Source organism: Rhodococcus sp. USK10 (assembly GCF_019378875.1).
Lineage (GTDB): Bacteria > Actinomycetota > Actinomycetes > Mycobacteriales > Mycobacteriaceae > Rhodococcus_F > Rhodococcus_F pseudokoreensis.
In genome coordinates this window covers 1,249,119-1,305,559 of the sequence record NZ_CP076048.1, presented here as the reverse complement: position 1 = coordinate 1,305,559, position 56,441 = coordinate 1,249,119, and the positions used below count along the sequence as shown (strand labels likewise).

The 56,441-nt window shown below is 69.1% G+C and carries 58 protein-coding genes (2 of these 58 cut by a window edge); 39 read left to right on the top strand and 19 right to left on the bottom strand.

The window, feature by feature from the left end; translation table 11 throughout:
- Both lepA and I1A62_RS12975 read left to right on the top strand, forming a co-directional pair.
- A protein-coding gene (lepA, locus tag I1A62_RS12980) for a translation elongation factor 4 (protein ID WP_206010722.1) crosses the window boundary here: on the top strand, positions 1–1,552 show its 3' portion. 341 nt of this gene lie to the left of the window's left edge; 1,552 of the gene's 1,893 nt are visible here — the last part of the coding sequence; the start codon falls outside the window, past its left edge; the stop codon is at positions 1,550–1,552.
- A 59-nt stretch (positions 1,553–1,611) separates the two neighbouring features.
- Positions 1,612–2,550 carry a nitronate monooxygenase family protein gene (locus I1A62_RS12975; protein WP_124391238.1) on the top strand — a complete coding sequence of 313 codons (939 nt, stop codon included), beginning with the start codon at positions 1,612–1,614 and terminating at the stop codon, positions 2,548–2,550.
- Between the two features lie 43 nt (positions 2,551–2,593).
- Here the strand turns inward: I1A62_RS12975 and I1A62_RS12970 are convergent, their stop codons facing one another.
- The gene (locus I1A62_RS12970; RefSeq protein ID WP_124391294.1) at positions 2,594–4,549 is read right to left on the bottom strand and encodes a glycoside hydrolase family 15 protein; all 1,956 of its coding nucleotides are present in this window, start codon (positions 4,547–4,549) and stop codon (positions 2,594–2,596) included.
- Between the two features lie 92 nt (positions 4,550–4,641).
- On the opposite strand from I1A62_RS12970, the gene I1A62_RS12965 reads away from it, so the two are divergent.
- The 7 genes from I1A62_RS12965 to I1A62_RS12940 all read left to right on the top strand — a co-directional run bounded on the left by I1A62_RS12965 (position 4,642) and on the right by I1A62_RS12940 (position 10,370).
- Positions 4,642–4,833 carry a hypothetical protein gene (locus tag I1A62_RS12965; RefSeq protein ID WP_073364356.1) on the top strand — a complete coding sequence of 64 codons (192 nt, stop codon included), beginning with the start codon at positions 4,642–4,644 and terminating at the stop codon, positions 4,831–4,833.
- Positions 4,834–4,920: 87 nt separating this feature from the next.
- Positions 4,921–5,049, top strand: coding sequence for an Ms4533A family Cys-rich leader peptide (locus tag I1A62_RS47200; RefSeq protein WP_374229655.1), 129 nt, complete (start codon positions 4,921–4,923; stop codon positions 5,047–5,049).
- 182 nt (positions 5,050–5,231) lie between these two features.
- The gene (locus I1A62_RS12960; protein ID WP_219458846.1) at positions 5,232–6,263 is read left to right on the top strand and encodes a sulfate ABC transporter substrate-binding protein; all 1,032 of its coding nucleotides are present in this window, start codon (positions 5,232–5,234) and stop codon (positions 6,261–6,263) included.
- 7 nt (positions 6,264–6,270) lie between these two features.
- A complete protein-coding gene (gene cysT, locus I1A62_RS12955; protein WP_124391240.1) occupies positions 6,271–7,152 on the top strand; it encodes a sulfate ABC transporter permease subunit CysT in 882 nt (293 codons plus the stop codon).
- On the top strand, positions 7,149–7,955 hold the full coding sequence (gene cysW / locus I1A62_RS12950) for a sulfate ABC transporter permease subunit CysW (RefSeq protein ID WP_124391241.1): 807 nt from the start codon (positions 7,149–7,151) through the stop codon (positions 7,953–7,955). Before cysT ends, cysW begins: the two co-directional genes overlap by 4 nt.
- On the top strand, positions 7,952–8,965 hold the full coding sequence (locus I1A62_RS12945; RefSeq protein WP_124391242.1) for a sulfate/molybdate ABC transporter ATP-binding protein: 1,014 nt from the start codon (positions 7,952–7,954) through the stop codon (positions 8,963–8,965). Before cysW ends, I1A62_RS12945 begins: the two co-directional genes overlap by 4 nt.
- Positions 8,966–8,990: 25 nt before the next feature.
- A complete protein-coding gene (locus tag I1A62_RS12940) occupies positions 8,991–10,370 on the top strand; it encodes a sulfatase (protein WP_219458845.1) in 1,380 nt (459 codons plus the stop codon).
- A 135-nt stretch (positions 10,371–10,505) separates the two neighbouring features.
- On the opposite strand, the gene cysC is transcribed toward I1A62_RS12940, so the two are convergent.
- The 4 genes from cysC to I1A62_RS12920 form a co-directional block, all read right to left on the bottom strand.
- On the bottom strand, positions 10,506–12,389 hold the full coding sequence (cysC, locus tag I1A62_RS12935) for an adenylyl-sulfate kinase (RefSeq protein ID WP_219458844.1): 1,884 nt from the start codon (positions 12,387–12,389) through the stop codon (positions 10,506–10,508).
- Positions 12,389–13,318, bottom strand: a complete 930-nt coding sequence (gene cysD / locus I1A62_RS12930; protein ID WP_219458843.1) for a sulfate adenylyltransferase subunit CysD — start codon at positions 13,316–13,318, stop codon at positions 12,389–12,391. The genes cysC and cysD (I1A62_RS12930) overlap by 1 nt, the downstream gene beginning before the upstream one ends.
- Entirely contained in the window at positions 13,315–14,118 is an 804-nt protein-coding gene (locus tag I1A62_RS12925) for a Stf0 family sulfotransferase (protein ID WP_219458842.1), read from the bottom strand. Before I1A62_RS12925 ends, cysD (I1A62_RS12930) begins: the two co-directional genes overlap by 4 nt.
- 230 nt (positions 14,119–14,348) lie before the next feature.
- Positions 14,349–15,215, bottom strand: coding sequence for a universal stress protein (locus tag I1A62_RS12920; protein WP_124391247.1), 867 nt, complete (start codon positions 15,213–15,215; stop codon positions 14,349–14,351).
- A 156-nt stretch (positions 15,216–15,371) separates the two neighbouring features.
- Here I1A62_RS12920 and I1A62_RS12915 point away from each other — a divergent pair, with 156 nt between their 5' ends.
- From I1A62_RS12915 to I1A62_RS12885, 7 genes are all read left to right on the top strand, one after another.
- The gene (locus tag I1A62_RS12915) at positions 15,372–15,653 is read left to right on the top strand and encodes a DUF1801 domain-containing protein (RefSeq protein ID WP_219458841.1); all 282 of its coding nucleotides are present in this window, start codon (positions 15,372–15,374) and stop codon (positions 15,651–15,653) included.
- Positions 15,654–15,773: 120 nt separating this feature from the next.
- Positions 15,774–16,280: a sigma-70 family RNA polymerase sigma factor gene (locus tag I1A62_RS12910; protein WP_087559547.1), complete on the top strand. Its 507-nt coding sequence runs from the start codon at positions 15,774–15,776 to the stop codon at positions 16,278–16,280.
- A complete protein-coding gene (locus tag I1A62_RS12905; RefSeq protein ID WP_124391249.1) occupies positions 16,277–17,032 on the top strand; it encodes a zf-HC2 domain-containing protein in 756 nt (251 codons plus the stop codon). The genes I1A62_RS12910 and I1A62_RS12905 overlap by 4 nt, the downstream gene beginning before the upstream one ends.
- Positions 17,033–17,219: 187 nt before the next feature.
- Positions 17,220–18,932 (top strand): thiamine pyrophosphate-binding protein, encoded by a 1,713-nt coding sequence (locus I1A62_RS12900; protein ID WP_124391250.1) that lies wholly within the window; start codon positions 17,220–17,222, stop codon positions 18,930–18,932.
- Complete coding sequence (locus I1A62_RS12895; protein WP_124391251.1) at positions 18,929–19,588, top strand: SRPBCC family protein; 660 nt, start codon at positions 18,929–18,931, stop codon at positions 19,586–19,588. The genes I1A62_RS12900 and I1A62_RS12895 overlap by 4 nt, the downstream gene beginning before the upstream one ends.
- A 3-nt stretch (positions 19,589–19,591) precedes the next feature.
- Positions 19,592–20,614, top strand: a complete 1,023-nt coding sequence (locus I1A62_RS12890) for a 3-oxoacyl-ACP synthase III family protein (RefSeq protein WP_219458840.1) — start codon at positions 19,592–19,594, stop codon at positions 20,612–20,614.
- 1 nt (position 20,615) lies between these two features.
- The gene (locus I1A62_RS12885) at positions 20,616–21,665 is read left to right on the top strand and encodes an aminotransferase class I/II-fold pyridoxal phosphate-dependent enzyme (protein WP_124391253.1); all 1,050 of its coding nucleotides are present in this window, start codon (positions 20,616–20,618) and stop codon (positions 21,663–21,665) included.
- Here I1A62_RS12885 and I1A62_RS12880 read toward each other — a convergent pair.
- The 6 genes from I1A62_RS12880 to I1A62_RS47195 form a co-directional block, all read right to left on the bottom strand.
- Positions 21,601–22,356 carry a sirohydrochlorin chelatase gene (locus I1A62_RS12880; protein WP_124391254.1) on the bottom strand — a complete coding sequence of 252 codons (756 nt, stop codon included), beginning with the start codon at positions 22,354–22,356 and terminating at the stop codon, positions 21,601–21,603. The two genes, I1A62_RS12885 and I1A62_RS12880, sit on opposite strands and share 65 nt — an antisense overlap.
- Positions 22,357–22,360: 4 nt before the next feature.
- Positions 22,361–23,647 (bottom strand): sulfate adenylyltransferase subunit 1, encoded by a 1,287-nt coding sequence (locus I1A62_RS12875; RefSeq protein WP_219458839.1) that lies wholly within the window; start codon positions 23,645–23,647, stop codon positions 22,361–22,363.
- Between the two features lie 2 nt (positions 23,648–23,649).
- Positions 23,650–24,603: a sulfate adenylyltransferase subunit CysD gene (gene cysD / locus I1A62_RS12870; RefSeq protein ID WP_124391256.1), complete on the bottom strand. Its 954-nt coding sequence runs from the start codon at positions 24,601–24,603 to the stop codon at positions 23,650–23,652.
- Positions 24,600–25,340 (bottom strand): phosphoadenylyl-sulfate reductase, encoded by a 741-nt coding sequence (locus I1A62_RS12865; RefSeq protein WP_087559556.1) that lies wholly within the window; start codon positions 25,338–25,340, stop codon positions 24,600–24,602. Before I1A62_RS12865 ends, cysD (I1A62_RS12870) begins: the two co-directional genes overlap by 4 nt.
- A complete protein-coding gene (locus tag I1A62_RS12860) occupies positions 25,304–27,025 on the bottom strand; it encodes a nitrite/sulfite reductase (protein WP_124391258.1) in 1,722 nt (573 codons plus the stop codon). The genes I1A62_RS12865 and I1A62_RS12860 overlap by 37 nt, the downstream gene beginning before the upstream one ends.
- A 120-nt stretch (positions 27,026–27,145) precedes the next feature.
- Positions 27,146–27,238, bottom strand: coding sequence for an Ms4527A family Cys-rich leader peptide (locus I1A62_RS47195; protein ID WP_369426193.1), 93 nt, complete (start codon positions 27,236–27,238; stop codon positions 27,146–27,148).
- A gap of 138 nt (positions 27,239–27,376) precedes the next feature.
- Here I1A62_RS47195 and hemW point away from each other — a divergent pair, with 138 nt between their 5' ends.
- Positions 27,377–28,585, top strand: a complete 1,209-nt coding sequence (gene hemW, locus I1A62_RS12855) for a radical SAM family heme chaperone HemW (RefSeq protein WP_219458838.1) — start codon at positions 27,377–27,379, stop codon at positions 28,583–28,585.
- Between the two features lie 18 nt (positions 28,586–28,603).
- Here hemW and I1A62_RS12850 read toward each other — a convergent pair whose 3' ends face one another.
- Positions 28,604–28,921: a type II toxin-antitoxin system VapB family antitoxin gene (locus I1A62_RS12850; protein ID WP_005261240.1), complete on the bottom strand. Its 318-nt coding sequence runs from the start codon at positions 28,919–28,921 to the stop codon at positions 28,604–28,606.
- A 209-nt stretch (positions 28,922–29,130) separates the two neighbouring features.
- Here I1A62_RS12850 and hrcA point away from each other — a divergent pair, with 209 nt between their 5' ends.
- From hrcA to era, 9 genes are all read left to right on the top strand, one after another.
- Positions 29,131–30,174 (top strand): heat-inducible transcriptional repressor HrcA, encoded by a 1,044-nt coding sequence (hrcA, locus tag I1A62_RS12845; protein WP_124391262.1) that lies wholly within the window; start codon positions 29,131–29,133, stop codon positions 30,172–30,174.
- A 90-nt stretch (positions 30,175–30,264) separates the two neighbouring features.
- Positions 30,265–31,416 carry a molecular chaperone DnaJ gene (gene dnaJ, locus I1A62_RS12840; protein ID WP_124391263.1) on the top strand — a complete coding sequence of 384 codons (1,152 nt, stop codon included), beginning with the start codon at positions 30,265–30,267 and terminating at the stop codon, positions 31,414–31,416.
- 2 nt (positions 31,417–31,418) lie between these two features.
- Positions 31,419–32,180, top strand: coding sequence for a 16S rRNA (uracil(1498)-N(3))-methyltransferase (locus I1A62_RS12835; protein ID WP_219458837.1), 762 nt, complete (start codon positions 31,419–31,421; stop codon positions 32,178–32,180).
- Between the two features lie 6 nt (positions 32,181–32,186).
- Positions 32,187–32,981: a S9 family peptidase gene (locus I1A62_RS12830; RefSeq protein ID WP_219458836.1), complete on the top strand. Its 795-nt coding sequence runs from the start codon at positions 32,187–32,189 to the stop codon at positions 32,979–32,981.
- Between the two features lie 108 nt (positions 32,982–33,089).
- Positions 33,090–34,163, top strand: coding sequence for a PhoH family protein (locus I1A62_RS12825; protein ID WP_124391266.1), 1,074 nt, complete (start codon positions 33,090–33,092; stop codon positions 34,161–34,163).
- Positions 34,164–34,199: 36 nt separating this feature from the next.
- Positions 34,200–34,742, top strand: a complete 543-nt coding sequence (ybeY, locus tag I1A62_RS12820) for an rRNA maturation RNase YbeY (RefSeq protein ID WP_072946632.1) — start codon at positions 34,200–34,202, stop codon at positions 34,740–34,742.
- A 21-nt stretch (positions 34,743–34,763) separates the two neighbouring features.
- A complete protein-coding gene (locus tag I1A62_RS12815; RefSeq protein WP_219458835.1) occupies positions 34,764–36,083 on the top strand; it encodes a hemolysin family protein in 1,320 nt (439 codons plus the stop codon).
- The gene (locus I1A62_RS12810; protein ID WP_124391268.1) at positions 36,076–36,408 is read left to right on the top strand and encodes a cytidine deaminase; all 333 of its coding nucleotides are present in this window, start codon (positions 36,076–36,078) and stop codon (positions 36,406–36,408) included. Before I1A62_RS12815 ends, I1A62_RS12810 begins: the two co-directional genes overlap by 8 nt.
- Positions 36,401–37,318: a GTPase Era gene (gene era / locus I1A62_RS12805; protein ID WP_072946635.1), complete on the top strand. Its 918-nt coding sequence runs from the start codon at positions 36,401–36,403 to the stop codon at positions 37,316–37,318. The genes I1A62_RS12810 and era overlap by 8 nt, the downstream gene beginning before the upstream one ends.
- Positions 37,319–37,361: 43 nt before the next feature.
- Here era and I1A62_RS12800 read toward each other — a convergent pair whose 3' ends face one another.
- The 3 genes from I1A62_RS12800 to I1A62_RS12790 are packed head-to-tail and all read right to left on the bottom strand — an operon-like array spanning position 37,362 to position 40,870.
- On the bottom strand, positions 37,362–37,934 hold the full coding sequence (locus tag I1A62_RS12800) for a TetR/AcrR family transcriptional regulator (RefSeq protein WP_124391269.1): 573 nt from the start codon (positions 37,932–37,934) through the stop codon (positions 37,362–37,364).
- 2 nt (positions 37,935–37,936) lie between these two features.
- Positions 37,937–39,382 carry an amidase gene (locus tag I1A62_RS12795; RefSeq protein WP_219458834.1) on the bottom strand — a complete coding sequence of 482 codons (1,446 nt, stop codon included), beginning with the start codon at positions 39,380–39,382 and terminating at the stop codon, positions 37,937–37,939.
- Between the two features lie 39 nt (positions 39,383–39,421).
- Positions 39,422–40,870 (bottom strand): PLP-dependent aminotransferase family protein, encoded by a 1,449-nt coding sequence (locus I1A62_RS12790; protein ID WP_219458833.1) that lies wholly within the window; start codon positions 40,868–40,870, stop codon positions 39,422–39,424.
- 78 nt (positions 40,871–40,948) lie between these two features.
- Here I1A62_RS12790 and I1A62_RS12785 point away from each other — a divergent pair, with 78 nt between their 5' ends.
- The 8 genes from I1A62_RS12785 to I1A62_RS12750 all read left to right on the top strand — a co-directional run bounded on the left by I1A62_RS12785 (position 40,949) and on the right by I1A62_RS12750 (position 50,606).
- Positions 40,949–41,578 carry a pyridoxamine 5'-phosphate oxidase family protein gene (locus I1A62_RS12785; RefSeq protein ID WP_219458832.1) on the top strand — a complete coding sequence of 210 codons (630 nt, stop codon included), beginning with the start codon at positions 40,949–40,951 and terminating at the stop codon, positions 41,576–41,578.
- A gap of 241 nt (positions 41,579–41,819) precedes the next feature.
- Positions 41,820–41,918, top strand: coding sequence for a K(+)-transporting ATPase subunit F (kdpF, locus tag I1A62_RS12780; RefSeq protein WP_219458831.1), 99 nt, complete (start codon positions 41,820–41,822; stop codon positions 41,916–41,918).
- A complete protein-coding gene (gene kdpA, locus I1A62_RS12775) occupies positions 41,918–43,603 on the top strand; it encodes a potassium-transporting ATPase subunit KdpA (RefSeq protein ID WP_219458830.1) in 1,686 nt (561 codons plus the stop codon). The genes kdpF and kdpA overlap by 1 nt, the downstream gene beginning before the upstream one ends.
- A complete protein-coding gene (gene kdpB / locus I1A62_RS12770; RefSeq protein ID WP_219458829.1) occupies positions 43,600–45,702 on the top strand; it encodes a potassium-transporting ATPase subunit KdpB in 2,103 nt (700 codons plus the stop codon). The genes kdpA and kdpB overlap by 4 nt, the downstream gene beginning before the upstream one ends.
- A gap of 6 nt (positions 45,703–45,708) precedes the next feature.
- Complete coding sequence (locus I1A62_RS12765; protein ID WP_219458828.1) at positions 45,709–46,359, top strand: potassium-transporting ATPase subunit C; 651 nt, start codon at positions 45,709–45,711, stop codon at positions 46,357–46,359.
- 7 nt (positions 46,360–46,366) lie between these two features.
- On the top strand, positions 46,367–48,889 hold the full coding sequence (locus I1A62_RS12760; protein WP_219458827.1) for a sensor histidine kinase KdpD: 2,523 nt from the start codon (positions 46,367–46,369) through the stop codon (positions 48,887–48,889).
- Positions 48,886–49,566 (top strand): response regulator, encoded by a 681-nt coding sequence (locus I1A62_RS12755; protein ID WP_012688186.1) that lies wholly within the window; start codon positions 48,886–48,888, stop codon positions 49,564–49,566. Before I1A62_RS12760 ends, I1A62_RS12755 begins: the two co-directional genes overlap by 4 nt.
- 62 nt (positions 49,567–49,628) lie before the next feature.
- Positions 49,629–50,606, top strand: coding sequence for an iron-siderophore ABC transporter substrate-binding protein (locus I1A62_RS12750; protein WP_219458826.1), 978 nt, complete (start codon positions 49,629–49,631; stop codon positions 50,604–50,606).
- A 3-nt stretch (positions 50,607–50,609) separates the two neighbouring features.
- On the opposite strand, the gene I1A62_RS12745 is transcribed toward I1A62_RS12750, so the two are convergent.
- Positions 50,610–51,242, bottom strand: coding sequence for a pyridoxamine 5'-phosphate oxidase family protein (locus tag I1A62_RS12745; RefSeq protein WP_219458825.1), 633 nt, complete (start codon positions 51,240–51,242; stop codon positions 50,610–50,612).
- Between the two features lie 123 nt (positions 51,243–51,365).
- On the opposite strand from I1A62_RS12745, the gene recO reads away from it, so the two are divergent.
- From recO to I1A62_RS12730, 3 genes are read left to right on the top strand one after another with little or no spacing between them, the layout of a single operon-like run.
- On the top strand, positions 51,366–52,181 hold the full coding sequence (gene recO / locus I1A62_RS12740; RefSeq protein ID WP_087559578.1) for a DNA repair protein RecO: 816 nt from the start codon (positions 51,366–51,368) through the stop codon (positions 52,179–52,181).
- Positions 52,147–52,956 (top strand): isoprenyl transferase, encoded by an 810-nt coding sequence (locus I1A62_RS12735; protein ID WP_061045323.1) that lies wholly within the window; start codon positions 52,147–52,149, stop codon positions 52,954–52,956. The genes recO and I1A62_RS12735 overlap by 35 nt, the downstream gene beginning before the upstream one ends.
- Entirely contained in the window at positions 52,953–53,354 is a 402-nt protein-coding gene (locus tag I1A62_RS12730; RefSeq protein WP_124391280.1) for a hypothetical protein, read from the top strand. The genes I1A62_RS12735 and I1A62_RS12730 overlap by 4 nt, the downstream gene beginning before the upstream one ends.
- Before the next feature lie 3 nt (positions 53,355–53,357).
- Here I1A62_RS12730 and I1A62_RS12725 read toward each other — a convergent pair whose 3' ends face one another.
- Together I1A62_RS12725 and I1A62_RS12720 are read right to left on the bottom strand one after the other, a co-directional pair.
- Positions 53,358–53,783, bottom strand: a complete 426-nt coding sequence (locus I1A62_RS12725) for a Fur family transcriptional regulator (RefSeq protein ID WP_087559581.1) — start codon at positions 53,781–53,783, stop codon at positions 53,358–53,360.
- Between the two features lie 5 nt (positions 53,784–53,788).
- The gene (locus I1A62_RS12720) at positions 53,789–54,133 is read right to left on the bottom strand and encodes a helix-turn-helix transcriptional regulator (protein ID WP_087559582.1); all 345 of its coding nucleotides are present in this window, start codon (positions 54,131–54,133) and stop codon (positions 53,789–53,791) included.
- Positions 54,134–54,354: 221 nt separating this feature from the next.
- Between I1A62_RS12720 and I1A62_RS12715 the strand changes: the two genes are divergently transcribed.
- Entirely contained in the window at positions 54,355–55,746 is a 1,392-nt protein-coding gene (locus I1A62_RS12715) for a glycine--tRNA ligase (protein WP_124391281.1), read from the top strand.
- Positions 55,747–55,753: 7 nt separating this feature from the next.
- On the opposite strand, the gene I1A62_RS12710 is transcribed toward I1A62_RS12715, so the two are convergent.
- Complete coding sequence (locus I1A62_RS12710; RefSeq protein ID WP_257890794.1) at positions 55,754–56,383, bottom strand: hypothetical protein; 630 nt, start codon at positions 56,381–56,383, stop codon at positions 55,754–55,756.
- 10 nt (positions 56,384–56,393) lie between these two features.
- Between I1A62_RS12710 and I1A62_RS12705 the strand changes: the two genes are divergently transcribed.
- Positions 56,394–56,441, top strand: partial view of a hypothetical protein gene (locus I1A62_RS12705; RefSeq protein WP_219461773.1) — the start only. Its footprint extends 174 nt past the window's final position; 48 of the gene's 222 nt are visible here — the first part of the coding sequence; the start codon lies at positions 56,394–56,396; its stop codon lies off the right edge, out of view.

Here is a 56,441-nt window from a genome sequence, read left to right as displayed (position 1 = left end):
GGTCTCCCGTGCGCTCGAGGCCTGTGAGGGCGCGATCCTGCTGGTGGATGCCGCGCAGGGCATCGAGGCTCAGACACTCGCCAACCTGTACCTGGCGATGGAGAAGGACCTCACCATCATCCCGGTGCTCAACAAGATCGACCTGCCCGCCGCCGATCCCGACCGGTACGCCGAGGAGATCGCGCACATCACCGGATGCGAACCGGGTGACGTGCTGCGCGTGTCCGGCAAGACCGGCATGGGCGTGAAGGAACTGCTCGACGAGGTGGTGCGGCAGATCCCCGCCCCCGTCGGCGACCCCGACGGTCCGGCGCGCGCCATGATCTTCGACTCGGTGTACGACGCGTACCGCGGCGTCGTCACGTACGTGCGTGTCGTCGACGGCCGGATCTCGCCGCGCGAGAAGATCACCATGATGTCGACGGGCACCACCCACGATCTGATCGAGGTCGGCATCATCTCGCCCGAACCGAAGGCCAGCATCGGTCTCGGCGTCGGCGAGGTGGGTTACCTCATCACCGGCGTGAAGGACGTCCGGCAGTCGCGTGTCGGCGACACGGTCACCGCCGCCCGCGGCGGTGCGACGGAACCCCTCGTCGGCTACCGCGACCCCAAGCCGATGGTCTACTCCGGCCTGTACCCGCTCGACGGCTCGGACTACCCGGTGCTGCGCGACGCCCTCGACAAGCTGCGTCTCAACGACGCCGCCCTAGCCTACGAGCCGGAGACGTCGGTGGCGCTCGGATTCGGGTTCCGGTGCGGCTTCCTCGGACTGCTGCACATGGAGATCACCCGCGACCGCCTCGAGCGCGAGTTCGGGCTCGAACTGATCTCGACGTCGCCGAACGTGGTGTACCGGGTGGTGATGGAGGACGGCGCCGAGCACGTCGTCACCAACCCGTCGTACTGGCCGGAGGGCAAGATCCGCGAGGTCTATGAGCCGATGGTGAAGTGCACGGTCATCGCGCCGAGCGAGTTCATCGGCGCGATCATGGAACTGTGCCAGAACCGGCGCGGGGAACTCGGCGGCATGGACTACCTGTCCGAGACGCGGGTCGAGCTGCGCTACGAGATGCCCATGGGCGAGATCATGTTCGACTTCTTCGACGCCCTGAAGTCGCGGACCAAGGGTTATGCCAGCCTCGACTACGAGGAGGCCGGCGAACAGCAGGCCGACCTGGTGAAGGTGGACATCCTGCTGCAGGGTGAGGCCGTCGACGCGTTCTCGTCGATCGTGCACCGGTCCGCGGCAGGCGCGTACGGCGGGCGGATGACGTCGAAGCTGCGGGAACTGATTCCCCGCCAGCAGTTCGAGGTGCCGATCCAGGCGGCGATCGGCTCGAAGATCATCTCGCGTGAGAACATCCGCGCCATCCGCAAGGACGTGCTGGCCAAGTGCTACGGCGGCGACATCAGCCGTAAGCGCAAGCTGCTCGAGAAGCAGAAGGAAGGCAAGAAGCGGATGAAGACCATCGGCCGGGTCGAGGTTCCGCAGGAGGCCTTCGTGGCCGCGTTGTCGTCCGAGTCGGTCGGGGACAAGCCGAAGAAGTAGGCACCACGACCTCCGTTGTTTCTCCTCCGTCGACGTCTGATCGAAAGTAGGTGCGGCACGTGGCCCTCGAAACCTGGCTGACCCGGACACTGGGAATCGAGGTGCCGATCTTCGGCGCCCCGATGGGCGGACGGGCAGGCGGCACCCTCGTCGGCGAGGTGTCGAAGGCGGGCGGGCTCGGCCTGCTCGGCGCGGCCCGCTACGCCACCCCGGAGTGGGTGGCGAAGGAGACGGCGGTCGCGCGGGGCATCGGCGGCGACGCGTTCGGAGTCGGGTTGATGACCTGGGCGCTCGACGACGACGACGCTCTCCTCGGCGCCGCTCTGGCGGAGAACCCGCGGGTAGTGTCGCTGTCGTTCGGCGACCCCGCCCCGTACGTGGAGCGGATCCACGCCACCGGGGCGCTGGTGGTGTCGCAGGTGAACACGATCGACGACCTGCGGGTCGTGGAGGATGCGGGCGTCGACTTCGTGATCGCCCAGGGCAGCGAGGCGGGCGGCCACACCGGCAGGATCGGGACGTTGCCGCTCCTGCAGGAGGTCCTGGAGGCCACCACGCTGCCGGTGCTCGCCGCCGGCGGCATCGCGACCGGCCGTGGTCTCGCGGCCGTGCTCGCCGCGGGCGCGGAGGGCGCGATGATCGGGACCGCGCTGCTGGCCAGCCCGGAGACCATCGGACCGGAGTACGCCCGCGGCAGACTGATCGCGGCGGGCAGCGCCGACACCGTGTACACGTCGGTGTTCGACCAGGCGCGCAGTCAGCCGTGGCCGGCCCGGTGGGGTGGGCGCGCCCTGAGCAACGACTTCACCTCCCGCTGGCACGGCGCGGACGCACCGGACGCCGAACTCGCCGCCGCCTACGATCCCGCAAACCCCGACCTCGGTGTCGTGTACGCCGGGGAAGCCGCGGGTCTCGTCACGGCGGAACGGCCGGCGGGGGCCGTGGTGCGGCAGATCGCGGCCGATGCGGAGCGGTTGCTGCACCGTTACGCGGAGTAACCCGTAGCCCGCGCCCGATCTGATCCTCGGCTCGTTCTCCTGATCAGACCGTGTTGTGGGCGGGCTGGAATCCGCCCGCCGCGGCCTCCTCGGCGCGAATGACGTGGACCACCGCGTTGATCAGCGCCAGATGGGTGAACGCCTGCGGGAAGTTGCCGAGGTGCCGCCCCGAGTCGGGGTCGATCTCCTCCGCGTACAGCTTGAGGGGGCTGGCGAACCCGAGGAGCCGGTCGCACAGGCGTTTCGCGCGGTCCAGTTCGCCGATCTCGACGAGCGCCGACACGAGCCAGAACGAGCAGATCGTGAACGTGCCCTCCTTGCCGCTCAGCCCGTCGTCCGTGGTCTCCACCCGATAGCGCAGCACCAGCCCGCCCTCGGTCAACTCGTCCGCGATGGCGAGCACGGTCGCACGGATCCGCGGATCGTCGGCGGGCAGGAACCGGAGCAGCGGTGCGAGCAGCAGCGACGCGTCGAGACTGTCGCTGCCGTACCGCTGCGTCAGGACGCCGCGCGCGTCGACGCCGTGCTCGAGGATGTCGTCCTTGATCTCGTCGGCCAGTTCGGACCACTGCTGTGCGTAACTCGTCTCACCCTGCTGATCGGCGAGTTTCGCGCCCCGGTCGAGGGCCACCCAGCACATGATCTTCGACGACGTGAAGTGCTGGGGCTCGCCGCGAACCTCCCAGATCCCGCGGTCGGGGAGACGCCAATGCTTGACCGCCTCCTCCACCTGGCGTTTGAGCATCGGCCACAGTGTTTCCGGGACCCGCTCCCGGGATTTGACGTGCAGGTACACCGAATCGAGGATCGTTCCCCAGATGTCGTGCTGGACCTGGTCGTAGGCGCCGTTCCCGATCCGCACCGGTCGCGCGCCGTCGTACCCGGAGAGGTGGTGCAGTTCCGACTCCTCCAGCGTCTGCTCGCCGCCGACGCCGTACATCACCTGCAACGGATGGTGGTTGCCGTCCTCGGCGCTCGACACGTCGTAGATGAACGAGAAGAAGTCGTTGGCCTCGCGGTCGAGTCCGAGGCTGTACAGGCCCCACAGCGCAAATGTCGAATCCCGCACCCATGCGTAGCGGTAGTCCCAGTTCCGTTCGCCGCCCGGGGTTTCCGGGAGCGATGTGGTCGACGCCGCGAGCAGGGCGCCGGTGGGGGCGTACGTCAACCCCTTCAGCGCGAGCGCGCTGCGCTGCAGGTAACCCCGCCACTTGTGGTCGGGAAAGCGGCCGATGGTGATCCACTCGCGCCAGCACTTCGCCGTCTGCCACATCTTGTCGGCCGCCTCGTCGAACGTCTGCGGCGCGGGCATGTGAGCCCACGACAGGGCGACGAACACGTTGTCGCCCTCGACCATCCGGGTCCGGGCGCGGGCCTCTCTGCCCTCGAGCCCGATCTTCATGTTCGTCGTCAGCCGCAGTGTCGGGTGGTCGCCCGGACGGCTCGACTTGCACGTGGCGGTAGCCTCCTCGTAGACCTTGCCCGTGTACTCCCAGTGCGCCGCGCCGCGGTGGTAGTCGAACGCGGGCTCGCAGCTCATCTCCAGTTCGACGGTCCCGTTGACGCACTTCACCGTCCGCAGCAGGATGTGTTCGGCGTCCCAGTCGGTGGGGGTGCGGCGGTGCGAGCGCGAGCGCTGCTCGACGTTGTGCCACGGGCCGAGCACGAGCGCGTCGCGCACGATGAGCCAGCCCGTCTCGGTCTGCCACGTCGTCTCGACGATCAGTCCCCCCGGCAGGTAGCGGCGGGCGGCGGGCACGTTCTGCCCGTACGGCCCGATGCGGAAGTGGCCGGCGCTGCGGTCGAGGACGGCGCCGAAGATGCTGGGGGAGTCCGGCCGGGGAATGCACATCCACTCGACCGAGCCGTTGCGGGCGATCAGGCAGGTGGACTCGCAGTCCGACAGGAACGCGTAGTCGTCGATCGGCGGGAACGAATGGTGGTGATGATGTGGGGCCGCGTGCAGCCGGCCGTGGGAGTGCGCGTCGCTGGACACCATGTGATCATCATCGACCGCCGCCGCGCCATCGTCCACCTGTCTGCCGTCCACCTGTCTGCCGGTCACGAGCCGGTCGACGATAGGCTGGCCGGGTGGACCGGATGGCGAGTTGGTGGGACGGCTTCGAGCTGTGGATCGCCGGACTCCCGTTCGTTCCGCAGGTCGCCCTCGTGCTGCTGGTGATGGTGCCGGTGTGCCGGGGACTGGCGTGGCTGCTCGATCGTGGGCTGGCCGCAGTCTTCGTCCTGCTCAGGCGGGACGTCCCGAAGGTGGAGGAACCCTGATGCCGCGCTCACGCGTCACACTCGCGCTGCTCGCGCTGATCGTCCTCGTCGTCGTCGCCTGGCTGCTCACCCGGTAAATCCTGTTCGATGTGGGACGTTGGTTCAGCCTCTGCTAGATTTCACGGCGTGTCTGAAGCCGCTGTACACCAGGTCCGCCATGAATTGGCGTTGATCGCTGTCGGCATGCTTGCAGTCGCCGACATCGACTGTTGTTGATTTCTCCTCCCACGCAGATTTGCGCCCGGGCGGCACCGCGCACGCTCGACCCCCTCTCGCGGTGCTGATTTTCGTCCGGATTCCCGATTCCGCCCGGGCGATCCCTGCGTTCTTCCCCTTTGCACCACCTCTCCTTGTTTCGCACCACCACTCTGTGTCAGATCCCCAGGAAGGTTTCTCCCATGAAACGCCGTTCTCGCAGTCTTCTCACGGCCCTCGTGACGCTCGGAGCTGTTGCGCTGACCGCGTGCAGCGGCGGCGCCAGCGACACGGCCGGCGGCGACTCCGCAGGTGCCGACGGCAGCGCGGGCACGATCAACCTGTACGCGTACGCCGTGCCGAAGCCGGGCTTCGACAAGCTGATTCCCGCGTTCAACGCCACCGACGAAGGTAAGGGCGTTGCCTTCCAGCCGTCCTACGGTGCCTCCGGTGACCAGTCCCGCAAGGTCAAGGACGGCGCCGAGGCCGACTTCGTCAACTTCTCCGTCGAGCCCGACATCACCCGCCTCGTCGACGCCGGCCTGGTGGACAAGAGCTGGAACCAGGACGCCTACAACGGGATTCCGTTCGGTTCGGTCGTCACCATCGTCGTGCGCGAGGGCAACCCGAAGAACATCCGCGACTGGGACGACCTGCTGCGTCCCGACGTCGAGGTCGTGACCCCCAACCCGTTCAGCTCCGGATCCGCGAAGTGGAACCTGCTCGCGCCGTACGCCGCGAAGAGCAACGGCGGCCAGGACCCGGCCGCCGGACTCGACTACATCACCGCGCTGGTGAACGACCACGTGAAGATTCAGCCGAAGTCGGGCCGCGAGGCGTCGGAAGCGTTCCTGCAGGGCACCGGTGACGTGCTGCTCAGCTACGAGAACGAGGCGCTGTTCATCGAGGGCAACGGCGACCCCGTCGAGCACGTGACCCCGCCGACCACGTTCAAGATCGAGAACCCGGTCGCGGTGCTGTCGAACAGCAAGAACCTGGAGAAGGCCAACGCGTTCAAGGACTTCCTGTACACCACCGACGGCCAGAAGCTGTGGGCCGAGGCCGGATTCCGTCCGGTCGATCCCGCGGTCGCCACGGAGTTCACCGACAAGTTCCCGGCACCGGCCAAGCTGTGGACCATCGCCGATCTCGGCGGCTGGGCCAAGGTCGACTCCGAGGTGTTCGCCAAGGACACCGGGTCCATCGCAGTGATCTACGACAACGCAACCAAGTAAGACCGACGTGAGCGACATATCGACGACGACGGGCGGACGCGGCATCACGGTGCCGCCTCCGCCCGTTCCGCCTGCGCGCAAGAAGGTCGCCCGGGTCACCGGTGCCGTGGGACCGCTCGGCATCGGCATCGCGACCCTGTGGCTGAGTGTCATCGTGGTCCTGCCGCTGGCCGCGCTCACCGTGGCCTCGTTCGGCGACGGGGTCGCCGGCTTCGTCGACGCGATCACCTCCCCGGTGGCGGTGGCGTCCCTGCGGGTCACGGTCGTGGTGTCGGTGGTGGTGGCCGTGATCAACGTGATCATGGGCACCCTCATCGCGTGGGTTCTCGTGCGCGACGAATTCCCCGGCAAGCGGGTCGTGAACGCGCTGATCGACCTGCCGTTCGCCTTGCCGACCATCGTGGCGAGCATCGTGCTGTTGTCGCTGTACGGCCCGGAGAGCCCGATCGGCGTCCACCTCAACGCCACCCAGCCCGGCCTGATCGTGGCGCTGGCATTCGTGACGCTGCCGTTCGTCGTCCGCTCGGTGCAGCCGGTGCTCATCGAGGTGGACAAGGAAGTCGAGGAGGCCGCGGCCTCCCTCGGTGCCGACAACGTGACGATCTTCCGCAAGGTGGTGCTGCCGACCCTGACCCCGGCGATCATCAGCGGCGCGGGACTCGCGTTCGCCCGCGCGATCGGCGAGTACGGTTCCGTCGTCCTGATCGGCGGAAACATCCCCCGAGAGACTCAGGTCGCTTCCCAGTACATTCAACAGCAGATCGAAATCGACAGGCCGGCCGCCGCGGCGGCGGTGTCGGTGGCCCTCCTGGCCATCGCGTTCGTGACGTTGTTCGCCCTCCGGGTCTTCGCCAGCCGGGGGCAGCGTCGTGAGGAGCAGGCGGAATGAAGCTCTCTGGGCCCACCCGGATCACCCTGCGCACGGTCGCGCTGCTCTACCTGTTCGGCCTGCTGGTCGTGCCCATCGTCATCATCCTGTTCCGCACGTTCGAGAACGGGATCGGTGCCTTCATCGATTCGATCAGCACCCCCGCCGCGATCTCCGCGCTCAATCTGTCCCTGCTGATCGTGGCCATCGTCGTCCCGGTCAACGTGGTGTTCGGAATCGTCACGGCCCTCGCGCTGGTGCGGGGCCGATTCCCGGGCCGCGGCCTGGTGCAGGCGGTGGTCGACCTCCCGTTCGCCGTCTCACCCATCGTGGTCGGTGTGTCGCTGATCCTGCTGTGGGGTGCCAACGGCTGGTTCGGCGGGCTCGAATCGCTGGGGTTCAAGGTGATCTTCGGGCTCCCCGGCATGGTCATCGCCACCCTGTTCGTGACGCTGCCGTTCGTGGTGCGGGAGGTGGAGCCCGTCCTGCACGAGATCGGCGAGGAACAGGAACAGGCCGCGGCGACGCTCGGCGCGAGCCGCTGGCAGACGTTCTGGCTGATCACCCTGCCCGCCATCCGCTGGGGTCTGACCTACGGCGTGGTTCTGACCGTCGCCCGGTCGCTGGGCGAGTTCGGCGCCGTGATCATGGTGTCCTCGGGCTTCCCCGGGGTGTCCCAGACCCTGACCCTGCTCGTGCATTCGCGCTACATCGACGACCACAACACGTTCGGTGCGTACTCCGCGGCCACCCTGCTGATGGGCATCGCGCTGATCACCCTGCTTCTGATGACTCTGCTCGACCGCAAGAGGAGCACCACATGATTACCGTGACCGGCGCCCGGAAGAATTACGGGTCCTTTGCTGCTCTCGACGACGTCTCCATCGACATCCCCTCGGGTTCGCTGACGGCGCTCCTCGGGCCCAGCGGGTCGGGCAAGTCGACGCTGCTCCGCTCCATCGCCGGCCTCGAGGCCCTCGACTCGGGCACCGTCGTGATCGGCGGCAAGGACGTCACCGACATCTCCCCGCAGAAGCGGGACATCGGCTTCGTGTTCCAGCACTACGCGGCGTTCAAGCACATGACGGTGCGCGACAACGTCGCGTTCGGCCTGAAGATCCGCAAGCGGCCGAAGCCGGAGATCGACAAGAAGGTCAACGAGCTTCTCGAGATCGTCGGCCTCGACGGCTTCCAGCACCGCTACCCGGCGCAGCTGTCCGGCGGTCAGCGTCAGCGGATGGCGCTCGCGCGGGCACTGGCGGTGGACCCGAAGGTGCTGCTCCTCGACGAGCCGTTCGGCGCCCTCGACGCGAAGGTCCGCACGGACCTGCGTACCTGGCTGCGCCGGCTGCACGACGAGGTGCACGTGACGACGGTGCTGGTCACCCACGACCAGGAGGAGGCGCTCGACGTCGCCGACCGGATCGCGGTTCTCAACAAGGGCCGGATCGAGCAGATCGGGGAGCCGGAGGACCTCTACGACCGCCCCCGCAACGACTTCGTGATGTCGTTCCTCGGGTCCGTGGCCAAGCTCAACGGGCAGTTGGTCCGGCCGCACGACATCCGCCTCGGCCGCGACCCCGACCTGGCCCTCGCACAGCAGGCGGGGACGGCCGAATCGCTCGGTGTCACGCGCGCCACGGTGGAGCGCGTGGTGCACCTCGGATTCGAGGTGCGGGTGGATCTGCGCAACGAGGCCACCGGCGAACCGTTCTCCGCCCAGGTCACCCGCGGCGACAGTGCGGCGCTCGGCCTGCGGGAGGGCGAGACCGTCTACGCGCGGGCGACGCGGGTACCCGAACTCCCGGAGGCCGAAGTTCCGGTCTCCCTGTAACTCCCCGCCGATGTAGGAGGCGACTGTGGCGACCCCGGTGGATCCCGTCCGTTCCAACGTGCTGATCGTGCACTGGCACGATCTGGGCCGCCACCTAGGGTGTTACGGCGCGTCCGGGGTGCGCAGCCCGAACCTCGACCGGCTCGCCGCGGAGGGTGTGCTGCTGACCGACGCGCATGCGGCGGCGCCGCTGTGCTCGCCCTCGCGCGGCGCCCTGTTCTCGGGCCGGTATCCGCACAGCAACGGACTGATCGGACTCGCGCATCACGGCTGGCAGTACCACGACGACGTCCGCACGCTGCCGTCCCTGCTGGCGGAGGCGGGCTGGTACACGGCCCTGTTCGGGATGCAGCACGAGAGCGCGTATCCCAAGCGGCTCGGCTTCCACGAGTACGACGTGTCGAACTCGTACTGCGGGTACGTCACCGACCGGGCGTCGCGGTGGCTGGCGCGGTTCCCTCCGCACCCGTTCCTGCTGACCGCAGGCTTCTTCGAGACGCACCGCCCGTACCCGGTCGACAGGTATGCGCCCGCCGATCCCGAGGGTTTCGACGTGCCACCGTACCTGCCCGACCGTCCGGAGGTCCGTGAGGACCTGGCCGGGTTCCACGGGTCGATCGAGGTGGCCGACGCGGCGGTCGGCCGGCTGCTGCAGACCCTGGAGGACGAGGGGCTGGACGAGAGCACGTGGGTCGTGTTCCTCACCGACCACGGCGAGGCGTTTCCCGGCGCGAAGTCGACGCTGTATGCGCCGGGCACCGGAATTGCGACGATCATCCGCCCACCGCGGAGGCTGCGGGTGGCGCCACGCGTGTACGACGACCTGTTCAGCGGGGTGGATCTGGTTCCCACCCTCCTCGAACTGCTGGGCGTCCCGGTCCCCGCGGCAGTGGAGGGCGTCTCCCACGCCGCGCAGTTGCTGGGCCGGTCGGAGGCGACCGCCCGCGACGTCCTGTTCACGGAGAAGACGTTCCACGACAGCTTCGATCCCATCCGCGCGGTGCGCAGCAAGCGGTTCAGCTACATCGAGAACTACGCACCGCGGCCCAGGCTCGACCTTCCTCTCGACATCGAGAACAGCCTGTCCGGTGGGGCGCTGGGCACCGAGCATCTCCTGCCACGTCCGAGCCGGGAACTCTACGACCTGCTCGCCGATCCCGGTGAGCGTGACAATCTCGCCGACACCGAGAACTTCGCCGGGACGCAGGCCGAGTTGGCGCTCGAACTCGCGACGTGGCGACGGGCCACCGGCGACTCGATCCCGAGCGAGGAGGAGGGAACGGCCTACGCCCGGAAGGCGATGGAGGAGTACCTCGCCACGCTCGGCAGGGTGCCGGACGTGCGTTCGGCCTACAGCGACGAACGCGGAATCCTCGACGAACCCCGGAGCGGGGTGGAGACGTAGCGGCATCGAGAGGCAGGGCGCCGCGGGTGGATGATCGCGGTTCCGTCGCCGCTCCCTGCACACCGGTGGTGCACTGGGAGGATGAGCGTCGACTGCCCGCGGTTCACCCCGCCGAGGCCGCTGCCGCTCGCTGAGCTAGGCCTGCAACCCCTCGTGCCGGGCGAGTTCGGTGAGAATCCGGGCGACCAGGTCGTCGAGGTCGGCGCCGGTGGTGTCGAAGGCGAGGTCCGGGTTCTCCGGCGCCTCGTACGGGGCGTCGATCCCGGTGAGGCCGCGGAGTTCGCCCGCCCGCGCCCGGGCGTAGAGCCCCTTGGGGTCGCGTCGCTCGCACTCGGCGACCGGGGTGCTGACGTGGATCTCGAGGAACGGCAGGTCCGCGGCCTCGTTGAGGGCGCGGGCGATGGCCCGGTCCGACCGGAGCGGCGACACCATCGACGCGATGGCGACCACGCCGGCGTCGGCGAACAACCGGGTGAGATGACCGACGCGGCGGATGTTCTCGGCCCGGTCGCCGGGTGAGAACCCCAGGTCGTCCGAGATGCCGTGGCGGACGTTGTCGCCGTCGAGAAGGTAAGCGGTCCGGCCTGCGTCGACGAGCGTCCGTTCGAGCGCGACCGCGACGGTCGACTTCCCGGACGCGGGCAGCCCGGTGAGCCAGATGGTGGCGCCCCGCTGCCCGGTCGCGGACCAGCGCCGGTCCCGCTTCAGCGACGACGGGTGCCACTTGATGTCGTGCCGGGTCTGCTCGCCGGGAACCACTTCCCGGGTGTCGCTGACCGTTCCGGCGCCGACGGTGTCGTTGCTCTGCTCGTCGATGAGGATGAACGCGCCGGCGTCGCGATTGGTGGCGTACGGGTCGGCGAGCACCACCGTGCTCGTCCGGAGCGTGATCCGGCCGATGTCGTTGAGCGCGAGTTCGCTGGGGGAGTCCTGTTCTTCGAGAGTTTCCGGGTCGAGCCGGGTGTGCAACTCCTGCACCGTGGCGCGCACGGTGCGGCTGGTGTGCTTGAGGGCCACCCGGTCGCCCGCCCGCAGCGGCGTCTCGCTCAGCCAGCACACGGTCGCGTCGATCTCGCGGGCCGGGACGGGTGCGGTCGCATCGGTCGCCGCACTCACGACGAGGTCACCGCGGGCGACGTCGACGTCGTCGGCGAGTTCGAACGACACCGACAGCGGCGCGACCGCGACGGCCCGGTGCGGATCGAGGGTGTCGAGGGCCGTGACAGTGCTGCGGGAACCGGCAGGCAGCACCACCACCTCGTCCCCGACGGACAGGGTGCCCGCCGACAGCCGGCCGGTGTAGCGGCGCCGCTGATGGTCCGTGGGACGTGCGACCCACTGGATGGGCAGTCGCAGTTCGGATGCGACGGCCGACGGCGCGGCGAGTTCCACCGCTTCGAGATACTCGAGGAGCGTGGGCCCGGTGTACCAGGGTGTCGAATCCGACCGCGTGACCACGTTGTCTCCCCGGGTGGCGGACACCGGGATCACCGTGACGTCGCGGCCGCCGAGGCGCTGCGCGAGCAGGCCGAGTTCCGATTCGACTTCCTTGAACCGGGTCTCGTCGAAGTCGACGAGGTCGATCTTGTTGACCACCGCGACCAGGTGCGGGACGCCGAGGAGGTCGGCGATCCGGGCGTGGCGCCGGGTCTGCCGGAGCACGCCGGTCCGCGCGTCCACCAGCAGCACGGCCACGTGGGTGTTCGACGCTCCGGTGAACATGTTGCGGGTGTACCGTTCGTGCCCCGGTGTGTCGGCGAGGACGAAGCTCCGGGTCGGCGTCGAGAAGAAGCGGTAGGCGACGTCGATGGTGATGCCCTGCTCGCGTTCGGCCCGCAGCCCGTCGGAGAGGGCGGCGAGATCCGCCTGGCCGTCGGCGTTCGTCACCGCCTCGAGGTGGTCGGTGGGCAGGCTTCCGGTGTCGTGGAGGAGGCGGCCGATGAGGGTGCTCTTCCCGTCGTCGACGCTGCCCGCGGTGGCGAGTCGCAGCAATTGGCGAGGCCGGCTTGTGGTGGTCATCAGAAGTACCCCTCGCGCTTGCGGTCTTCCATCGCGGCAACGGAAGTCCTGTCGTCGGCCCGGGTTTCTCCGCGTTCGGAGACCGTGGCCGCGGCGATCTCCTCGATCACACCGGCGACGTCGTCGGCGTCCGAATGTACGGCGCCGGTGATGGTGAGGTCCCCGACGGTGCGGTACCGCACCCGGAGTCGTTGCACCAGTTCGTTTTCGGTGGGCAGCGTGTACTCGGACAGTCCGAGCAGGATGCCGTCGCGTTCGAACACCTGCCGCTCGTGGGCGAAGTAGATCGACGGCAGCGCGAGCTTTTCGAGTTCGATGTAGCGCCAGATGTCGAGTTCGGTCCAGTTGCTGAGCGGGAACACCCGGACCTGCTCGCCGCGGCGAATCCGCCCGTTGTACAGCGACCACGGCTCGGGGCGCTGCGAACGCGGATCCCACTGCCCGAACTCGTCGCGGAAGCTGAGCACCCGCTCCTTCGCGCGGGCGCGTTCCTCGTCCCGGCGCGCGCCACCGAAGGCGGCGTCGAAGCGGTGCTCCTCCAGGGCGTCGAGCAGGGTCCGGGTCTGCAACCGGTTCCGGGACGTGCCGGGACCACCCGTTTCGGTGACGCGGCCCTTGTCGATCGACTCCTGCACCGACGCGACGATCAGCCGGTGACCGTCCTCGGCGAGCCTGCAATCGCGGAAGTCGATCACCTCGGGGAAGTTGTGCCCGGTGTCGACGTGCAGGACGGGAAACGGCAACGGGGACGGCCGGAACGCCTTCTCCGCCAGCCGCAGCAGCACGATCGAGTCCTTGCCTGCCGAGAACAGCAGCACCGGTCGTTCGAGTTCCGCGACCACCTCGCGGATGATGTGCACGGCCTCCGCCTCCAGCGCGCGGAGTTCGTCGACGTGTGCGTCCGTGTCGGCGTGCGGTGCGGCGGTCACAGCGGAAGTCCGTTCGCGGGGGCCTCGGACCGGTAGCGCTCGACCCATTCCTTGGAGCGGCCGTCGCTCTGCCGTTTCAGCGGCGGCGGGGGCGCGAGATCGGCGTCGAGGCCGAGTTCGACGAGCACCTTCGCCGCCGTCGCCTGCGGGGCCGCGACGAGATCGTCGAAGCTGATGTCGATGTGGTCGAGATCCTCCGTCTCGAACCAGTTGCGCCACTGCACATCCTGATCGCGGAGGATGCGCACGAGGTGGGCGATGCCGTCCGCGTGGTACTCGGCGCCGTCGTGCGGGGCGGGCGGCGTGGCGTCGTCGCGCCAGACCTGGGTCTGCACCGCCCGCCACATCGACACCGCCTGCGCGACGACGTCACGCCGGAAGACGTGGATGAAGACGAGGTCGCCGTCCAGGATGTCGTCCAGCGCGGACCGCAGGTCGTCGCCGGAGCGGTCCGGGAGTCCGGCGGCGCGGTCGAGCACGAGCGGCACCTGGTTCCACATCAGTTTGCCGCCCCATACGCCGTTGGGGGTGCGTCCGAGGTTGAGCAGTTGATCGCGCCACTGCTCCGCGGTGCGCGTGTCGGCGGTTCCCGGTTCGAGCGGGGCGAGCAGGGAGAGCACCGTCTCGTCTGTGACCGACTCGAACCACTGCCGTGGCTGCGGTGACCGGCTGGTGGACGGCAGGTATTGGAAGAACTCCTCCGGGTTCCCGGCGACGGTCGTGGCACGGAGGGATTCGACGAGCAGCGTGCTGCCACTGCGCTGCGACGCGCAGACGAGATATGAGCGTGGCTCCGACATGCCGGAAACTATAAAGGCGAAATTCGGTGCCGAAATCGGGAGGAAATCGGATTAGCGTGATCGAAACACTTGCTTTTCCGCTGCCGATGATCGGTTGAAAATCGGGGCGCGGGGCAGGGTGAAAAGCGCCAGTTCAGGGCAGTTTTCGGGCAGTTGACAGCGGGGTGCTTGTCGCCGGCGGAATTATCGCGCGACGGGCGAATATGAATCAGGCTGATCGAAACCCGCGGTCAGCCTTTTCGGCAGATGAGAACAGGGCACCGGGCGTGGTGGATGAGGCTCTGACTCGTCGAACCCACGATCGAGGCGGTGAACGGATTTCTGCCGTGACTGCCGACGGCGATCAACTGCGCGCCGAAGGAGTACTCGAGGAGCACCTTCATCGGCCCGCCGCGCTCGAGGCAGCGTGTGACCTCGACATCGGGATACTTCTCGCGCCACCCGGCGAGGCTCTCGGCGAGCCACGCCTCCTCGTGCTGCACCAGATCGGACCAGTCGGTGAAGCGGCGTTCCTCCGAATACCACGCTCCGAGGGTGGAATGCTCGGCCCACGTGTGCACCGCGACGAGCGGAGCGCCGAAGAACGCCGCGAACTCGAACGCATGGGCCACCGCCATGTCGCTCAGTTCACTTCCGTCCACACCGACCACGACGGGACGCGTCTCGCTGACCTCGTGGCCCTGGATGCCGCGCCAGACGACGACGGGGCATTCGGCTCGATTCGACACCCGGACCACGTCGGAACCGGCGACCACGGATTTCATCTCACTCGTGGCCGCAGGCCCCAGAACCAGCATCCGGGCCGTCTTGGACAGTTCCACCAATGCGTGGGCGGGTGGTCCGGGATGGGTACTGCGCTCCACTTCGAGGTCCTGCTGCCCGTTCAGTACGGCGCGTTCGGCGGCCTCGAGGAACTCCTCGCCGTCCGGGTGACCGTCGCCGCTCCCGGAATTCGGATGCTTCGGTAACACGTGGACGAGGCGCAGCGGCTCCTCGAAGCGCCGCGCGGCGGACGCAGCCCACGCCGCCGCCTCCAGTGCGCCGTCCGATCCGTCGATGCCTGCCACGATGCCGCGTCGAATCCGTGCTGTGCTCATGGGGGTGCTCCTCACCTCCATTCCAGTTTGATCCAGGACGGCGGCGACGCGCCAGAGGTAAATCGGCAGGCGGCCGATCCCGGTGCGATCGACGTGGTCCGCGGGGATACTCGGGTGACCGGCGAGCGAAGACGAACCGAAGGGGCGACGGACCACATGGCGAAGCGGACGAGCGGCTCGGACGGGGGACGAGGAGACTCTCCCTCGCAGCTGATAGATGCGCGCATCGAGGAGCTGGGTGACTGGCGGGGCGAGATGCTCGCCCGGATCCGGGCTCTCGTCACGCAGGCCGACCCCGACGTGGTCGAGGAGTGGAAGTGGCGAGGGGTCCTCGAGGGCAGCACCCGGCGCGCCATCGACTTTCACGAGGGCGACACGGTCGACGAGAAGGCGTTCCAGGCGCTCGTCCACGCTGTCGTGGCACTGAATACCGCCTGATGCGGGCCAAGGGGTTTCGGTCGCCGAGACCCCGGTTCACCTGGGCTTTCCTCCCGTTTCCGTGGTGTGGTGAACCGGAGGCGCGGGTGAACCGTGTGTACTGCTGGGAGGTGGTGACCGATGCCGGATGCCCAGACGGAGCTCATGCACGCCCTGTACGAGGAACATGCCCCCGCCGTGTGGCGGTATGCCCTCCGGCTGACCGGCGACCGCGCCCGCGCCGAGGACATCGTGCAGGAGGTACTGCTGCGCGCCTGGAAGCACCCGAACGTGCTCGACCAGTCGGAGTCTTCGGCTCGGGCGTGGTTGTTCACGGTCGCCAGGAACCTCGTGTTCGACGAGCACCGCAGTGCTCGCTCCCAGCGTGAGGTCGGGATGAGTACGACACCCGAACGGGCGGCCCCGGACGGCTCGGACGGCGCACTCGACGCTTGGATGATGGGGGATGCGCTGGCCCGGGTCAGCGCAGACCATCGTGCGGTCCTGGTGCTCGGCTACTACCGGGGAATGTCGACCCACCAGATCGCCGACGAACTCGGGATACCGGAGGGAACGGTGAAATCCCGCATGCATTACGGATTGCGGGCCCTTCGATTGGCTCTGCAGGAAATGGGGGTGACCCGATGACGCTCGACGACTTCGAGTCGCACGACGATCCCTACGTCCGCTGGGACGCCGCCTACGTGCTCGGTGCCCTCTCCGGCGCCGATCGGCGCGAGTACGAGGCCCACCTCGCCCATTGCGCACAGTGCTCGCAGGCCGTGTCCGAATTGGCGGGCATGCCCGGACTGCTGGCCCTGATCACTCCGGAAGAAGCGTTCGGCACGCTGTCCGACGGTGCGCCGCCAGACGAGGAGATGCCCGCACCGCGGGTGCTGACCGGGTTGGTGGGAACGGTGCAGCGGCGCCGACGCCACCGGCGGGCGGCGACGGCCCTCGCAGCGGCGGCCGCCGTGATCGCAGTGGCCGTCCCTGTCGCGGTGCTGGCGACCCAGGACCGGACACCGGCCGCCCCCGTCACGGCCCTGCCCGCCCCGGACCGTGCGAACACCACCGAGGCGGTGTTCGCACCCGTGGTTCCGACGACGATCACCGCGAACGCGTCCGTCGTGTCGACGTCCTGGGGCACGGTGATCTTCGTCGAGTGCTCCTACGCGGACACGTGGCCCGGCGACGGACGCTACGGCGCCGCCACCGAGGGGTACGCGCTGACCGTGACCGATCGTTCCGGGGTGGTCACCACCGTGGCCACCTGGACGGGGGAAGCCGGGCAGACGGTGCGGCCCACGGCCACCACCAGCCTGCCCCTCGACGCGATCGCGAGCATCGACGTGCGATCCGACGACGACCATCAGGTATTGCTGACCACGGCGTTGTGAACGGGACGCAGGGAGCCGGCCCGGTTTCCGTACTCCCTGCAGGCAGGGCCGCCGTGTCTCGCTCGTCGCGACCGTTTTGCGGAAAAATGTTCTGCCACCGGTGAACCCAGCCGGTCCGTGGTTCGTGTGTATATCCAGTGGGTGATCACAGGTCGCCCCATCCGATCCACGACACGGGGGTCTGCCGATGAATCTCACGCATCACGAGCCACGGAAAACCGGTCGGAGCATGCGCGTCGCCGACTACATCGTCGCGGCGCTGGCGGCCGAGGGCGTCGAGCATGTCTTCGGTGTGGGAGGCGCGAACATCGAGGACCTGTACGACGCGCTGCACCGCTCCCCGGACGTCGAGGGTGTCGTCGCCAAACACGAGTTCTCGGCGACGACCATGGCCGACGGATACGCCAGAACCTCGAACCGGACAGGTGTGGTCGCGGCGACGTCGGGCGGCGGTGCGCTCAATGTGATCGCCGGGCTCGGTGAGGCATTCGCGTCCCGGGTGCCGCTGCTGGCGTTGATCGGGCAACCGCCGACGTCGCTCGAAGGGGCGGGCGCGTTCCAGGACACGAGTGGACTGGCGGGGTCGATCGATGCGTCCCGGTTGTTCGGCGAGGTGTCGCTGTACTGTGCGCGCGTCGAATCGCCGCTCGACCTCGACCGCCAACTCGCCGAGGCGCTCGCGGCGGCGCGCCGCGGGGGACCGGCAGTACTGCTGCTACCGAAGGACATTCAGCGGGCGATCGGCGAGTTCCCGGAACCGCACCGAACGGACCCGGCCGCACAGCGCATTTCCACCACGGACGTCACGCGGCTTGCCGAGGCCCTGCGCGACGACTACGGCCGTATCACCGTCATCGCAGGCGACGAGGTCGCGCGGGCGGGCGCGCGAGAGGAACTCGCGGAACTCGCGCACGTGCTCGGAGCGCGCGTCGCCGTCACACCCGACGCGAAGGATGTGCTCGACCCGGCGGCGCCGGGACAACTCGGGATCACCGGCGCGATGGGAAACCCGGATGTGATCGACGCACTGCAGGATTGCGACCTCTGCCTGCTCGTCGGCACCCGACTACCGGTGATGGCGCGGGGAGGGCTCGACACCGTGCTGGAGAAGACGCTGGTGTACAGCGTCGGGTCGGCGACGCCGTACGTGCAGGCTCAGCACGTCCCGACCCGGGATCTGCGGGCGACGCTGCGTGGGCTCGTCGCCGGCATCGGGCCCGCCGCACCACCGGTACCCGTCGCGCACAGCGATCCGACTCCGATCGACGTGCCTCGATCGGACACGTCGGGCCTGCACTACACGGACGCGGTGAGGGCGCTCGCCGCAGCGCTGCCCGACGGCGCCGACGTGTTCGCGGACGCCGGGAACACGGGCGCCGCTGTGGTGCATCACCTTCCGGTCGCGAGCGGAGGGCGGTTCGTGGTCGCGCTGGGAATGGGCGGGATGGGCTACACCTTCGGCGCCGCGATCGGTTCCGCGTTCTCCCGGGGCCGCCGCACGTTCGTGATCGCGGGCGACGGCGCGTTCTACGCGCACGGACTCGAGATCCACACGGCCGTCGAGTACAGCGTGCCGGTCACGTTCGTCGTGTTCAACAACAACGCCCACGCGATGTGCCTCACGCGCGAACAGGTGTATTTCGAGGGCACGTACACCTACAGCCGGTTCCGTCCCGCCCGCATCGGGGCCGGAGTCGGCGCACTGTTCCCCGGGCTGCCGTCCCACACGGTCGACACCCACGCCGATCTGGCCCACGCACTGCGGTCCACGGCGGAGTCGACAGGACCCGCCGTCATCGAGGTCGTCTGCGACGCCGACGAACTACCGCCGTTCCTGCCGTTCCTGACCGCACCCGTTCCAGTCGAGAAATCCGAATCCCGAGAAGGAGCACGCCGATGACTGCCCACGAGATCGCACCGCTGCCCGACCTTCCCGCCGACCTGCCCGGCCTCGTCCGCATCGAGACCTCCGACCGTCACGCCACGACACCGATCATCATGGACATGCTGAGGTCGGTGTACCCGCACGACCAGGTGTTCGGAAAGTACTGCACTGTCCAGGATTACATCGACTGCCCGCCGGACGAGGTGTTCCGCTACCTCTCGCACACCCGGAGCCTCGAGGAATGGACGTACAGCCTGCGGGGATTCACCCCTGCAGGCGAACCCGGGCTGTGGCTCGCGTACGACCGGCTGGGCGACACGACCGAGATCTACACGCGCACCGTGGCACACCCCGCCGCGATGACCGTCGACTATCACTGCGCCTGGGACCAGGGGAAACACCTGTGGATGGTGTACCTGATGCGGGTGGTGGACGCGCGCACGGTCCTCGACGCCGACGGATCCGTCGTGCTGTGGACCAACTGCCACCACCCGTTCTACGACGAGAATCCCTACCCCGAGACAGCTCCCGCCGACCGGGTTCCGTGGGTGGGTGACTTCTGGGAGATGTTCTCCGCCGGACACCAGCTCGAGATGAGCAATCTCAAGGCGATCTGCGAATACCGATGGGCGAACGACCTGCCCGTGACCCCGACGTGGATGAGTGAGTGAGACATGGACACCGTCAGCCTGATCGACATCGCCGGCTACCTGCCCGAGAACCGGGTGGGAGCAGACTATTTCGCCCGATTCGCCGACTCCGATCGGCTCGCTGCGAACATCATGTTCCGGGCGCCGAAATTCCGCCACCACATCGCGAGCGACGAGAACGCCGTCGACATGGCCGAACGCGCGGTCGCCCCGCTGATCGAACGGAACGGCTCCGAACTCGTCTCCAACGTGGACATCCTCATCACCCACACCCAGCTGCCGGACGTCCCGGTTCTGGGCACCGGCGTAGAACTCGCGCGCCGGCTGGGGATCACCCCGGACTGGGTGGTGGACCTGCACAACGGGGGCTGCGCGTCGTTCGTGTACATGATCAAGCTGGCACGCCAGATCATGCAGACCGGTGACGCGTCGACCGCCCTGATCGTGTCGGTGCAGAACAGTGCAGGCCAGATCTTCACGCAGTCGGACGTGCGCGTGCTGGCGCAGTCGGCGGTGCCGGGTGACGGCGCGGGCGCGTGCCTGCTGGTGAAATCCGAGGCCGCGCCGGTGCTCGGGCTCGAGTGCCGGACCTACCCCGAGTTCGCCGGGGACATGACAGCCGCCGTCGATCCGCCGCGCAAATACTGGGAGGCGGGAACCGGCCAATTGCACATCGGGTTCACCGAAACGAAGATCGCGAAGGTGTTCGCCCGCGGGAACCGGCTGGTCCCCGAGGTGGCGCTCGCGGTGTGCAAGCAGATCGGCATCACCCCGGACGAGATCGACACCCTGGTCACCAACCAGCCCAACCGGCTGTTCCTCCGCAACTGGCGGGACGCACTCGAACTTCCGCCGGAACGACACCCCGACACGTTCGACGAATGCGGGAACCTGTTCGGTGCCGCGATTCCCGTCACCCTCGACCTCGAGAACCGGGCGGGGCGGATCCCCAACGGTTCGCTGGTGATGATGTCCGCCTTCGCGCACGCGGGCGACTTCGCCGGGGCCGGGGCCGTCCGGTGGGGCGCCGCCCCGGTGGGGGTGTGAGATGACCGCGCCGACCCTTGCCGGCCCCGGCGTGAGATTCGATCTCGCGCTGAGCGAGAACCCCTTCGCCCCGCTGCCTTCCGTGCTCGCCGCGCTCGACGGTGTCATGTGTCAGGCGCACCGGTACCCGGAGTTCCTGCCCGACCGGCTGGTCGGGGTCATCGCCGATCACGAAGGGCTCGAACCCGATCAGGTGGTGGTGGGCGAGGGTGCCACCGGTGTCGCCCTGCAGATCATGCGCTCCGTCGCCGGGCCGGGGGAGCGGATTGTGTTCACCGCCCCGACGTTCGACGGGTACCCGATCCTCGCGCGGATCGCGGCCCTGGGCGCGGTGCCGGTACCGATACTCCCGGACGGCGGGCAGGATCTGACGGCGATGGCGGCCGCGATCGACGAGCGCACCCGGCTCGTCGTCGTGTGCCGCCCGCACAACCCCACCGGAACCCTCGTCGACGCCGCCGAACTGGCAGACTTCCTCCGCCGGGTGCCGGAGCGGGTGGTCGTCGTTCTCGACGAGGCGTATGTGGAGTTCGTCGACCGCCGACTGGTTCTGGACGCGCACCGCATCGTCGCCGAACATCCGAACGTCGTGTTCCTGCGCACGTTCTCCAAGGCGTACGGGCTGGCCGGGTTGCGGATCGGATTCGGCTTCGCGAATGCGGCTCTGGCCCGGAGGATTCGCACGCTGCAACTGCCGTTCGGGATGGGCAGCGTCGCCGTTCCCGCGGTCACGGCGTCGTACGCCGCCGAACACGAACTCCGCGTCCGGGTGGCCGCCATCGTCGCCGAACGCGAGGAGCTGTGGCGCACGTTGCGGGCGGCGAGAATGCCGGTCCCGCGCAGTCACGCCAACTTCCTGTACGTCCCCGGAGCGGGCGTCGGTGACGCACTCGCCCGTGCCGGCATCCACGCGCGGACGTATCCCAGTGGTGACGTGCGGATCGCGGTCGGGAACCCGGACGCCGGGCGTGCGGTGATCGACGCGCTCAGGCGGACAGTGCGCGGTACCGCCGCAGTTCCGCGTGCGACTGCGAGTAGCGGTCGAGCATGACGTCGAGCAGCCGGGTGTGCGGTCCGATGGTGGCCGCGTAGGTGATGCCGGGTCCGCAGGATTCCGCGGCGCGGCTCAACCGGTCCGTGAGCAGGCCCGGCGCGAGGAACCACGGTGCGATCACGATGCGCTCGGCGCCGCCCTGTCGCAGCGTCGAAATGGACTGCTGCACCGTCGGTTCCGCCGCCGTCGCGAAGCACGTGACCGCGCCCGACCATCGGGTGCCCGCGACGACCTCCCCTGCCAGGGCGCGCGTGCGGTCGTTGGCTGCCGGGTCGGAAGAGCCGACCGCGGCGAGGACGATTCCGAGTCCGGACTCGTCGCCGGTACCGACGGCTTCGCCGATCCGGTCCCGGACCGCCTCGACCAGCCGGGCATCGTGCCCGAGAACGTCGGCCTGCCGGACGTGCAGGTGGGGATGACGGAGGTGGGCGGCGTCCAGGAGCGCCGGAAGGTCGACGCGGGCGTGGAACGCACTGCCCAGCAGCATCGGCACCACCACGGCGGAGGAATGCCCCTCGGCGGCGACCGTGTCGATCACCTGGTCCACGGACGGCGCGTTGAGGTCGAGGAAGCACAACCGGACGTCGAGGTCCGGGCGCCGCTCCCGAAGCGCCGACACGGCAGCCGCCACCACCCGCGCACTGCGGGGGTCGCGACTGCCGTGAGCGACAGCGATCAGCGGAGTCATCGCATTAGACGCGCTCGCCGAGCTCCACCGCTGCGATGGCATCCCCGACGAGGCCGGCTGCGAGCGTGTTGCCGCCGGCCGGATCGATCAGCAGGAAGCTGCCGGTGTGGCGGTTCACGGTGTAGTCGTCGGCGACGATCGGCTCGGCGACACGCACCGAGATCTTGCCGATCTCGTTGAGCTCCAGCGACTCCGGGCTCGGCTCCGACGTGAGCTCCTGCTCGTTGAAACGCTCGACGAGCGTGCCCACGATGGCCTGCGTGGTGCGGGTGCCGTGCTTGAGCAGCAGGCGGGCACCGGGACGCAGCGGCTTCTCGGCCAGCCAGCAGACGGTCGCGTCGAACTCGCCGAGCGGCTCCGGGGCGTCGGAGGGCGAGGCGATGACGTCACCGCGGGAGACGTCGACGTCGTCGGCCAGCACCAGAGTGACGCTGCGGCCTGCGTGGGCGCTGTCGAGTTCGCCGTCCGCCGTGTCGATGCGGGTGACCGTGGTGCGGACACCCGACGGCAGGATCACGACCTCGTCGCCCGGCGTCACCTCACCTGCGGCGACCTGTCCGGCGTACCCGCGGTAGTCGGGGAACTCGGCGGTCCGCGGACGGATCACGTATTGGACGGGGAAACGGAGACCGACCCGGTGGGGTTCGGCGTCGACCGGCACCGACTCGAGGTGCTCGATGAGCGTGGGGCCGTCGTAGTACGGGGTGTTCTCCGAACGCACCGCGACGTTGTCGCCGTGCAGGGCCGACACCGGGATCTCGACGACGTCCTCGGACGCCCAGCCGAGAGAACTGGTCAGCGAGTTGAACTCCGCCGAGATGGTCGCGAACACGGTGGCCGGGTCCTCGACGAGGTCGATCTTGTTGACGGCCAGCACCAGCTTGGGGACACCCAGCAGCGCGAGAACGGCGGCGTGCTTCCGCGTCTGCGAGATGACACCCTTGCGGGCGTCGACCAGCAGGATCACCATCTGCGCGGTGGACGCACCCGACACCGTGTTCCGGGTGTACTGCACGTGCCCGGGAGTGTCGGCGAGGACGAACGAGCGGCGCGGCGTCGCGAAGTACCGGTAGGCCACGTCGATCGTGATGCCCTGTTCACGCTCCGCGCGCAGGCCGTCGACCAGCAGCGACAGGTCCGGGGTGGACAGGCCCTTGTCCACCGACGCCCGGGTGACGGCGTCGATCTGATCGGCGAGAACCGATTTCGTGTCGTACAGCAGACGGCCGACGAGGGTCGACTTGCCGTCGTCCACACTGCCGGCGGTGGCAAGCCTCAGAAGATCACTCATGATCAGAAATAGCCCTCTCGCTTGCGGTCTTCCATGGCCGCTTCGGATACTCGGTCGTCGCCACGGGTCGCGCCGCGCTCGGTCAGACGGGACGCTGCGACCTCGGCGAGGATCGCATCGTTGTCGCCGGCCTCGGAAAGAACTGCGCCGGTGGTGGACCCGTCGCCGACGGTGCGGTACCGCACCGATAGCGTCAGCAGGTCTTCGCCCTCGGACGGTCCGCCCCACACGCCGGGCGTCATCCACATGCCGTCGCGCTGGTACACCTCGCGCTGGTGCGCGTAGTAGATGCTGGCCAGTTCGACGTTGTCGCGGGCGATGTACCGCCAGATGTCGAGTTCGGTGAAGTTGCTGAGCGGGAAGACGCGGACCTGCTCGCCGGGGGAGTGCTTGCCGTTGTACAGGTTCCACAGTTCGGGGCGCTGCTTCTTCGGATCCCACTGGCCGAATGCGTTGCGCAGCGAGAAGATCCGCTCCTTGGCGCGGGCCCGCTCCTCGTCGCGGCGAGCGCCACCGAAGACCGCGTCGAAACGGTTCTCGGAGATCGCGTCGAGCAGGGGAACCGTCTGCAGCGGGTTCCGGATCCCGTCGGGACGCTCGGTGAGACGGCCGTCGGCCAGGTAGTCCTCGACCTTCGCCACGTGCAGGCGCAGGTTGTACTTGGCCACGACGTGGTCGCGGAAGTCGAGGACTTCCTGCAGGTTGTGGCCCGTGTCGACGTGCAGCAGCGCGAACGGCAGCGGCGCAGGCCAGAACGCCTTGATCGCCAGGTGCAGCAGCACCGTGGAGTCCTTGCCGCCGGAGAACAGGATCACGGGGCGTTCGAACTCGCCCGCGACCTCGCGGAAGATGTGGATCGCTTCCGACTCGAGTGCGTCGAGCGTGTCGAACTGCGTTCCGTCCAACTGCGGCCGGGCGGCGGCTTCTGCGAGGGAAGTGGAGATGTCGATGGTCATGAGGCGTGCAACCCGCATTCTGTCTTGGCCTGACCGGCCCAGCGGCCGCTGCGCGGATCGCTGCCGGGGGCTGGCTTGCTGGTGCACGGAGCGCACCCGATGGACGGATAGCCCTCGTCGACGAGAGGATTCACCAGAATCGAGTGCTCGTCGATGTAGGACTGCATGTCTTCGTCGGACCACGCGGCGATCGGATTGATCTTCACCAGACCGAACGCGTCGTCGAACGAGATCAGGGGGGCGTTGGCGCGGGTGGGGGCCTCGACCCGGCGGATGCCGGTGACCCACGCCTTGTAGCCGGCGAGTGTCTTCTTCAGCGGCGCGACCTTCCGCAGTGCGCAGCACCGGTTGGGTTCGCGGGCGAACAGATCCTTGCCCTCCGCCGCGTCCTGCTCGGCGACACTCGCCTCGGCCCGCGCGTTGATCACGTTGACGCCGTACACCTGCTCGACGGCGTCACGGGTGCCGATGGTCTCCGCGAAGTGGTAGCCGGTGTCGAGGAACAGCACGTCCACGCCGGGATGAATCTGGGCGGCGAGGTGAACGAGAACACCATCCTGCATATTCGACGCGACGATGTAGTCGCTGCCGAACGTGTCCTCCGTCCACTGCAGCAATTCCCGCGCGGAGGCGCCTTCGAGACTTGCCGCCCCCTGCGCGGCAAGGAGCCGTAGGTCCTCCTGTGTGGCTGTGGCGAGATTCAACGCAAGTCTCCTTCGTCTGCGCGCACGACCCATTCCGCGAAGCGTTCACCCTCGTTGCGGTGCTTCACGAACTGCCGGACGACGCGATCGATGTAGTCACCGAGTTCGACGCTGGTGACCTTGTGCTGGCGAAGCTTCCGGCCGAAGGCCGAATCGAATCCGAGGCTGCCGCCAAGGTGGACCTGGAAGCCCTCCACCTGGTTGCCGTCGCCGTCGTCGACGAGCATTCCCTTGAACCCGATGTCCGCGACCTGCGAGCGGGCGCAGGAGTTGGGGCAGCCGTTGATGTTGATCGTGATCGGCACGTCGAGCTGCGCGTTGATGTCGGCCAGCCGCTGCTCGAGTTCGGGAACGAGCACCTGCGAGCGCTTCCGCGTCTCCGCGAACGACAGTTTGCAGAACTCGATGCCCGAGCAGGCCATCAGGTTCTTGCGCCAGTGCGACGGACGCGCGGGCAGGCCCAGCTCGTCCAGGTCGGCGATCAGCTGCTCGAGCTTGTCGTCGGCGACGTCGAGGATGATCAGCTTCTGGTACGGCGTGAAGCGGATCTTGTCGCTGCCCGCACGCTCGGCGGCGTCCGCGACCTTGGCCAGGATTGTGCCCGACACGCGACCCGCGATGGGGGCGACACCGACGGCGTTGAGACCGTTGCGGGTCTTCTGCACACCGACGTGGTCGATCGGCCGGGTGGGCTTCTCCGGCGCGGGGCCGTCGATGAGCTTGCGCTCGAGGTACTCGGTCTCGAGGACCTCGCGGAACCGCTCGATGCCCCAGTCCTTCACCAGGAACTTCAGGCGCGCCTTGTTCCGCAGCCGGCGGTAGCCGTAGTCGCGGAAGATCGACACCACGGCTTCCCACACGTCGGGAACCTCGTCGAGCGGCACCCAGACGCCGACGCGCTGCGCCAGCATCGGGTTGGTGGACAGGCCGCCGCCGACCCACAGGTCGAGGCCGGGACCGTGCTCGGGGTGGTTGACGCCGACGAACGCGACGTCGTTGATCTCGTGCACCACGTCCTGCTGGCCGGAGATCGCGGTCTTGAACTTGCGCGGCAGGTTGGAGTACTCGGGCTTGCCGATGTAGCGGCGGACGATCTCGTCGATCGCGGGAGTCGGGTCGAGGACCTCGGACAGCGATTCGCCTGCCAGCGGTGAACCGAGGACGACGCGGGGGCAGTCGCCGCACGCTTCCGTGGTCTTGAGGCCGACGCCTTCGAGGCGCTTCCAGATCTCGGGGACGTTCTCGACCTCGATCCAGTGGTACTGGACGTTCTCGCGGTCCGAGAGGTCGGCGGTGTCGCGGGCGAACTCGGTGGAGATCCCGGCGATGGTGCGCAACTGCTCGACATTCAGGGCGCCGGCGTCGCAGCGGACCCGCATCATGAAGTACTTGGCTTCGAGCAGGTCGATGTTCTCGTCACCGGTGAACGTGCCGTCGTAGCCCTGCTCGCGCTGGGTGTAGAGACCCCACCAGCGCATGCGGCCCCGCAGGTCGCCCTTGTCGATGCTGTCGAAGCCCTGCTTCGAGTAGATGTTCTCGATGCGTGCCCGGACGTTGAGCGGGTTGTCGTCCTTCTTGGCCTGCTCGTTGGCGTTGAGGGGCTCGCGGTAGCCGAGGGCCCACTGGCCTTCGGCACGTCGCCGGGCCGGCTTCGCCGTGCGCGTGCGCGCGGGTGCTGCCTGGGCGGCAGCGGGGGAGGCGTCGGTGGTCGACGTCATGGAGCACTCCTGAATCTCAAGATGCACCGGCTGAGGCCGAGGAGGAGGGCTTATCCTCGCTCGGGGCATTCGAATCCGGCCGGAAGTCGAGAAGAATGATGAACGGGCTGACAGGCTGAATTACTGCGCGAGACAGGGCAGACAACAACAGCTGCAGACACGCTTGAGATCGACGTGGCGACGCGCCACAAGTCGCACTCCGGGTCCGGTCATGCAGACCATTGTGCCACGTCAGATCGCTCACGCAGAGCCGGGCACCGATTTCCACCATTTTTGCGGGAAATATCACGGCGAGGGCCCGCGGACAGTCGGGTGGGGACCGCGGGTCGAGAAGCCTGGGAGACTGGAACCGTGAACGGAACGAGTACTTCCACGGTCGGTCGGGGTGAGGCGGCGGCATTCGCGCTGCCCGAGAGTGCGCTGGCGGGTGTGGGCAGTCGGCCGTTCGGGATCTACGTGCACGTGCCTTTCTGTGCCACACGCTGCGGATACTGCGATTTCAACACGTACACGGCCGGTGAGCTGGGGACGGCGGCGTCGCCGCAGTCGTGGATGGAGGGGTTGCGCCGCGAACTCGACCTGGCGGCGCAGATGACGGGCGCTCCGGCCGTCGACACGGTCTTCGTCGGCGGCGGCACGCCGTCCCTTCTCGGCGGCGACGGCCTGGCGGACGTCCTGGGTGCGGTCCGCTCGAGTTTCGGGCTCGCGGACGGCGCCGAGGTGACCACCGAGTCGAACCCGGAGTCCACGTCGCCGGAGTTCTTCGAACGGTTGCTCGCGGGCGGATTCACGCGGATCTCGCTGGGCATGCAGTCGGCGGCGCAGCACGTGCTGAAGGTGCTCGACCGCACCCACACGCCGGGACGGGCGGTGGCGGCGGCGCTGGAGGCGCGGGCCGCCGGGTTCGGGCACGTCAATCTCGACCTCATCTACGGAACGCCGGGGGAGCGCGACGAGGACCTCGACCTGTCGCTGGACGCGGTGCTCTCGGCGGGCGTGGACCACGTGTCCGCGTACGCACTGATCGTCGAGGACGGCACCGCCCTGGCGCGGAAGGTGCGCCGCGGCGAACTGCCCGCCCCCGACGACGACGTGCTCGCGTCGCGGTACGAGCGGATCGACGCCCGGCTCGCGGAGGCGGGCCTGACCTGGTACGAGGTGTCGAACTGGGCGCGCGAGGACGCGGCCTGCCGGCACAACCTGGGCTACTGGGACGGCGGCGACTGGTGGGGCGCCGGGCCGGGCGCGCACAGCCACGTCGGCGGTGTGCGCTGGTGGAACGTCAAACATCCGGCGCGCTACGCGGACCAGTTGGCGGCGGGAAGCCTGCCGGTCGGTGGGAGCGAGCAGCTGACGGAGGAGGACGTCCACGTCGAGCGGGTGATGCTGACGGCGCGGCTGCGCACGGGGCTTCCCGTGGCGGAACTGGACGACGCGGAGCGGCGCGCGGCGGAGACGGTGGTCGCCGACGGACTACTGGTGCGTGCGGGGGAGCAGCTGGTGCTGACCGACCGCGGGCGGCTCCTCGCCGACGCCGTGGTCCGGACGGTCCTGCGCTGACGCTCGGCTGTCTGAGGCTCAGGCCGTGACGATGCCGGGCATCTCGTCGTAGTCGAACACGCGGGCGTGCAGCACGACGCGGTTCCGCAGCGCCGAGCGCACTGCCCGGTGCAATCCGTCCTCGAGGTAGAGCACCCCGTGCCACTGCACGGCGTGCGGGAACAGGTCGCCGTAGAACGTCGAGTCCTCCGACAGCAGCCGGTCGAGTTCGAGAACCTTGGTCGTGGTGACGATCTCGTCGAGCCGCACCTGCCGCGGCGGGATCTTGGACCAGTCGCGCAGCGACAACCCGTGGTCCGGGTACGGCTTGCCGTCCATGACACCTTTGAAAATCATCGCCTCGTCATCCGCCCATGGTCGTTGCCTCTGCTCGTCTCCGCCCACCACAGTAAGGCCTGAACCGGTATCGGCGACGCGACGATTAGACTGGACCGAGCCGAGACGCACGCGCATCTGCGCGTAGCTCAGGGGATGTGACGGCCGACCCGAACGAAGGTTCGGTGACGTCGCTGCTCGTGACGATCGAGAATTGGAGGTGGACGGCGATGTCGAGTACGGACGACAGACGGTTCGAGGTTCTCCGCGCCATCGTCGCCGACTACGTCTCGACCCAGGAGCCGGTGGGATCGAAGGCGCTGGTCGAGCGGCACAATCTGGGTGTTTCCAGTGCGACCGTGCGCAACGACATGGCGTTTCTCGAGAGCGAGGGCTACATCGCCCAGCCGCACACGAGTTCGGGTCGTGTCCCCACCGACAAGGGCTACCGGCAGTTCGTCGACCGCATCGCCGACGTGAAGCCGCTGTCGACGGCGGAGCGCCGCGCGATCCTCGATTTCCTCGAGTCCGGTGTCGACCTGGACGACGTCCTCCGGCGCGGTGTGCGCCTGCTCGCGCAACTCACACGCCAGGTCGCGGTTGTGCAATATCCCACACTGTCGGCGTCGTCGGTCCGCCACCTCGAGGTGGTCGCGCTGACTCCCGCCCGCCTGCTGCTGGTGCTCATCACCGATTCGGGCCGAGTGGATCAGCGCATCGTCGAACTCGGCGACGTCCTCGACGACGAGGACCTGGCGCGGCTGCGCGGACTGCTCGGCGGCGCCCTCGACGGCAAACGGCTCGCGGCGGCGTCCATCGCCGTGTCGGAACTGATCGACGAGGCCCCCGAAGATCTGCGTGACGCCGTGATCCGTTCGGCCACCGTGCTGGTGGAAACGCTCGTCGAGCATCCCGAGGAGCGCCTCGTCCTCGGCGGCACGGCGAACCTGACCCGCAACGCGGCCGACTTCACGGGGATCAGCGGATTCCCCGGTTCGCTGCGCGCGGTCCTGGAGGCGCTCGAGGAGCAGGTGGTGGTGCTCAAGCTGCTGGCCGCCACCCAGGACGCGGGCACCGTGACGGTGCGGATCGGCGAGGAAACCCAGGTGGAGCAGATGCGCGGCACCTCCGTCATCTCGACCGGCTACGGTGCGGCGGGCACCGTGCTCGGCGGAATGGGCGTGCTCGGACCCACCCGGATGGACTATCCGGGAACAATCGCGTCGGTGGCAGCCGTTGCGAGATACATCGGCCAGGTGCTCGCCGAGCGGTGACGGCCCGGCCCGGCGACAGCGCCGCGCGTAGACAGCGCGCACAGGTACTAGTGGCGAGATAACGAAGTAGAGAAGGACGAGAGACTCAACGTGGCACGGGATTACTACGCAACGCTCGGCGTCGATCAGAAGGCGACCGATCAGGAGCTCAAGCGCGCGTACCGCAAGCTGGCGAGGGAACTGCATCCCGACGTGAACCCCGACGAGGCGGCGCAGGCCCGGTTCCGGGACATCTCGACGGCCTACGAGGTGCTGTCGGACCCGGAGAAGCGCCGCATCGTCGACCTCGGCGGCGACCCTCTCTCCTCGGGCGGCGGCGGAGGCGGTGCCGGCTTCGGCGGCGGTTTCGGTGGCGGCCTCGGCGACGTGTTCGAAGCGTTCTTCGGCGGCGGAGGCGGAGCGGGCCGCGGGCCGCGCGGCCGTGTCCAGCCGGGCGCCGATTCGCTCCTGCGCACCAAGCTGACGCTGGCGGAGTGCGCGACCGGTGTCAGCAAGCACGTCACCGTCGAGACGGCGATCCTGTGCGACAGCTGCACCGGTTCGGGTACCAACGGCGACTCCAAGCCGGTGCGCTGTGAGACGTGCGGCGGCGCGGGCGAGGTCCAGTCGGTGCAGCGTTCGTTCCTCGGTCAGGTCATGACGTCCCGGCCGTGCCCCACCTGCCGCGGCGCCGGCGAGACGATTCCCGACCCGTGCCACAAGTGCGGCGGCGACGGCCGGGTGCGCGCCCGCCGCGACATCACGGTGAAGGTGCCCGCCGGCGTCGCGGGCGGCATGCGGATCCGGCTCGCCGCGCAGGGTGAGGTCGGCCCCGGCGGCGGACCCGCAGGCGACCTGTACGTCGAGGTCGTCGAGCAGGCGCACGAAGTGTTCGTGCGCGACGGCGAGGACCTGCACTGCACGATCCGGGTTCCGATGATCGACGCCGCCCTCGGCACGACCGTGACGATCGACACGATCATCGACGGTCCCAAGGAGATCACCATCGAGCCGGGCACCCAGCCGGGATCGGTGACGGTCCTGCGCGGGCACGGCATGCCGAAGCTGCGGTCCGGTATCCGCGGCGACGTGCACGCACACCTCGAGGTCGTGGTGCCGTCGCGCCTCGACCACAAGGAGACGAAGATTCTCCGCGAACTCAAGGACCTGCGCGACCGTGACGTCGCCGAGGTCGTCTCCACCGGGTCCCAGCACAGCGGCGGACTGTTCTCGCGCCTGCGTGAAGCGTTCAGCGGTCGCTGACCGTGGCGGCGACGGTCTTCTTCCTCGACCCGCTGCCCGAGGTGGGGAGCACCGCCGTCCTGGACGGCCCGGAGGGCAGGCATGCCGCGACGGTGCGCCGGATCGGCGTCGGGGAGCGGATCGTGCTGGCCGACGGCCGGGGCGGTCTCGCCGACACCGAGGTGACGGCGGCCGGTAAGGACCGCCTCGAACTCACCGTCCACGAGCGGCGTCAGGTGACGGCGCCGTCGCCGAGTGTGACCGTGGTGCAGGCGCTTCCGAAGGCGGAGCGGTCCGAGCTGGCGGTCGAGCTGGCCACCGAGGCCGGGGTCGACGCGATCGTGCCGTGGCAGTCGTCCCGGTGCGTGGCGCGGTGGGAGGGCCCGAAGGTCGCGAAGGGTGTCGCTCGCTGGCGTAGCGCGGCTCTCGCCGCCGCCAAACAGTCCCGGCGGGCGATCGTGCCCGAGGTGTCGGAACTGCACCGCACCGCCGGAATGCTCGCCGTCGTCCGCGAGGTGACCGGCCGGGGCGGAGTCGTCGCCGTGCTGCACGAGGCGGCGACGCTGGGCATCGCCGAGCTTCCGTTGCGCTCGGCCACCGAGATCGTGCTCGTCGTCGGTCCCGAGGGCGGCATCGCCGACGACGAGATCACCGCGCTGACCGAGGCGGGCGCCGTGCCGGTGCTGCTCGGTCCGCACGTCCTGCGGACCTCGACCGCGGCGGCCGTCGCGCTCGGTGCCATCGGCGTCCTCACCGACCGCTGGGGCGCGGCCCCGCTAGCCTGACTGTCCGTGGACCGCATTCGCATCGCCTACGGAACCGAACCGCAGCAGTTCGGGCACTTCTATCCGCCGGAGGAACCGGTGTCGACCCCGGTGCCGGTGGTGATGGTCGTCCACGGCGGTTTCTGGAGCGGGAAATACCACCTGAACCTGGGCACGAGTTTCGCGGTCGACCTGGCCCGCCACGGCGTCGCCGTCTGGAACATCGAATACCGCAGGCTCGGCGCGGGCGGCCGATGGGACGAGATGTCCGCCGACGTTCTCGCCGCGCTCGACGCGATCGCCGGTCCGGTCGCCGAGCGCTCGCCCGTCCCGTTCGACCTGTCGAAGGTCCGGGTCGTCGGTCACTCGGCCGGCGGGCAACTGGCGGTGTGGCTGGCCGGTCAGCGGCAGACGACGGTCCGGCCGGACAGGGTCGTGTCGCAGGCAGGCGCCCTCGACCTCGCCTCCGCGGGGGAACGCGGCAGGCGGATCGGGTACATCGAGGATCTCCTCGGGGTGCCGTTCGACGAGGACCCGGACCGGTACCGCGCCGCGTCCCCGCTGCACCGCATCCCCACCGGGGTACCGGTGGTGTGCATCCACGGCACCGAGGACGCACAGGTCCCGGCGAAGGTGAGCGTCCGGTACAGCGAGGCGGCGCGGGCGGCGGGCGATCCGGTCGCCCTGCATGTCGTCGACGGGGAAGATCACTACGCGTTCCTGAATTCCGAGACCGAGTGCTGGAAGATCTCGCGGGACGCCCTACTGTCCGACGACGCGCCGCGGTGGCTGCGCGAGAATCCGGACGTCCCGGATCGGTGACGGCGTCGCGTAATCGAGTGGGCGCTGTGACCTGCGAGCGATAGACTTCCTTCATCGCGACGACCGTCGTGACCGACCAGGAACCGGGAAGAAGGCCATATCCCTCACGTGAGCGAACAAGACCAGAACGGCGAGACGTTCGGCGCCACGCGTCCGGCGGAACGCACCGTGCGTTCGAGTATCGATCTCCCACCCGAAACGGTCCCGCCTCTCCTCGGTTCTTCCGACGAGAATCTGCGCGCTCTCGAACGGGTCCTGGACGCAGACATCCATGTACGCGGCAACACCGTCACTCTGACAGGACGACCGGGCGACGTCGCGCTCGCCGAGCGGGTCATCGCCGAACTGAGCGCCATCGTCGGCCGCGGGCAGCCGCTGACCCCGGACGCGGTGCGCCGCACGGTCGGCATGCTCACGCAGGGTCTGAGCGATTCCCCCGCCGAGGTCCTCACTCTCGACATCCTGTCGCGTCGCGGCAAGACGATCCGGCCGAAGACGCTGAACCAGAAGCGATACGTCGACGCGATCGACGCCAACACCATCGTGTTCGGCATCGGGCCCGCGGGCACCGGCAAGACGTACCTCGCCATGGCGAAGGCCGTGCAGGCGCTGCAGACCAAGCAGGTGTCGCGGATCATCCTCACCCGCCCCGCGGTCGAGGCGGGCGAGCGGCTCGGGTTCCTGCCCGGAACGCTGCACGAGAAGATCGACCCGTACCTGCGGCCGCTGCACGACGCCCTGCACGACATGATGGACCCCGAGGCCATCCCGAAGCTGATGCAGTCGGGTGTCATCGAGGTGGCGCCGCTCGCGTACATGCGCGGCCGCACGCTCAACGACGCGTTCATCATCCTCGACGAGGCGCAGAACACCACCGCCGAGCAGATGAAGATGTTCCTCACCCGCCTCGGCTTCGGTTCCAAGGTCGTCGTCACCGGCGACGTCACGCAGGTGGACCTTCCGGGCGGCGCCCGGTCCGGGCTCCGCGCGGCCACCGAGATCCTCGGTGACATCGACGACATCTACTTCGCCGAACTCAACAGCAGCGACGTGGTCCGGCACCGGCTGGTGTCCGACATCGTCGACGCGTACGAGCGTTTCGAGGCGGACCGGGACGGCAAGGTCGAGCTCGGGAACCGCGCACAGCGGAGAGCGGCGCACTCGCGTTCTCCACGACGGTAGGGTGAGTGTCGCCGGAACCAGGAGGAAGCGACACACATGAGCATCGAAGTCTCGAACGAATCGGGCATGGACGTCTCCGAAGAGGAGCTGATCAGCGTTGCCCGCTTCGTGATCGCGAGGATGGACGTGCACCCCGCGGCCGAGTTGTCGATGGTCCTCGTGGACTCGGCCACCATGGCCGACCTCCACATGCGGTGGATGGACTTGCCCGGTCCCACCGACGTGATGTCGTTCCCGATGGACGAGCTCGAGCCCGGCGGCCGCCCGGATTCACCCGAGCCGGGACCGTCGATGCTCGGCGACATCGTGCTGTGCCCGTCCTTCGCCGCCGACCAGGCCGACAAGGCCGGTCATCCGCTGGCCCACGAACTCGCTCTGCTCACCGTGCACGGTGTGCTGCACCTCCTCGGCTACGACCATGCCGAACCGGAGGAGGAGAAGGAGATGTTCGGCCTGCAGAACCAGTTGCTCGACGACTGGTACGAGGATCTGCGCAGGGCCGAACGTGACGCCGCGCTCGCTGCCCGGGACCAGAAGCTGCTCGGCAAGGCCGGCTTCTTCGACGCCCCGGATCAGTAACCGCCACGTGAAGGGTCTTCTGTGAGTAGCGCCATCGCGCTGATCGTCCTCGCGATCGTCCTCGTCCCTCTCGGTGGTGTCTTCGCCGCCGTCGATTCCGCTCTCAATACGATCTCGTCCGCGCGCATCGAGGAGATGGCGAAGGAGGATCGCCCCGGCGCCACCCGGGTGCTCCGCATCCTGTCGGATCGCCCTCGCTACGTGAATCTCATGGTGCTGCTGCGCATCCTGTGCGAGATCACGGCGACGGTGGTGCTCGTCGGTGGCCTGTCCGACCTCCTCGAACCCGTGTGGGCGCTCACGTTCACCGCCGTCATCATGGTGCTCGTCGACTACGTGGTGATCGGGGTCGGCCCGCGCACGCTCGGCCGCCAGCACGCCTACACGATCGCGCTGATCACGTCGCTTCCCCTGCAGGTCATCGGAACCCTGCTCGGCCCGATCAGCCGCCTGCTCATCCTGATCGGCAACGCGATCACCCCGGGTAAGGGATTCCGCAACGGACCCTTCGCCTCCGAGATCGAACTGCGCGAACTCGTCGACATGGCGCAGGAGCGCGGCGTCGTGGCCGACGAGGAACGCCGGATGATCCAGTCCGTCTTCGAACTCGGCGACACCTCCGCCCGCGAGGTGATGGTGCCGCGCACCGAGATGGTGTGGATCGAGAGCGACAAGAGCGCGGGGCAGGCGACGTCGCTGGCCGTCCGCAGCGGACATTCGCGGATCCCGGTGATCGGGGAGAACGTCGACGACGTCCTCGGCGTGGTCTACCTCAAGGACCTCGTGCAGCAGACGTACCACTCGCGCGACGGCGGCCGCAGTGTCCTCGTCGGCGACGTGATGCGGCCGGCCGTGTTCGTGCCCGATTCCAAACCCCTCGACAGCCTGCTCGCCGAGATGCAGCGCGACCGCAACCACATGGCCGTGCTGGTCGACGAATACGGTGGCATCGCAGGCCTGGTCACCATCGAGGACGTCATCGAGGAGATCGTCGGGGAGATCGCCGACGAGTACGACCAGGACGAGACCCCGCCGGTCGACGACCTCGGCGACGGCATGTACCGCGTGTCCGCGCGGCTGCCGATCGAGGATCTCGGTGAACTGTTCGGCATCGAGGTCGAGAACGACGAGGTCGAAACAGTCGGTGGGCTCATCGGATACGAACTCGGCAGGGTGCCGCTCCCGGGATCGGAGGTCGTCTCGCACGGTCTCGTCCTGCGCGGTGAGGGTTCGCCCGACGTGCGCGGGCGGGTGCGGATCAGCACGGTCTTCGTGCAACGCGCACCGATCGCCGAGGACGACGACGTCAACGACCGTGAACGGGAGGGCGACGATGACTGAACTGGACGCCGAGGACGCGAAACTGATCGTGCTCGCGCGAGGAGCGTTCGGCCGCACCGGAAGTGGCCAGGGCGCCGCCGTCCGCGATCTCGACGGCCGCACGTACGCCGCCGGTGCGGTCGCGTTGACGGCGCTGTCGCTGACCGCGCTGCAGGCGGCCGTCGCGGCGGCCGTGTCGAGTGGCGCCGAGGGTTTCGAAGCGGCAGCCGTGATCGGCGGGAACCCGGACGACCCGGGCATCGCCGCGCTACACGAAGTCAGTGCGCAGGCGGCCGTCGTCTTCGCGCGAACCGATGGATCCGTGATCGAGGAGCAACATGAGTAAACCCGAATTCCGTTCCGGATTCGTCTGTTTCGTCGGACGGCCCAACACGGGCAAGTCCACGCTGACCAACGCGCTGGTGGGCAGCAAGATCGCAATCACGTCCTCGCGGCCGCAGACCACCCGGCACACCATCCGCGGCATCGTGCACCGCGACCACGCGCAGCTGATCCTCGTCGACACCCCGGGACTGCACCGTCCCCGGACGCTCCTCGGCCAGCGCCTCAACGACCTCGTGCGCGACACCTACTCCGAGGTCGACGTGATCTGCCTGTGCATCCCGGCGGACGAGAAGATCGGCCCCGGCGACCGGTGGATCGTGCAGCAGGTCCGGCAGATCGCGCCGAAGACCACACTCGTCGGCATCGTCACGAAGATCGACAAGGTCAGCAAGGACATGGTCGGGCAGCAGTTGCTGGCCGTCTCCAAGCTCCTCGGCCCGGAGACGGACGTCGTGCCGGTGTCCGCCGCGTCCGGCGAGCAGGTGGAGGTGCTGGTCGACGTCCTCGCGTCGAAGATGGAGGAGGGGCCGGCGTTCTACCCGGACGGCGAACTCACCGACGAACCCGAAGAGACGCTGATGGCCGAACTCATCCGCGAGGCCGCCCTCGAGGGACTCGGCGACGAACTGCCGCACTCGCTGGCCGTGGTCATCGAGGAGATCATCCCCCGCGAGGGACGCACCGAGAAGCAGGGCGAACTGCTCGACGTGCACGCCCTGTTGTACGTCGAGCGCCCGTCGCAGAAGGGCATCGTGATCGGCAAGGGCGGCGCCCGCCTCCGCGAGGTGGGCACCAAGGCGCGGCTGCAGATCGAGAAACTGCTCGGCACCAAGATCTTCCTCGAACTGCACGTGAAGGTTGCCAAGGACTGGCAGCGCGACCCGAAGCAGCTGGGCAGGCTGGGGTTCTAGGCGGCTCCGCCGCCCGTGCGTGGTTAACGAGTCCAGGGACTCCTTACTCACTCACGGGGCCGGCGGCCCGCAGGAGCAGCAGCACCGACGCCGCGAAGTCGTGCTCCCCGTCGCTGCCGGTGGCGAGTCTGCGCAGCTGCAGGCCGGCGATGGTGGCCACGACCGTGGGGGCGACGGACGCCGCGTCGGGGACACCGAGGGCGGTGAGGATCGTCACCGTCAATTCGTCGTACGCGGCGAAACATTCGGCGGCGGCCTGACGGAGTTCGTGATCGCGGCCCGCCTGGATGTACAGCTCGAACGGGGCGATCCGCTCGGCGGAGAACGCCAGATCCTTCGCGACCTTCTCCGTCAGTGCGGCGACGTCCTCGAAGCTCAGCCCCTTGTCCCGGTACCCCTCCGCCAGTTCCGACAGCCGCTGCGTCTCCTCCGTCACGAACCCCGACAGCGCGGCGCGCAGCAGGTCCGTCTGCGTGGGGAAGTGGTACGTGATGGAGCCGAGCGACACCCCGGCCTGCGCCGCGATCCGCCGATTGGTCACGCCGGGAATGCCTTCCGTGCCCACGATGTGCAGCGCCGCCGCGAGGATCCGGTCACGGACGTCCGTCGAGGCCACGGTCACCACCACTTCCCGGGACGTTCCAGGTCCCACCGGAGCACCGACTCGAGCTGGGCCGCAACCGAAACCAGGAGCGGCTCGGCGTTGTCGTGCCCCATCAGCTGGGCCCCGATCGGAAGGTTTCCGGACGTGAACCCGGCTGGGACGTTCACGCTGGGCCAGCCCAGCACGTTCCACGGCCACGCGTACGGGCAGACCGCCGTGATCACCTTGTCCGTGGCCCACGAACTGATCCCGTCGATCCCCTCGACTCTCGGCGGGGGAGTGGCGGTGGTGGGGGCGAGGACGAGGTCGTATTTGTCGAAGATGGCACCGACGCGTCGACGCGTCCTCGGCTCGGCGGCCCGGGCGGCCCGCAGCGGCGCCCCGCGCAACAGACGTCCGGTCCGGGCGTTGCTCTTCGTGCGCGGGTCGACGAGGGACGGGTCGGGCACCTTCCGCATCCAGTCGTCGATGCCGGCCATCGACCGGGGGAGGAAACCGAGCCCGAACATGATTCCGTAGTCGGGGTCGTCCACCACGACGCGGTGCCCGAGCCTGCGCAGCGCCTCGGCGATCCGCGCGACGCCCCGGCGCACCTCGGGGTGCAGTGTGGTGGGGGTGGCGGTGAACGGGATCCGCAGCGACAGTGCAATGCGCAGCGGCCCGCGATCGCGGCCGACGGCGTCGCTGACGGTGACCGGTGGCGGGGTGTGAATGTCGCCGTCGTGAGGTCCTGCCGCGACGTCGAGGAGCAGGGCCGCGTCGGCGACCGTCCGGGCCAGCGGGCCGTTGACGGTGAGTCCGTAGAACGCCTCGGCGGCGGGCCAGGTGGAGATGCGGCCGCGTTGCGGTTTGATTCCGACGAGGTTGGTCCACGCGGCGGGGATGCGGATGGAACCGGCGCCGTCGGAGCCGATCGCGGCGGCGACGAGTCCGGCGGACACGGCCGCCGCGGCGCCCCCGGACGACCCGCCGGGGGTGTGGTCGCCGTTCCACGGGTTGCGGGTGTGGCCGAAGGCGGGTCCGCCGGTGAGCGGCCACTGCCCCAGTTCGGGACTGTTGGTCTTGCCGACGACGACGGCACCGGCGGCGCGCAGTCGCCGCACCATCTCGGAGTCCCGCGCCGCGGGCGGGAAGTCGCCCGGGCAGCCGAACGCGGTGGGCTCCCCGGCCACGTCGACGTCGTCCTTGACGGCGATCGGGACTCCGAGGAGCGGGAGGCGTTCACCGCCGGCGATCCGGCGGTCGGCCTCGGCGGCCTCGGCCAGTGCCTTGGTCCGGCGGACCACCTTGAACGCGTTGAGCGTCGGCTGGCTCGCGTCGATGCGGTCGAGGGCGGCGCGGGTGGCCGCGACCGACGTGGTGGCGCCGGAGGCCAGGGCGTTCACCTGTTCGACGAGTCCCGGTGCCCGGTCGCCTTCCTCTTCGCGCCGCTGTTCACTGCCCAGTTGTCCCGTGCTCATCTCGCCCCTCCCCGTGACTGTTCGTTCGAACGAACAGTATCAGTGGAGGTGCCGGCAGACCACCTCTCCGATCACCCCGGCGGCGCCGCGCGCCTGGGATTCGGGCAGCCGGGCGTACCCGCAGACCAGACCCCGGGGTCCGCCCGGCGTGGTGCGGTAGTCGGCGAGGCTCGGCACCGTCACCCCGTGGTCCTGCAGTTCCGCCGAGAGGGCGACGTCGTCGACCGACCGCGGCAGTGTCAGGACCACATGGAGACCGGCCTCGATGCCGGCGACCCCGACGCCGTCCGTGCCGACCGCGGACAGTTGCTGCTCCAGAGCGGCGACGAATGCCGACCGGCGGGCCGCATACGTGCGGGACGCGCGGGCGAGGTGCCGCGACAACGCACCCGAGTCGATGAAATGCGCCAGCGCGAGCGCCGTGATCGCGCAGCAGGACTCGCCGGTCGTGTCCAGCGCCCGGACGATCCCCGGCCGCAGGGCCGGCGGGGCGATCACCCACGCCACCCGGATCGCGGGAGTGAGGATCTTCGACGCCGTGCCCACGTACGCCACGCAGTCGGGCCCGCGGTCGATGCTGCGCAGGGCGGGCAACGCCGACACGTCGTAGCGGAATTCGCCGTCGTAGTCGTCCTCGATGATCAGCGTCCCGGATGCCGCGGCGTCGGCGACGAGCCGGGCCCTGCTGCCCACCGGCATCCGGGCCCCCATCGGATACTGATGGGCCGGCGTGCAATACGCGGCTGCGTCGGTGCTGTGCAGCAGTGCGGGATCGAGGCCGTCGTCGTCCACGGGCACGCAGCGTGTCCGGGCGCCCGAGGACTCGAGGTCCCGGCGGGCCCGGGTGTAGCCGGGCTCCTCGAACACCACGTCGCGGCCGCCGAGCCCGGCCGCGGCGACGAGAGTCCGGAGTGCGGAGCCCACTCCCGGAACGATGACGAGTTCGTCGGGCCGTGCCGCGATGCCCCGGGTGCGGCGCAGATGCCCAGCGAGGGCGCGCCGCAACTCCGGGTGCCCGTCGGGGCCCGGAACGTCGGACGTCACCGGGGCGGCCGCGGCCGACCGCCACGCCCGGCGCCAGTCGGTGGTCGAGATCAGGCCGGGGTCGGGGTGGCCCGGGGTGAGGTCCCACCGCGGCTCCGGCGTCGCGGGCACGGCCTGCGCTGCCCGGTCCGACGTGCGCGTGACCGCGTGCGAGGCGGCATGCGCGCGGGCCGCCACGTCGGCGCCCGGCGCGATCCGGGTGCCGGAACCGGCGCGGGCGTTCGCGTATCCGGACGAGCAGAGTTCGTCGTACGCGTCGACCACCGACGCCCGCGCGACCGTCAGGTGGCCGGCGAGCGCCCGCGTGGAGGGCAGCGGATCGCCGGGCCGCAGGCGGCCGCCTCGGATCTCGTCGAGGATCGACTCCGCGATGCGGTGCCGAAGCGGTGCGTCGGTGTCGGGGAGCCGCAACGTCAGGTGCAGTTCGGGGCTGATCCGGGGCATGGAACCCACAATACTGGTCTGCCGATATTGTCAATTGTGGATCTGGAAGCCGGACCACATGTGGGTGAGGATGGTCGCGTGGACAAGATCATGAGATACCCGGACCGTGCCCGAACCGAACGAGCGCAACTCGACGCCGTCCTCGACGCCGCGCCGATGGGCACGCTCGCCACCGTCGTCGACGGCCTGCCCTGGGCGGTGCCAATGCTCTACGCCCGCGACGGCGACAGGATCCTGCTGCACGGTTCCACCGGGGCCGGTGCGCTGCGGCAGGTGGCGGCAGGCGCCCCCGCGGTGCTGTGCGTCGCGATGCTCGACGGAATCGTCGTCGCGGACACGCTGTTCGACTCGTCCGCCAACTACCGATCCGCGGTGGTCCGCGGCAATCTCGTGACGCTGGACCGGGACGAATCCGCCGGCGCCCTGGACGCGCTGTCGGACGTGCTGATCCCCGGTCGCAGCGGGGAGGTCCGGGGACACCGGCGCAAGGAACTCGCCGCGACGCTGGCCCTCGCCCTCCCGATCACCCCGGGGCAGTGGACCGTCAAGGTGCGGGACGCGCCGCCAGGCGAACCCGCCGAGGCGAGCAGTGCGTGGGCCGGCGTCGTCCCCGTGCGGTCGGTCGCCGGTGCGCCGGTCCCGGCGCCGTGGGTGGCGACCGGCACACCCGTGCCCGCGTCCGTGTCGCGGCTGACCCGGACCGCGTAAGGAAAGCGTCAAGAGCCCTGGACGTCCCGTAAGCGCTTCGTCAGCGAGGTCTCTGTCGCCCGGATCCGGCGCGATGCTGTCATGACACCCCGCAACCGTGGGGTGTCATGCCTGCGCTGAACCGCAGGATCAGTACGAAGAGGGATCCTCACATGGCCGACGTGGCCTACGTAGCGCTCGTCCTCGGCGGGTTCGCCTGTTGCGCGCTCGTTCTCCGTGCCCTGCAGACCGGACGCGTGAAATGACCGCCGCCGGAATACTCGCTGTCGCCCTGATCGTGATCGCGGCGGCGCTCGTCGTGTATCTGCTGGTCGCGCTCATCGACCCGGAGCGGTTCTGATGACGCCCGCCCTCGCGGCCGGCCTGCAGATCGCGTTCGTGATCGCGGTCCTCGCGGTGCTGTACGTGCCGGTGGGCGACTACATGGCCCGCGTGTACGAATCGCGCAGAGACCTGCGGGTCGAATCCGTGCTGTACCGCCTGTGCCGCATCAACCCTCACACTGAGCAGACCTGGTACGGCTACGCAGGCAGCGTGCTCGGCTTCTCGATGGCCGGAGTGCTCTTCCTGTATGTCCTGCAACGCATTCAGGGTGTGCTGCCGCTGTCCGGCGACCTGACGGGGGTCAGCCCCGCGGTCGCGTTCAACACGGCCGTGTCGTTCGTGACCAACACCAACTGGCAGTCCTACGCCCCCGAGACCACGATGAGCAACCTGACCCAGCCGGTCGGACTCGCTGTGCAGAACTTCGTGTCCGCGGCAGTCGGCATGGCCGTCGCGGTCGCGCTGATCCGCGGGTTCGTCCGCGTGGCCCGCGGCGGTGAGATCGGCAACTTCTGGGTGGACCTCACCCGCGGCAGCCTGCGGATCCTGCTGCCGTTCTCCTTCGTCATCGCGTTGATTCTGTTGAGCCAGGGCGTGATCCAGTCGTTCCACGCAGGCTTCGAATCCATCGGACTGGACGGCAACACCGTCACCAACGCCCTCGCCCCCGTCGCCTCACAGGAGGCGATCAAGGAACTCGGCACCAACGGCGGCGGCATTTTCGCCGCCAACTCGGCGCACCCGTTCGAGAACCCCACCCCCGTCAGCAACATCGTCGAGATCCTCGCGATCCTGCTGATCCCGGTGTCCCTCACCCGCACGTTCGGCACCATGGTCGGCGAGCGCAAACAGGGTCTGACGCTGCTCGCGGTGATGGGCATCCTGTGGGGGTCACTGCTCGCCGTCACGCTCGCCGCCGAATCGGGACACCGCGGCGTCGCCGCCACCGCGGCAGGCGCGATGATGGAAGGCAAGGAAGTCCGCTTCGGTATTCCGGGCACGGCGCTGTTCGCCGTGAGCACCACGGGAACGTCCACGGGCGCGGTGAATTCCGCCCACGACAGCCTGTCGCCGCTCGGTGGTGGGGCCGTGTTGCTGAACATGCTGCTCGGGGAGATCGCGCCCGGCGGTGTGGGCACCGGGCTCTACGGCATTCTCGTCCTCGCTCTGATCGCCGTCTTCGTCGGGGGACTCCTCGTCGGCCGCACACCCGAGTACCTGGGCAAGAAACTGCGGCAACGGGAGATCACCCTCGCCGCACTGTCGGTGCTGGTGATGCCCGCGCTGGTCCTGATCGGAACGGGAATCACCGTGATCCTGTCCTCGACCACCGGTTACCAGGGCAACAGCGGAGACCCCGGCAGTCCCGGATCGATCCACGGCTTTTCGGAGGTGCTGTACGCGTTCGCGTCGGCGTCGAACAACAACGGCAGCGCGTTCGGCGGGCTGACGGTCACGAGCGACTGGTTCCAGGCCGCGCTCGGGGTGTGCATGCTGTTCGGCCGGATACTGCCGATCATCTTCGTCCTCGCGCTCGCCGGTTCCTTGGCGTCGCAGAAGAAGACGGCCGCGGGCGCCGGAACCCTGCCGACGGCGGGCCCGATGTTCACCGGGCTGCTCACCGGCACCGTCGTGCTCGTCGCGGCGCTGACATTCTTCCCGGCCCTCGCGCTGGGACCGATCGCGGAGGCTCTGCAGTGAGTGTGAACGTGACCAGTCGTCCGGCGACCGACTCGACGACGACGCCTGAGGGCGGCCACGGCCCGGCGCCCGTCAAGGCCGGGATCTTCAGCCCCGCCCAGCTGGTGACGGCGCTGCCGGGCGCGCTGCGCAAACTCGACCCGCGGCACCTCGCCCGCAACCCGGTGATGTTCGTGGTGTTCGCCGGTTCCGTCGTCACCACCGTCATGGCCGTCGCCGACCCGTCGGTGTTCTCCTGGGCGGTCACCGCGTGGCTGTGGTTCACCGTGCTGTTCGCGAACCTCGCCGAGTCGGTCGCGGAGGGGCGGGGCAAGGCACAGGCGGCGAGCCTGCGGAAGGTGAAGCAGGACACGGTCGCCCACCGGATCACGGCGAGCGGCGCTCTCGAATCGGTGCCGGGCACCGACCTCGCCGTCGGCGACCGCGTGGTCGTCGTCGCCGGTGAGGTGATCCCGGGAGACGGCGACGTCGTCGAGGGTATCGCCACCGTGGACGAGTCGGCTGTCACCGGCGAGTCCGCGCCCGTCGTCCGCGAATCCGGCGGCGACCGGTGCGCCGTCACCGGCGGCACGACCGTACTGTCCGACCGGATCGTCGTCCGCGTCACCGCGGCCCCCGGGCAGTCGTTCGTGGACCGGATGATCGCCCTCGTGGAGGGGGCGGCGCGGCAGAAGACGCCGAACGAGATCGCGCTGAACATCCTGCTGGCGTCGCTGACGATCATCTTCCTGCTCGCCGTCGTCGCGATCGGCCCGATGGGCCTGTACGCGGGGCAGGAACAGGATCCGATCAAACTGATCGCGCTGCTGGTATGCCTGATCCCCACCACGATCGGCGCCCTGCTGTCGGCCATCGGCATCGCCGGGATGGACCGGCTGGTGCAGCGCAACGTCCTGGCGATGTCGGGGCGGGCGGTGGAGGCCGCCGGCGACATCGACACCCTGCTGATGGACAAGACCGGCACCATCACGTTCGGCAACCGGCAGGCCACCGCCCTGCATCCCGCACCGGGAGTGTCCGCGCTCGAGCTGGCCACGGCGGCACGGCTGTCCAGCCTCGCGGACGGCACCCTCGAGGGCCGCAGCATCGTGGACCTGTGCGCCCGCGACTTCGGGCTGGACCCCGCACCGTCGGAGTCGGAGAGATCGGCGGAGTTCGTGCCGTTCACGGCGCAGACCCGGATGAGCGGGCTCGACATCGACGGCACCCGCATCCGCAAGGGCGCGAGCGACGCGGTGCAGACCTGGGTACAGGCGCTCGGCGGACACACGACGCCCGCGGTCACCGACGCCGTGAACGAGATCGCGCAGGCCGGCGGAACACCCCTCGTGGTGGCCTCGATCCAGGCAGAGGCGCCGACGGTGCTCGGCGTGATCGCGCTGTCGGACGTGGTGAAGCCGGGCATCGCCGAGCGGTTCGCGGAACTGCGGGCGATGGGAATCCGCACGGTGATGATCACCGGCGACAATCCGCTCACCGCCAAGGCCATCGCGGAGGAGGCCGGTGTCGACGACTTCATGGCGGAGGCGACACCCGAGGACAAACTCGCGCTGATCCGCAAGGAACAGGAGGGCGGGCGGCTCGTCGCGATGACCGGTGACGGCACCAACGACGCCCCAGCCCTGGCCCAGGCGGACGTCGGGGTGGCGATGAACACCGGCACGTCCGCGGCGAAGGAAGCCGGGAACATGGTGGATCTCGATTCCGATCCCACCAAGCTCATCGAAGTGGTGGAGATCGGAAAGCAGCTGCTCATCACCCGCGGGGCGCTGACCACGTTCTCGCTCGCCAACGACCTGGCCAAGTACTTCGCCATCCTCCCCGCGTTGTTCAGCGTCATCTATCCGCAGCTGGACACGCTGAACGTCATGCGGCTGGCCACACCGGAATCGGCCATCCTGTCGGCGGTGATCTTCAACGCCGTCGTGATCGTGGCCCTGATCCCGTTGTCGCTGAAAGGTGTTCGCTACCGGCCGTCGTCGGCATCGAAACTGCTGGGCCGTAACCTGCTGGTCTACGGCCTCGGCGGCGTCATCACACCGTTCGCCGGTATCTGGCTCATCGACCTCGTCGTCCGTCTCATTCCCGGAATTGGGTGACCTTGCATGCGTTTTCTCATCGGACTGCTCCGGCAGACCTGGGCCGGACTCCTCGTCCTGCTCGCACTCACCGCCGTTCTCGGCGTGCTCTATCCCGCCGCGGTGTGGGGGGTGAGCCGGATCGGCGCCGGCGCGGCCGAGGGTTCGCCGGTCCGCGACACCACCGGGTGCGTCGTCGGGAGCCGGTGGGTCGGTGTCGACCCGCAGGTGCCGGCCGGGGAGCCGGACCCGTTCTTCCACAACCGGGTCACCGGGTCGGTGGCCGAACAGGATCCGATCACACCGGGCGACCCTGCCACCGCGCTGCCCACCAACCAGGGACCGAGCAGCGAGATCCTGGCGGCGTTCGTCATCGAGCGCCGGAACGCGATCGCCGCCCGCGAGGGCGTGCAGCCCGAGGCCGTACCGGCGGACGCGGTCACCGGATCGGGGTCCGGCATCGACCCGCAGATCAGCCCCGCGTACGCCGCATTGCAGGTGCCGAGGGTCGCGCGGGTGAGCGGCCTCAGTGAGAGCCGCGTGCGGCAACTGATCGACGAGAACACCGAGGGAAGGCAACTCGGGTTCCTCGGCGAGGAGCGGGTGAACGTCCTCGAGCTGAATCTCGCCCTCGGCCTGACCGCACCTCGGTGCACGGCCCCGACAGCTGGTGGATGATGGCGAGGTGAGTGGTACCGGACCCGAAGGCGAACGCCGGCGCGGCGAACTGCGCATCTATCTCGGTGCCGCACCGGGTGTCGGGAAGACGTTCGCGATGCTCGGCGAGGCGCACCGCCGCCGCGAGCGGGGGTGCGACGTCGTCGCGGCCGTGGTGGAAACCCACGGCCGCGACCGCACGGCGGCGCAACTCGGTGACCTCGAACTGATTCCGCCGAAGGTCATCGCCTACCGCGGCACGCTCGGCCACGAACTGGACGTCGAGGCGGTGCTGGCCCGCAGGCCGGCGCTGGTGCTCGTGGACGAACTCGCGCACACGAACACGCCGGGCAGTGTCCACGAGAAACGCTGGCAGGACGTGGAGATCCTCCTCGGCGCCGGCATCGACGTCCTCTCGACGCTGAACGTCCAGCACCTCGAAAGCCTGGGCGACGTGGTCCAGCGGATCACCGGGGTGGTGCAGCAGGAAACGGTCCCCGACGAGGTCGTGCGCGGCGCCACCCAGGTGGAGCTGGTCGACATCACCCCGGAGGCGCTGCGCCGCAGGCTGTCCCACGGCAACATCTACGCCGCGGAGAAGGTCGACGCCGCGCTGAGCAACTACTTCCGGACAGGGAACCTCACCGCGCTGCGCGAACTGGCGTTGCTGTGGGTCGCCGACCAGGTAGACGCCGCACTCGTGAAATATCGTGCGGAGAACAAGATCACCGACACGTGGGAGGCCCGGGAACGGGTGGTGGTCGCGGTGACGGGCGGACCGGAGTCGGAGACACTCGTCCGGCGCGCAGGCCGGATCGCGTCGAGGTCCAGCGCCGAACTGATCGTCGTGCACGTCGTGCGCGGCGACGGCCTCGCCGGCGTCTCGGCCCCCGAGATGGGCAAGGTGCGGACGATTGCCGCGAGCATCGGGGCGAGCCTGCACAGCGTAGTCGGCGACGACGTCCCGACGACACTTCTGGACTTCGCCCGGACCGCGAACGCCACCCAGTTGGTGCTCGGGACGTCGAGACGCTCGAGATGGGCCCGCATCATCGACGAGGGCATCGGCGCGAGCGTGGTGCAACAGTCCGGGTCGATCGACGTGCACATGGTCACGCACGGTGAATCCCACCGGCCGAGACGGTTGTCGCCGGTGGGATCGCGGTCCCGCACGGCGATCGCCTGGATCGCCGCGGTCCTCGTACCGTCCGTCGCCACCCTGGTGATGAGCGCCGTCGACCGCTGGCTCGGATTGAGCGGTGAGGGCGCACTGTTCTTCATCGTGGTGCTGCTCGTGTCCCTGCTCGGCGGTGTCGCACCTGCGGCCTTCTCCGCGCTGATCTCGGGTCTGTTCCTCAACTACTTCTTCACGCCGCCGGTGCACAGCTTCACCATCGCGGAGCCGGACAACTTCATCACCACCGTCGTGCTGCTCGTGGTCGCCGTCGCCGTCGCGGTCCTGGTCGACGCGGCCGCCAAGCGTTCGCGGGAGGCCCGGCGGGCGTCGCAGGAGGCCGAGTTGCTGGCACTGTTCGCCGGATCGGTGCTGCGGGGGGCCGATCTCGGCACGCTGCTCGAGAAGGTGCGCGAGACGTACGGTCAGGAGTCGGTGAGCGTTCTGCACCGGGACCGCGGTCTCGTGGGGTCCGTCGGTCCGAATCCGCCGGCGAGCGTCGACGCCGCCGACACGGTCTGCGAGGTGGGGGACGGGGAGTACGCGCTCGCCCTCCACGGCAGCGAACTGCGCGCCCGGGACCGCCGCGTGCTGCTCGCCGTCGCGAACCAGGCCGTGGGGATGATCCGGCAGACGGAACTCGCGCAGGAGGCGGGGCAGGCGCAGGCGCTCGCCGAGGCGGACCGACTGCGGCGGTCGCTGCTGTCCGCCGTCAGCCACGACCTCCGGACCCCGCTGGCCGCGGTCAAGGCCGCCGCGTCCAGCCTGCGCAGCGACGACGTCGACTTCTCCCCGGAGGACACCGCCGAACTGCTCGCGACCATCGAGGAATCGGCCGACGTCCTGACCTCCCTCGTCGGCAACCTGCTCGACTCGTCGCGGCTCGCGGCAGGAGTGGTGACCCCGACGCTACGGCCCGTTTACCTCGACGAGGTGGTGCACCGGGCGCTGGTGGGGCTGGGAATCGGCGGCCGGACCGGGACGAGGGCTCGCGAACGGGTCGAGGTCGACGTCGGGACGGTCGCGGCGATGGCGGATTCGGGCCTGCTCGAGCGGGTGCTGGCGAATCTGATCGACAACGCACTCCGCTACGGTGAGGACTCCGTGATCCGGGTCGGTGCCGCGGCGGTGGGAAACCGCGCCGTCGTCACCGTCGCCGACACGGGCCCGGGAATTCCGCGGGGGCGGGCGGAGGAGATGTTCGCCCCGTTCCAGCGGCTGGGGGACCGCGACACCACCACGGGAGTCGGGCTCGGGCTCTCCGTCGTCCGCGGATTCGTCGACGCGATGGGCGGCACGATCAGCGCCACCGACACCCCCGGTGGTGGTCTGACGATGGTGGTGGAACTGGCCGGGGCGGGAGGGGAGCACCCATGACGAGAATCCTCGTCGTCGACGACGAACCGCAGATTCTCCGCGCCCTGCGGATCAACCTCAGTGTCCGCGGATACGACGTGGTGACGGCCGCGTCCGGGGCCGCCGCACTGCGCGCTGCGGCCGAGCGACCGCCGGACGTGATCGTGCTCGACCTCGGCTTGCCCGACATGGACGGCACCGAGGTGCTCGCCGGCCTGCGCGGGTGGTGCCCGGCGCCGGTGATCGTGCTGTCGGCGCGCACCGATTCCGCGGACAAGGTGGACGCCCTCGACGCGGGTGCCGACGACTACGTCACCAAGCCGTTCGGGATGGACGAGTTCCTGGCCCGGGTGCGGGCCGCGGCCCGCCGCGCGACGACGGCCGTCGACACGAGCGAGCCTGTGGTGGAGACGGATTCGTTCACGGTCGACCTGGCTGCGAAGACGGTGCGGCGGGCGGGGGCCGAGGTGCACCTGACGCCGACCGAGTGGGGAATGCTCGAGATGCTCGTGCGAAACAAGGGCAAGCTGGTGGGGCAGAAGGAACTGCTGCGGGAGGTGTGGGGCCCGGCGTACGCCACCGAGACCCATTACCTGCGGGTGTATCTGGCGCAGTTGCGGCGCAAACTCGAGGACGACCCGTCGCACCCGCGTCACCTCATCACCGAGGCAGGGATGGGGTACCGGTTCCAGGTGTGAGGCCCCGTACGGCGGGAGGGGCCGGAAGCGGCCTCGCGCGTTGCATTGGTTAGCCTTGCCTTATGAGGATGAGAAGTCTCGTGTCGGTGCCCCTGCTGGTCCTGGCGCTGGCCGGATGCGGGAGTGGCGGCGAGGGCGAACCCGAACCGACGGCGGGCGCAGGCGACGCCGCCTTCCCGGCCGTGGTCGCCACGAAATTCGGCGACGTCACGGTCGAGTCGAAACCCGAGCGGGTGCTCGCAATCGGCTGGGGTGACGCCGAAACCGCGCTTGCGCTCGGTGTCGAACCCGTCGGGGCCAGCGACTGGGTCGCGTTCGGCGGCGACGGCGTCGGACCGTGGGCGGAGGGGAAGTACACCACCGTGCCGGCGATCATCGGAACCCTCGAACCGTCGTACGAGCAGATCGCGGCGCTCGAACCGGACGTCATCCTCGACACCAAGAGCGCCGGCGACGAGGAACGCTACGGCCACCTGTCGCAGATCGCCCCGACGATCGCGCTGCCGGAAGGCGCCGACAACTACAAGACGCCGATCGAGAGCCAGGTGTCGATGGTCGCGACCGCGCTCGGGGTGCCGGAGCAGGGTGAAGCGCTGCTCGCCGACATCGACCGGCGGTTCGCGGACGCCGCCGCGGCCCACCCCGAATTCGCGGGGAAGACGATCACTGTCGGTGCCTACTCGGGCACGGGATGGGGCGCCTACACCGCCGACACCGAGCGGCTCCAGTTCATGAAGAAGCTCGGATTCGTCAGCAACCCGGCGGTGGACGCGCAGCCGGCGGTGAAGTTCTCGGTCCCGGTGTCGGAGGAGAATCTCGGTGTGATGGACGCGGACATGGTGGTCATCTTCCCGATCGGCAGGCCCGCCGCCGACGTCGCGAACCGGCCGCTGTTCCAGGCGATCCCCGCTGTGCGCGACGGGCGGTACCTCGTGTTCGACGATCAGGCCGTCTCCAAGGCGTACTCCACGAACTCGGTGCTGTCGCTGCAGTACGCACTCGACACCGTCGTGCCGCTGGTGTCCGAGCGGCTGCGGTGATGCTCAGTAGAGCAAGGTCCGGTAGTACTCCTGCCTGCGGGGCGTAGCCGGATCGTGTTCCAATTCGTGCTGCTCGGAGTGCATTTCCCGCAGCGACGGGATCTCGTCGGGGTCGGGCCACGATTCCGGGTCCCACATTCGTGACCGCAGGATCGCCCGGGCGCAGTGCGTGTAGACCTCGTCGATCCGGACCACGACACCGAGGTTGGCCGGTTTGCCGTTGATCGACATCGACTGCAGCAGTTCGGGATCCACGGTCAATGTGGCGGTGCCGTTGACGCGCACCACCTCGTCGATCCCGGGCATCACGAACAGGACGCCCACGTGCGGGTTTTCGAGGATGTTGCGGTACGAATCGGCGCGCCGATTGCCGGGGCGGTCCGGGATCACCAGGGTCCGGTCGTCGAGGAACAGCGTCTTCGGCGCGAGGTCTCCACGCGGCGAGCAGTCGCAGTGGCCGTTCGCGTCGGCGGTGGCGAGGACGAAGAACCGTGCCTCGGAGATGAAGCGGCGGATCAAGGGCATCGTGTGATCGGTGTGCTTGGTGGCGATCGAGGGGTGGGGAACGCCCAGTACCTGCTCGAGTTCCTCGCGAGAGGTGATCGTGTGCTCCGGCGAGGGGGCGTGCGCTGCCACTGAGGTGCTCCGTTCGTCGAGGGCGGTCGAAAGTTAGGGTAACCTTCGGCGGCCCGGGTGGGTCCTGCAGGCCCGCGGCTCGGCCTGCGGACCGTCACCGCCCGGGCGTGGGAGACTGGACCGGTGAGGTTGTATCGAGACAATGCGGTGGTCCTGCGCCAGCACAAGCTGGGCGAGGCCGACCGTATCGTCACGCTCCTCACCCGGCAGCACGGTCTGGTGCGCGCGGTGGCCAAGGGCGTGCGCCGCACGAAATCCAAGTTCGGCGCCCGGCTCGAGCCGTTCGCGCACATCGACGTGCAGCTCTACCCGGGCCGCAACCTCGACATCGTCACCCAGGTCCAGACGGTCGACGCGTTCGCGACCGACATCGTCGACGACTACTCCCGGTACACCACGGCGTGCGCGATCCTCGAGACCGCCGAGCGGCTCGCAGGCGAGGAACGGGCCCCGGCGCTGCAACTGCACCGCCTGACGGTCGGGGCGCTGCGGGCCGTCGCGGAACACCACCGGCCTTGCGAGCTGATCCTCGACGCCTTCCTGTTGCGGGCCATGGGTTTTGCGGGTTGGGCGCCTGCCCTCGACGACTGCGCGCGCTGCAGCGCACCCGGCCCGCACCGGGCATTCCACGTGGCCGCCGGCGGAGCGGTGTGCGTCCAGTGCCGGCCGCCGGGCGCCGCCACCCCGTCACCGGGCGTCCTCGACCTGATGGACGCGCTGTTCCGCGGCGACTGGGCGAGCACCGAGCAGGTGCCCGAGTCGTTGCGGGGTCAGGCCAGCGGTCTGGTCGCGGCGCATCTGCAGTGGCACCTCGAACGGCAACTCCGCACGCTCCCGCTGATCGAACGCGCACGACCGCATGCGGCGGTAGGGGCGGAGGATTCGGTCAGGCAGGATGGGGACCGTGATTCGACGACGCGAACCCCGAGCTCCGCATAATTCCGGGGCCGAGCGCCAGATCCGGCCGCCGGACCCGCACCCCTCGGGCGCCCGCCCGCCGGGCCTGCAACCCGAACTCGTGCCCCGGCACATTGCGCTGGTGATGGACGGCAACGGCCGCTGGGCGCAGGAGCGGGGACTGCCCAGGACCGCAGGCCACGAACGCGGCGAGGCCGTGTTGATGGACGCCGTCTGCGGGTGCATCGAGATGGGCGTCGAGTGGTTGTCGGCGTACGCGTTCTCCACCGAGAACTGGAAGCGCAGTCCCGAGGAGGTGCGCTTCCTGATGGGCTTCAACCGTGACGTGATCCGCCGCCGCCGTGACGAGATGCACGAGATGGGGGTGCGGGTGCGGTGGGCCGGTCGCAGGCCCAAGCTGTGGCGCAGCGTTATCAAGGAACTCGAGATCGCCGAGGAACTGACGAAGCACAACACGGTCATGAACCTGACCATGTGCGTCAACTACGGCGGTCGCGCGGAGATCGCCGACGCGGCGAAGGAGATCGGCAGGCGGGTCGCGGCGGGTCAGCTCGACCCGGAGAAGATCACCGAGGCGACCGTCGCCCGCTATCTCGACGAGCCGGACATGCCGGACGTCGACCTGTTCCTCCGGCCGTCCGGCGAGCAGCGCACGTCCAATTTCCTGATCTGGCAGTCGGCCTATGCCGAGATGGTCTACCAGGAGAAGCTGTTTCCCGATTTCGACCGTCGCGACCTGTGGGCGGCGTGCGTCGAATACGCGTCGCGTGACCGCCGGTTCGGTGGCGTGAAATGACCGTCGACGGAGCACCCGCACTGCTCGGGCGGGCAGCGGACGCACTGGAGCACTTCGCCACCGTCGCCCGGGCGGACGACGGCTCGCTGAGCTTCGAATACGCCGGGGCGCTGTGCTCGATCAGCGCGATGACCCTCACCGACGGCCTCGACGTGCTGTCGATGACGTGCGTGCTGGCCTGGGATCGTCCGGTCAGCGCGTCGCTGCACAAGAAGGTCGCGGAGCGCAACGGCGCGTTGCAGTTCGGTTCGATCGCCGTGTTCGGTCACGGCCGGCTCGCGGACGTCATCCTGCGCTACACGTTCCCCGCCGCCGGGCTGGGGGACGAGGCGCTGACCACGATGCTGCTCCTCGTGCTGAGCGGCGCGGACACCGCCCGGCAGGGCCTGATCCCCTGACGCCTACCGCGGCGCGCTGCAGTCCTTGCACACGCCGAAGATCTCGATGGTGTGGCTGACGTCCGAGAAACCGTGCGCGTCGGCGATCGACTGCGACCACTGCTCGACGGTCGGCCCCTCGACCTCGACGGTGTAGCCGCACGCGCGGCAGACCAGGTGATGGTGGTGTCCGGACGAGCAGCGCCGGTACACGGATTCGCCGGTGTCGGTGCGCAGGACGTCGACGGTGCCTGCGTCGGCGAGGGTCTGCAGGGTGCGGTAGACGGTGGTGAGCCCGATGCCCTCGCCGCGCTTGCGGAGTTCGTCGTGCAGTTCCTGCGCCGACCGGAACTCCTCGATGTCGTCGAGGAGTGCGGAGATGGCGCTGCGCTGCTTGGTGGCGCGGACTCCCACGACGACGGGCTTGCGCTGGCCGGTGTTCTGGGTCAAGGCTTCTATCCTTCCTCGGCGTGCGCGACGGCGTCCACGACGATGTGGGCGAGGTGGTCGTCCACCAGGCGGTAGAGGACCTCACGTCCGGTGCGTTCGCCGCGCACGACGCCCGCGGCCTTGAGCACGCGAAGATGCTGGCTGATCAATGGTTGTGTGACGCCGAGTGCCCCGACGAGTTCGTGCACGCACCGCTCGGATTCGCGGAGTTGGAGGACGATCGCGATGCGGACGGGGGCCGCGAGGGCGCGCAGGATGTCGCCTGCCGCCGTCAGCGTCTCCTTCGACGGCACGGGGGCGGGCGGCGCCGCCTCGAACGGATGCAGATCCCCGGGATCGACGACGCTCACCAGTGATCTCCTTCGGTGTGCCGGACAATGGACGGGACCGTGGCCGCGTGGCCGTCGGCCCCGGGAGGAACACCCCATCTTATTGCAAATCGATTCCATTTTGATATGCACGAATACGCATGTCAACCGGCGGGGTGAACCGACCGTGATCGGGCAGATAGGCTGGGATCCGAAAAGCGCACGTGAACCATGCATCTATTACCCAGATGGAGAGCACCCGAGTGGCACCGAAGTCCAAAGTCGAAACCGTCGTCAATCTCGCCAAGCGTCGTGGCCTGGTCTACCCGTGCGGTGAGATCTACGGAGGCACGAAGTCGGCCTGGGACTACGGCCCCTTGGGCGTCGAGCTCAAGGAAAACATCAAGAAGCAGTGGTGGCGCAACATGGTCACCAGCCGCGAGGACGTCGTCGGCCTCGACTCCTCGGTGATCCTGCCGCGCGAGGTGTGGGTGGCGTCGGGTCACGTCGGCGTGTTCAACGACCCGCTGGTCGAGTGCCTGAACTGTCACAAGCGTCACCGTCAGGACCACCTGCAGGAGGCGTACGCGGAGAAGAAGGGCCTCGACAACCCGGACGACGTCCCCATGGACGTCGTGGGCTGCCCCGACTGCGGCACCGTCGGTCAGTGGACCGAGCCCCGCGACTTCAACATGATGCTCAAGACGTACCTCGGCCCGGTCGAGAGCGAAGAGGGCATGCACTACCTCCGCCCGGAGACGGCGCAGGGCATCTTCGTGAACTTCGCGAACGTGCTCACCACGTCGCGCAAGAAGCCGCCGTTCGGAATCGGCCAGATCGGCAAGAGCTTCCGCAACGAGATCACCCCCGGCAACTTCATCTTCCGCACCCGCGAGTTCGAGCAGATGGAGATGGAATTCTTCGTCAAGCCCGGCGAGGACGAAGAGTGGCACCAGTACTGGATCGACTACCGCATGGACTGGTACACCGGCCTGGGCATCAACAAGGACAACCTGCGGCTGTACGAGCACGCGCAGGACAAGCTGTCGCACTACTCCAAGCGCACCGTCGACATCGAGTACCGCTTCCACTTCCAGGGCAGCGAATGGGGCGAGCTCGAGGGTGTGGCCAACCGCACCGACTTCGACCTGTCGACGCACTCGACGCACTCGGGCACCGACCTCAACTACTACGACCAGGCCTCCGGTGAGCGGTACACGCCGTATGTCATCGAACCGGCAGCCGGTCTCACGCGTTCGCTGATGGCGTTCCTCGTCGACGCGTACACCGAGGACGAGGCGCCGAACGCGAAGGGCGGCGTCGACAAGCGGACCGTGCTGCGTCTGGACCGTCGTCTCGCCCCGGTGAAGGCCGCGGTGCTGCCGCTGTCGCGTAACGCGGATCTGACGCCGAAGGCCAAGGATCTCGCCGCGACGCTCCGCCAGCACTGGAACGTCGAGTTCGACGACGCCGGCGCGATCGGCCGCCGCTACCGTCGTCAGGACGAGATCGGCACGCCGTTCTGCATCACCGTGGACTTCGACACCCTCGAGGATCACGCCGTGACCGTGCGTGAACGCGACTCCATGGCCCAGGAGCGGGTCGCGCTCGACCAGGTCGAGGGTTACCTGGCGCAGCGCCTCATCGGTTCCTGATCCGCGGTCACCTGCGCGCGTCGCAGGTGGTGGTCAGATAGTTCGTCAGGATTCGCCGGTTCTCCTCGGACACCGGGATGCGCGAGTATTCCGGTGCCGAGGAGCCGACCGCGATCCACAGCGGAAAGACGAAGGGCTTCTTCGCTTCCGCGAGTGCGTGCGGGTCGCAGCGTGCCGCGTCGATCGTGACGTCGATGCTCAGCCGGTCCTCGTCCGCCCGCATGGTGGCGGGCAGCGCCCCACGAAGGGCGTACAGGACGCTGCCGCCGATCTCGTCGACCCGGACGTCACCCGACGCCGTTCCCCGGCTCACCACGAGCCGAGCGGGGAGGGGAGCGGCCGGCTCCGGCGGCGTCGCCGCCGGGAGCAGTGTCACCGGGACCGCCCGCGCCAGTTCCTCTGCGGCGCAGTCTCCGTCGTGGATGCGGCCGAGGACGTCGTACGGGGTGGCGAGCGGCACCCGCACGGGCGACGCGCCCTGATCGGCCACCCCGATCACGGCGTACGCCGGTTCCGGCCGGGTGTCGCAGCGGACGGCACCGTACTCGGCCTCGACGTCGATCCGATTGCCGGGGCCGAGTTCGACGACCCGCCCGGTCTCGGGCGCCGCCGCGAAGCCCGGGCTGTCCAGCGCCACGGACGTCACGGTGACGGGCGCGTCACCGGTATTCGCGATCCGCACGTGGATCCGGCCG

Excerpts from the sequence above, each read along its gene's own strand:
- I1A62_RS12970 (WP_124391294.1), bottom strand. The coding sequence starts at position 4,549 with ATGGTGTCCAGCGACGCGCACTCCCACGGCCGGCTGCACGCGGCCCCA.
- I1A62_RS47200 (WP_374229655.1), top strand. The coding sequence starts at position 4,921 with ATGTGGGACGTTGGTTCAGCCTCTGCTAGATTTCACGGCGTGTCTGAA.
- I1A62_RS12960 (WP_219458846.1), top strand. The coding sequence starts at position 5,232 with ATGAAACGCCGTTCTCGCAGTCTTCTCACGGCCCTCGTGACGCTCGGA.
- cysW (WP_124391241.1), top strand. The coding sequence starts at position 7,149 with ATGAAGCTCTCTGGGCCCACCCGGATCACCCTGCGCACGGTCGCGCTG.
- I1A62_RS12945 (WP_124391242.1), top strand. The coding sequence starts at position 7,952 with ATGATTACCGTGACCGGCGCCCGGAAGAATTACGGGTCCTTTGCTGCT.
- cysC (WP_219458844.1), bottom strand. The coding sequence starts at position 12,389 with ATGACCACCACAAGCCGGCCTCGCCAATTGCTGCGACTCGCCACCGCG.
- I1A62_RS12925 (WP_219458842.1), bottom strand. The coding sequence starts at position 14,118 with ATGTCGGAGCCACGCTCATATCTCGTCTGCGCGTCGCAGCGCAGTGGC.
- I1A62_RS12920 (WP_124391247.1), bottom strand. The coding sequence starts at position 15,215 with ATGAGCACAGCACGGATTCGACGCGGCATCGTGGCAGGCATCGACGGA.
- I1A62_RS12915 (WP_219458841.1), top strand. The coding sequence starts at position 15,372 with ATGGCGAAGCGGACGAGCGGCTCGGACGGGGGACGAGGAGACTCTCCC.
- I1A62_RS12910 (WP_087559547.1), top strand. The coding sequence starts at position 15,774 with ATGCCGGATGCCCAGACGGAGCTCATGCACGCCCTGTACGAGGAACAT.
- I1A62_RS12905 (WP_124391249.1), top strand. The coding sequence starts at position 16,277 with ATGACGCTCGACGACTTCGAGTCGCACGACGATCCCTACGTCCGCTGG.
- I1A62_RS12900 (WP_124391250.1), top strand. The coding sequence starts at position 17,220 with ATGAATCTCACGCATCACGAGCCACGGAAAACCGGTCGGAGCATGCGC.
- I1A62_RS12895 (WP_124391251.1), top strand. The coding sequence starts at position 18,929 with ATGACTGCCCACGAGATCGCACCGCTGCCCGACCTTCCCGCCGACCTG.
- I1A62_RS12890 (WP_219458840.1), top strand. The coding sequence starts at position 19,592 with ATGGACACCGTCAGCCTGATCGACATCGCCGGCTACCTGCCCGAGAAC.
- I1A62_RS12885 (WP_124391253.1), top strand. The coding sequence starts at position 20,616 with ATGACCGCGCCGACCCTTGCCGGCCCCGGCGTGAGATTCGATCTCGCG.
- I1A62_RS12880 (WP_124391254.1), bottom strand. The coding sequence starts at position 22,356 with ATGACTCCGCTGATCGCTGTCGCTCACGGCAGTCGCGACCCCCGCAGT.
- I1A62_RS12875 (WP_219458839.1), bottom strand. The coding sequence starts at position 23,647 with ATGAGTGATCTTCTGAGGCTTGCCACCGCCGGCAGTGTGGACGACGGC.
- cysD (WP_124391256.1), bottom strand. The coding sequence starts at position 24,603 with ATGACCATCGACATCTCCACTTCCCTCGCAGAAGCCGCCGCCCGGCCG.
- I1A62_RS12865 (WP_087559556.1), bottom strand. The coding sequence starts at position 25,340 with ATGGGTCGTGCGCGCAGACGAAGGAGACTTGCGTTGAATCTCGCCACA.
- I1A62_RS12860 (WP_124391258.1), bottom strand. The coding sequence starts at position 27,025 with ATGACGTCGACCACCGACGCCTCCCCCGCTGCCGCCCAGGCAGCACCC.
- I1A62_RS47195 (WP_369426193.1), bottom strand. The coding sequence starts at position 27,238 with ATGACCGGACCCGGAGTGCGACTTGTGGCGCGTCGCCACGTCGATCTC.
- I1A62_RS12850 (WP_005261240.1), bottom strand. The coding sequence starts at position 28,921 with ATGATTTTCAAAGGTGTCATGGACGGCAAGCCGTACCCGGACCACGGG.
- hrcA (WP_124391262.1), top strand. The coding sequence starts at position 29,131 with ATGTCGAGTACGGACGACAGACGGTTCGAGGTTCTCCGCGCCATCGTC.
- ybeY (WP_072946632.1), top strand. The coding sequence starts at position 34,200 with ATGAGCATCGAAGTCTCGAACGAATCGGGCATGGACGTCTCCGAAGAG.
- I1A62_RS12810 (WP_124391268.1), top strand. The coding sequence starts at position 36,076 with ATGACTGAACTGGACGCCGAGGACGCGAAACTGATCGTGCTCGCGCGA.
- era (WP_072946635.1), top strand. The coding sequence starts at position 36,401 with ATGAGTAAACCCGAATTCCGTTCCGGATTCGTCTGTTTCGTCGGACGG.
- I1A62_RS12795 (WP_219458834.1), bottom strand. The coding sequence starts at position 39,382 with ATGAGCACGGGACAACTGGGCAGTGAACAGCGGCGCGAAGAGGAAGGC.
- I1A62_RS12790 (WP_219458833.1), bottom strand. The coding sequence starts at position 40,870 with ATGCCCCGGATCAGCCCCGAACTGCACCTGACGTTGCGGCTCCCCGAC.
- kdpF (WP_219458831.1), top strand. The coding sequence starts at position 41,820 with ATGACCGCCGCCGGAATACTCGCTGTCGCCCTGATCGTGATCGCGGCG.
- kdpA (WP_219458830.1), top strand. The coding sequence starts at position 41,918 with ATGACGCCCGCCCTCGCGGCCGGCCTGCAGATCGCGTTCGTGATCGCG.
- I1A62_RS12765 (WP_219458828.1), top strand. The coding sequence starts at position 45,709 with ATGCGTTTTCTCATCGGACTGCTCCGGCAGACCTGGGCCGGACTCCTC.
- I1A62_RS12755 (WP_012688186.1), top strand. The coding sequence starts at position 48,886 with ATGACGAGAATCCTCGTCGTCGACGACGAACCGCAGATTCTCCGCGCC.
- I1A62_RS12750 (WP_219458826.1), top strand. The coding sequence starts at position 49,629 with ATGAGGATGAGAAGTCTCGTGTCGGTGCCCCTGCTGGTCCTGGCGCTG.
- I1A62_RS12730 (WP_124391280.1), top strand. The coding sequence starts at position 52,953 with ATGACCGTCGACGGAGCACCCGCACTGCTCGGGCGGGCAGCGGACGCA.